The 57,671-nt window shown below is 70.6% G+C and carries 47 protein-coding genes, 1 tRNA gene and 1 pseudogene (2 of these 49 running past the window's edge); 14 read left to right on the top strand and 35 right to left on the bottom strand.

The window, feature by feature from the left end; genetic code table 11:
* The 5 genes from KOI35_RS19860 to rpsA all read right to left on the bottom strand — a co-directional run.
* Positions 1-881: the 5' portion of a TerC family protein gene (locus tag KOI35_RS19860; RefSeq protein WP_215789000.1), read on the bottom strand. 121 nt of this gene lie to the left of the window's left edge; 881 of the gene's 1,002 nt are visible here — the first part of the coding sequence; it begins with the start codon at positions 879-881; its stop codon lies off the left edge, out of view.
* Positions 882-1,314: 433 nt separating this feature from the next.
* Positions 1,315-2,187, bottom strand: coding sequence for a GNAT family N-acetyltransferase (locus tag KOI35_RS19855; protein WP_215788999.1), 873 nt, complete (start codon positions 2,185-2,187; stop codon positions 1,315-1,317).
* Between the two features lie 36 nt (positions 2,188-2,223).
* Positions 2,224-4,341, bottom strand: coding sequence for an excinuclease ABC subunit UvrB (gene uvrB / locus KOI35_RS19850; RefSeq protein WP_215788998.1), 2,118 nt, complete (start codon positions 4,339-4,341; stop codon positions 2,224-2,226).
* Positions 4,342-4,636: 295 nt separating this feature from the next.
* Positions 4,637-5,818 (bottom strand): dephospho-CoA kinase, encoded by a 1,182-nt coding sequence (gene coaE / locus KOI35_RS19845; RefSeq protein ID WP_215788997.1) that lies wholly within the window; start codon positions 5,816-5,818, stop codon positions 4,637-4,639.
* A 130-nt stretch (positions 5,819-5,948) separates the two neighbouring features.
* Positions 5,949-7,457, bottom strand: a complete 1,509-nt coding sequence (gene rpsA, locus KOI35_RS19840) for a 30S ribosomal protein S1 (RefSeq protein WP_215788996.1) — start codon at positions 7,455-7,457, stop codon at positions 5,949-5,951.
* 320 nt (positions 7,458-7,777) lie between these two features.
* Between rpsA and KOI35_RS19835 the strand changes: the two genes are divergently transcribed.
* On the top strand, positions 7,778-8,572 hold the full coding sequence (locus KOI35_RS19835; RefSeq protein WP_215789496.1) for a class I SAM-dependent methyltransferase: 795 nt from the start codon (positions 7,778-7,780) through the stop codon (positions 8,570-8,572).
* A gap of 59 nt (positions 8,573-8,631) precedes the next feature.
* Here KOI35_RS19835 and KOI35_RS19830 read toward each other — a convergent pair whose 3' ends face one another.
* From KOI35_RS19830 to KOI35_RS19780, 11 genes are all read right to left on the bottom strand, one after another.
* Positions 8,632-8,982 (bottom strand): ArsR/SmtB family transcription factor, encoded by a 351-nt coding sequence (locus tag KOI35_RS19830; protein ID WP_438870613.1) that lies wholly within the window; start codon positions 8,980-8,982, stop codon positions 8,632-8,634.
* A 243-nt stretch (positions 8,983-9,225) separates the two neighbouring features.
* Positions 9,226-11,931: a DNA polymerase I gene (gene polA / locus KOI35_RS19825; RefSeq protein ID WP_215788995.1), complete on the bottom strand. Its 2,706-nt coding sequence runs from the start codon at positions 11,929-11,931 to the stop codon at positions 9,226-9,228.
* A 54-nt stretch (positions 11,932-11,985) separates the two neighbouring features.
* The gene (locus KOI35_RS19820; RefSeq protein WP_281420154.1) at positions 11,986-12,756 is read right to left on the bottom strand and encodes an amino acid ABC transporter ATP-binding protein; all 771 of its coding nucleotides are present in this window, start codon (positions 12,754-12,756) and stop codon (positions 11,986-11,988) included.
* Positions 12,753-13,757, bottom strand: coding sequence for an amino acid ABC transporter permease (locus KOI35_RS19815; RefSeq protein ID WP_215788994.1), 1,005 nt, complete (start codon positions 13,755-13,757; stop codon positions 12,753-12,755). Before KOI35_RS19815 ends, KOI35_RS19820 begins: the two co-directional genes overlap by 4 nt.
* A gap of 7 nt (positions 13,758-13,764) precedes the next feature.
* Positions 13,765-14,670 (bottom strand): ABC transporter substrate-binding protein, encoded by a 906-nt coding sequence (locus tag KOI35_RS19810; RefSeq protein WP_215788993.1) that lies wholly within the window; start codon positions 14,668-14,670, stop codon positions 13,765-13,767.
* A 30-nt stretch (positions 14,671-14,700) separates the two neighbouring features.
* A complete protein-coding gene (locus tag KOI35_RS19805) occupies positions 14,701-15,411 on the bottom strand; it encodes an ABC transporter ATP-binding protein (protein ID WP_215788992.1) in 711 nt (236 codons plus the stop codon).
* Positions 15,401-16,297: an ABC transporter ATP-binding protein gene (locus tag KOI35_RS19800; protein ID WP_246613431.1), complete on the bottom strand. Its 897-nt coding sequence runs from the start codon at positions 16,295-16,297 to the stop codon at positions 15,401-15,403. The genes KOI35_RS19805 and KOI35_RS19800 overlap by 11 nt, the downstream gene beginning before the upstream one ends.
* Positions 16,294-17,409 carry a branched-chain amino acid ABC transporter permease gene (locus KOI35_RS19795; RefSeq protein ID WP_215788991.1) on the bottom strand — a complete coding sequence of 372 codons (1,116 nt, stop codon included), beginning with the start codon at positions 17,407-17,409 and terminating at the stop codon, positions 16,294-16,296. Before KOI35_RS19795 ends, KOI35_RS19800 begins: the two co-directional genes overlap by 4 nt.
* Positions 17,406-18,356: a branched-chain amino acid ABC transporter permease gene (locus KOI35_RS19790; RefSeq protein WP_215788990.1), complete on the bottom strand. Its 951-nt coding sequence runs from the start codon at positions 18,354-18,356 to the stop codon at positions 17,406-17,408. The genes KOI35_RS19795 and KOI35_RS19790 overlap by 4 nt, the downstream gene beginning before the upstream one ends.
* Before the next feature lie 82 nt (positions 18,357-18,438).
* A complete protein-coding gene (locus KOI35_RS19785; protein ID WP_215788989.1) occupies positions 18,439-19,605 on the bottom strand; it encodes a branched-chain amino acid ABC transporter substrate-binding protein in 1,167 nt (388 codons plus the stop codon).
* Between the two features lie 208 nt (positions 19,606-19,813).
* Positions 19,814-20,437, bottom strand: coding sequence for an ANTAR domain-containing response regulator (locus KOI35_RS19780; protein ID WP_215788988.1), 624 nt, complete (start codon positions 20,435-20,437; stop codon positions 19,814-19,816).
* A 126-nt stretch (positions 20,438-20,563) separates the two neighbouring features.
* On the opposite strand from KOI35_RS19780, the gene KOI35_RS19775 reads away from it, so the two are divergent.
* Positions 20,564-20,646, top strand: a tRNA-Leu gene (locus tag KOI35_RS19775).
* 39 nt (positions 20,647-20,685) lie between these two features.
* Entirely contained in the window at positions 20,686-21,432 is a 747-nt protein-coding gene (locus tag KOI35_RS19770) for a helix-turn-helix domain-containing protein (RefSeq protein ID WP_215788987.1), read from the top strand.
* Between the two features lie 110 nt (positions 21,433-21,542).
* Here KOI35_RS19770 and KOI35_RS19765 read toward each other — a convergent pair whose 3' ends face one another.
* The gene (locus tag KOI35_RS19765; RefSeq protein ID WP_215788986.1) at positions 21,543-22,325 is read right to left on the bottom strand and encodes a hypothetical protein; all 783 of its coding nucleotides are present in this window, start codon (positions 22,323-22,325) and stop codon (positions 21,543-21,545) included.
* A gap of 4 nt (positions 22,326-22,329) precedes the next feature.
* Positions 22,330-22,872 (bottom strand): RNA polymerase sigma factor, encoded by a 543-nt coding sequence (locus KOI35_RS19760; RefSeq protein WP_215788985.1) that lies wholly within the window; start codon positions 22,870-22,872, stop codon positions 22,330-22,332.
* A gap of 115 nt (positions 22,873-22,987) precedes the next feature.
* Between KOI35_RS19760 and KOI35_RS19755 the strand changes: the two genes are divergently transcribed.
* Positions 22,988-23,668: a hypothetical protein gene (locus KOI35_RS19755; protein ID WP_215788984.1), complete on the top strand. Its 681-nt coding sequence runs from the start codon at positions 22,988-22,990 to the stop codon at positions 23,666-23,668.
* 75 nt (positions 23,669-23,743) lie between these two features.
* Here KOI35_RS19755 and KOI35_RS19750 read toward each other — a convergent pair whose 3' ends face one another.
* The 4 genes from KOI35_RS19750 to gltB all read right to left on the bottom strand — a co-directional run bounded on the left by KOI35_RS19750 (position 23,744) and on the right by gltB (position 32,308).
* Positions 23,744-24,628: an acyl-CoA thioesterase gene (locus KOI35_RS19750; RefSeq protein ID WP_215788983.1), complete on the bottom strand. Its 885-nt coding sequence runs from the start codon at positions 24,626-24,628 to the stop codon at positions 23,744-23,746.
* Positions 24,625-26,064, bottom strand: coding sequence for a pyruvate kinase (pyk, locus tag KOI35_RS19745; RefSeq protein WP_215788982.1), 1,440 nt, complete (start codon positions 26,062-26,064; stop codon positions 24,625-24,627). Before pyk ends, KOI35_RS19750 begins: the two co-directional genes overlap by 4 nt.
* A gap of 228 nt (positions 26,065-26,292) precedes the next feature.
* Positions 26,293-27,765 (bottom strand): glutamate synthase subunit beta, encoded by a 1,473-nt coding sequence (locus KOI35_RS19740; protein WP_215788981.1) that lies wholly within the window; start codon positions 27,763-27,765, stop codon positions 26,293-26,295.
* Complete coding sequence (gene gltB, locus KOI35_RS19735; protein WP_308121074.1) at positions 27,758-32,308, bottom strand: glutamate synthase large subunit; 4,551 nt, start codon at positions 32,306-32,308, stop codon at positions 27,758-27,760. Before gltB ends, KOI35_RS19740 begins: the two co-directional genes overlap by 8 nt.
* A gap of 193 nt (positions 32,309-32,501) precedes the next feature.
* On the opposite strand from gltB, the gene KOI35_RS19730 reads away from it, so the two are divergent.
* Positions 32,502-33,368: a GNAT family N-acetyltransferase gene (locus tag KOI35_RS19730; RefSeq protein WP_215788979.1), complete on the top strand. Its 867-nt coding sequence runs from the start codon at positions 32,502-32,504 to the stop codon at positions 33,366-33,368.
* Positions 33,369-33,517: 149 nt separating this feature from the next.
* Here the strand turns inward: KOI35_RS19730 and KOI35_RS19725 are convergent, their stop codons facing one another.
* The 6 genes and pseudogenes from KOI35_RS19725 to trpC all read right to left on the bottom strand — a co-directional run bounded on the left by KOI35_RS19725 (position 33,518) and on the right by trpC (position 40,003).
* Complete coding sequence (locus tag KOI35_RS19725) at positions 33,518-34,663, bottom strand: hypothetical protein (RefSeq protein ID WP_215788978.1); 1,146 nt, start codon at positions 34,661-34,663, stop codon at positions 33,518-33,520.
* 115 nt (positions 34,664-34,778) lie between these two features.
* A pseudogene (locus KOI35_RS19720) lies at positions 34,779-35,942 on the bottom strand (FAD-dependent oxidoreductase); the annotation flags it as partial.
* 6 nt (positions 35,943-35,948) lie between these two features.
* Positions 35,949-37,118: a prolipoprotein diacylglyceryl transferase gene (gene lgt, locus KOI35_RS19715; protein ID WP_215788976.1), complete on the bottom strand. Its 1,170-nt coding sequence runs from the start codon at positions 37,116-37,118 to the stop codon at positions 35,949-35,951.
* A gap of 46 nt (positions 37,119-37,164) precedes the next feature.
* Positions 37,165-37,965, bottom strand: a complete 801-nt coding sequence (trpA, locus tag KOI35_RS19710; protein ID WP_215788975.1) for a tryptophan synthase subunit alpha — start codon at positions 37,963-37,965, stop codon at positions 37,165-37,167.
* Entirely contained in the window at positions 37,962-39,203 is a 1,242-nt protein-coding gene (gene trpB, locus KOI35_RS19705; protein ID WP_215788974.1) for a tryptophan synthase subunit beta, read from the bottom strand. The genes trpA and trpB overlap by 4 nt, the downstream gene beginning before the upstream one ends.
* Entirely contained in the window at positions 39,200-40,003 is an 804-nt protein-coding gene (trpC, locus tag KOI35_RS19700; RefSeq protein WP_215789487.1) for an indole-3-glycerol phosphate synthase TrpC, read from the bottom strand. The genes trpB and trpC overlap by 4 nt, the downstream gene beginning before the upstream one ends.
* Before the next feature lie 380 nt (positions 40,004-40,383).
* Here trpC and KOI35_RS19695 point away from each other — a divergent pair, with 380 nt between their 5' ends.
* The gene (locus KOI35_RS19695) at positions 40,384-40,671 is read left to right on the top strand and encodes a hypothetical protein (protein WP_246613430.1); all 288 of its coding nucleotides are present in this window, start codon (positions 40,384-40,386) and stop codon (positions 40,669-40,671) included.
* A 3-nt stretch (positions 40,672-40,674) separates the two neighbouring features.
* Here the strand turns inward: KOI35_RS19695 and KOI35_RS19690 are convergent, their stop codons facing one another.
* The 3 genes from KOI35_RS19690 to hisI are packed head-to-tail and all read right to left on the bottom strand — an operon-like array spanning position 40,675 to position 43,129.
* Positions 40,675-41,199 carry a Trp biosynthesis-associated membrane protein gene (locus KOI35_RS19690; protein WP_246613429.1) on the bottom strand — a complete coding sequence of 175 codons (525 nt, stop codon included), beginning with the start codon at positions 41,197-41,199 and terminating at the stop codon, positions 40,675-40,677.
* Between the two features lie 20 nt (positions 41,200-41,219).
* Positions 41,220-42,752 carry an anthranilate synthase component I gene (locus tag KOI35_RS19685; RefSeq protein ID WP_215788972.1) on the bottom strand — a complete coding sequence of 511 codons (1,533 nt, stop codon included), beginning with the start codon at positions 42,750-42,752 and terminating at the stop codon, positions 41,220-41,222.
* Positions 42,749-43,129, bottom strand: a complete 381-nt coding sequence (hisI, locus tag KOI35_RS19680; protein WP_308121119.1) for a phosphoribosyl-AMP cyclohydrolase — start codon at positions 43,127-43,129, stop codon at positions 42,749-42,751. Before hisI ends, KOI35_RS19685 begins: the two co-directional genes overlap by 4 nt.
* Positions 43,130-43,391: 262 nt before the next feature.
* On the opposite strand from hisI, the gene KOI35_RS19675 reads away from it, so the two are divergent.
* From KOI35_RS19675 to KOI35_RS19660, 4 genes are all read left to right on the top strand, one after another.
* Positions 43,392-45,608, top strand: coding sequence for a hypothetical protein (locus KOI35_RS19675; RefSeq protein WP_215788971.1), 2,217 nt, complete (start codon positions 43,392-43,394; stop codon positions 45,606-45,608).
* A gap of 109 nt (positions 45,609-45,717) precedes the next feature.
* On the top strand, positions 45,718-46,443 hold the full coding sequence (locus KOI35_RS19670; protein ID WP_215788970.1) for an ABC transporter ATP-binding protein: 726 nt from the start codon (positions 45,718-45,720) through the stop codon (positions 46,441-46,443).
* Positions 46,440-47,177 carry an ABC transporter permease gene (locus KOI35_RS19665; RefSeq protein WP_215788969.1) on the top strand — a complete coding sequence of 246 codons (738 nt, stop codon included), beginning with the start codon at positions 46,440-46,442 and terminating at the stop codon, positions 47,175-47,177. Before KOI35_RS19670 ends, KOI35_RS19665 begins: the two co-directional genes overlap by 4 nt.
* A gap of 12 nt (positions 47,178-47,189) precedes the next feature.
* Positions 47,190-47,801 carry a TetR/AcrR family transcriptional regulator gene (locus KOI35_RS19660; RefSeq protein WP_215788968.1) on the top strand — a complete coding sequence of 204 codons (612 nt, stop codon included), beginning with the start codon at positions 47,190-47,192 and terminating at the stop codon, positions 47,799-47,801.
* Between the two features lie 114 nt (positions 47,802-47,915).
* On the opposite strand, the gene KOI35_RS19655 is transcribed toward KOI35_RS19660, so the two are convergent.
* Positions 47,916-48,641 carry a DUF2470 domain-containing protein gene (locus KOI35_RS19655; protein WP_215788967.1) on the bottom strand — a complete coding sequence of 242 codons (726 nt, stop codon included), beginning with the start codon at positions 48,639-48,641 and terminating at the stop codon, positions 47,916-47,918.
* Between the two features lie 92 nt (positions 48,642-48,733).
* Here KOI35_RS19655 and rpsD point away from each other — a divergent pair, with 92 nt between their 5' ends.
* Entirely contained in the window at positions 48,734-49,342 is a 609-nt protein-coding gene (rpsD, locus tag KOI35_RS19650) for a 30S ribosomal protein S4 (protein WP_215788966.1), read from the top strand.
* Positions 49,343-49,575: 233 nt separating this feature from the next.
* Here the strand turns inward: rpsD and KOI35_RS19645 are convergent, their stop codons facing one another.
* Together KOI35_RS19645 and KOI35_RS19640 are read right to left on the bottom strand one after the other, a co-directional pair.
* A complete protein-coding gene (locus KOI35_RS19645; protein WP_215788965.1) occupies positions 49,576-51,333 on the bottom strand; it encodes an ABC transporter ATP-binding protein in 1,758 nt (585 codons plus the stop codon).
* A complete protein-coding gene (locus KOI35_RS19640) occupies positions 51,330-53,114 on the bottom strand; it encodes an ABC transporter ATP-binding protein (RefSeq protein ID WP_215788964.1) in 1,785 nt (594 codons plus the stop codon). Before KOI35_RS19640 ends, KOI35_RS19645 begins: the two co-directional genes overlap by 4 nt.
* A gap of 110 nt (positions 53,115-53,224) precedes the next feature.
* On the opposite strand from KOI35_RS19640, the gene KOI35_RS19635 reads away from it, so the two are divergent.
* Both KOI35_RS19635 and KOI35_RS19630 read left to right on the top strand, forming a co-directional pair.
* Entirely contained in the window at positions 53,225-53,836 is a 612-nt protein-coding gene (locus KOI35_RS19635) for a TIGR03085 family metal-binding protein (RefSeq protein WP_215788963.1), read from the top strand.
* A 66-nt stretch (positions 53,837-53,902) separates the two neighbouring features.
* Positions 53,903-55,207 carry an APC family permease gene (locus tag KOI35_RS19630; protein ID WP_215788962.1) on the top strand — a complete coding sequence of 435 codons (1,305 nt, stop codon included), beginning with the start codon at positions 53,903-53,905 and terminating at the stop codon, positions 55,205-55,207.
* Here KOI35_RS19630 and pdxR read toward each other — a convergent pair.
* A complete protein-coding gene (gene pdxR, locus KOI35_RS19625) occupies positions 55,090-56,499 on the bottom strand; it encodes a MocR-like pyridoxine biosynthesis transcription factor PdxR (protein WP_215788961.1) in 1,410 nt (469 codons plus the stop codon). The two genes, KOI35_RS19630 and pdxR, sit on opposite strands and share 118 nt — an antisense overlap.
* A gap of 124 nt (positions 56,500-56,623) precedes the next feature.
* Between pdxR and KOI35_RS19620 the strand changes: the two genes are divergently transcribed.
* Positions 56,624-57,671, top strand: the 5' portion of a protein-coding gene (locus KOI35_RS19620; RefSeq protein WP_215788960.1) for a S8 family peptidase. It continues 113 nt past the right edge of the window; only the first 1,048 of its 1,161 coding nucleotides appear in the window; the start codon lies at positions 56,624-56,626; its stop codon lies off the right edge, out of view.

The raw sequence follows: 57,671 nt of genomic DNA, 5'->3' as shown, positions 1-57,671 counted from the left end.
GGCGCCCAGTGCACGCCGTCGCCGCCGTTGACGAACGGGATCGTGTTTGTGTGCAGCGCCTCGAGGAACAGCTTCACGCCGATGAAGGCGAGCACCGCGGCGAGGCCGTAGTTGAGGAACACGAGCCGCTCGAGCAGGCCGCCCAGCAGGAAGAACAGCTGCCGCAGGCCCATCAGCGCGAAGACGTTGGCGGTGAAGACCAGGTACGGCTCCTTGGTGATCCCGAAGATCGCCGGGATCGAGTCGAGCGCGAACAGCAGGTCGGTCGTGCCGATCGCGATCATCACGATGAGCATGGGCGTGAACAGGCGTTTGCCGGTCTCGGTGACCACCGTCATGCGGCCGCTGTCGAACGACGACGACACCGGCAGGGCGCGCTTGGCCCAGCGGATCAGCACGTTCTCCTTGAAGTCGTCCTCGTCGTTCTCACCCTCTTTGAGCAGGGTGATCGCGGTGTAGACGAGGAACGCGCCGAAGATGTAGAACACCCACGAGAACTGCGCGATCAGCGCGGCGCCGGCGGCGATGAACAGGCCGCGCATGACCAGGGCCAGCACGATGCCGATGAGCAGCACCTTCTGCTGGAACTGCCGCGGCACGGCGAACCGGGCCATGATGATCATGAAGATGAAGAGGTTGTCGACGCTCAGCGAGTATTCGGTGAGCCAGCCGGTGTAGAACTCCACGGCCGGCTGCGGCCCCGCGAGGAACCAGAGCCCGAGGCCGAAGGCCAGCGCGAGAGCGATATAGAACGCGACCCAGCCGCCCGACTCTTTCATCGAGGGCTCGTGCGGTCGTCGACCGATGATCAGCAGATCAACGGTGAGCACAATGACGACGGCGACCAGGGTGACGATCCACACCCAGGCGGACACGGTCAAAATAGGACCTCCGGCAGACACGGTTCGGCGCTGTGCCCGCACCGGGGGTTTTCGGCGGGAACAGCGTCGTGCGACTGTCGGAGGTCTCTTCCGCCGCCACAATGTCGGGCGACCGCCGGCCCCGGGTACGCCCTCAGGGGTGGGCGCTCCGTGTTGACGAGACCGGCACGAGGGAATACTCCCCTCCTACGGCAGCCATTGTGTCGCATCGAACGGCACAGCGGCAGAGCACCCCGGGAAAGCGTGTCGAGACTCTCGGCCCTGTCATGCCCGGGTGGCCCCGTTCCACGTTACTCCCCGCGCCCGTAGAGGAGGCACTTCACGATGCTCACTCCTCTTCTCTCGCGGCTGGAGCTGGCATTCACGTCGACCACGATCGGTGGACTCCACTTGTGGCCCATCGCTAGACACGTAGGCGTCCTAGGAGACTAGTTCAATTGGTGGCGGCCTGATAGCGGGCCCGCCGCCCCTGATGGGTGAAGCCGAGACGACGGTAGAGGGCCGCCGCTCCCGGATTGTTGACGTTGACCGTCAGCCAGGCGTGATCGGCGTCGTCGGCGGCCATGCGGGTCAGCGACTCGGTGATCAGGGCGCCGGCCAGCCCCCGGCGGCGGGCGAAGGGCACCACGCCGACCTGGACGATCCAGCCCCGGGCCGCGGTCACGAAGCCGGCGTCGCCCAGATCGGGCAGCGTGACGAGCAGCGACTGCTCCGGGACGAAGTCGTCGTCCTCCTCGTTCTCGGCGATCCACTCGTCGGCCGGGTCGGCCGGGAAGCCGGGCCGGTCCCGGAACGACGCGTGATACGTGGTGTGGAATCGCTGCGCGGTCAGTTCGTCCCACGTCGAGACCGTCGCGCCCTGAGGCCAGTCCACCGGCGGCAGGGCGACCCGCTCGAGGTCGACGTGCATGACGTCTTCGGCGAACGACTGCACCAGCCCCCGCGACGTGAAGAGCGCCTCGGCGTCCCCGGTCAGCGACTCGGTCTCCACGGTCGTCCCGGCCAGTGCCAGGCCGCGGTCGAGCACCTCCGCGCCGAGACCCTGCCCGCGGGCCTCCGGGTCGATCAGCCCGGTGAAGGCCGGCCCGCCCCGCGCGGCGCCGGCCGCGACCAGCCGCCCGTCACCGGCCCTCAGCCCGAACGCCGTGACGCCCTCGCCCGACCACCGCCGCGCCAGGAACGCCCGGTCGGTGGCGAGCGGCATCCCGCCGTCGGCCGCGAAGCAGCGCTCCGCGAGCGCGAGGAGTTCGGACGGTAGGCCGGTCAGGTCGATCCAGGAGAAACCGGTCGGGAGGGTCGACGTCATCCGGCCACCCTAGCCAGGCACCGTGGACTGATCGAACTATTTCACCCCTGCCGCATCCATCCCCCGCAGTTCCTTCTTCAGCTCGGACATCTCGTCGCGGATGCGGGCCGCCAACTCGAACTGCAACTCGCGGGCCGCCCCGAGCATCTGCTCGTTGAGGTCTTGGATGAGCTGGGCCAGCTCGGCCCGGGCCATGCCCTCGCGGGCCGGTGTCGCCGGCGCGCCGCGCCCCTTCGACCGGGTCTCGGGCACCGGGCCCTTGCCGCGCGACATCTGCCGGCCACCGCCGCCGACCATCGGGTTGACCGTGGCGTCGGTGTCCTCGGCCTCGCGATAGATGTCGTCGAGGATGTCGTGGATCCGCTTGCGCAGGGCCTGCGGCGTGATGCCGTTGGCCTCGTTGTGGGCGATCTGCTTGGCCCGGCGCCGGTCGGTCTCCTCGATGGCGTCACGCATCGACGGGGTCATCTTGTCGGCGTACATGTGGACCTCACCCGACACGTTGCGGGCCGCGCGGCCGATCGTCTGGATCAGCGAGCGCCCGCTGCGCAGGAAGCCCTCCTTGTCGGCGTCGAGGATCGCCACCAGCGACACCTCGGGCAGGTCGAGGCCCTCGCGCAGCAGGTTGATGCCGACCAGCACGTCGTAGTCGCCCTTACGCAGCTCTTTGAGCAACTCGACGCGGCGCAGCGTGTCCACCTCGGAGTGCAGGTAGCGCACCCGGATGCCGTTCTCCAGCAGATAGTCGGTGAGGTCTTCGGCCATCTTCTTGGTCAGCGTGGTGACCAGCACCCGCTCGTCGCGCTCGGTGCGCAGCTTGATCTCGTGCATGAGGTCGTCGATCTGGCCCTTGGTCGGCTTGACCACGACCTCGGGGTCGACCAGGCCGGTCGGGCGGATCACCTGCTCGACGAACTCGCCCTGGGCCTGCTGCATCTCCCACGGCCCCGGGGTCGCCGACAGGAACACCATCTGGCCGACCCGCTCGAGGAACTCGTCGAACCGCAGCGGACGGTTGTCGGCCGCGCTGGGCAGCCGGAAACCGTGCTCGATGAGGATGCGCTTGCGGGAGGCGTCGCCCTCGTACATGCCGCCGATCTGCGGAATCGTCACGTGCGACTCGTCGATGACCGTGATGTAGTCGTCGGGGAAGTAGTCGAGCAGGGTGAACGACGGTTCCCCGGGGGAGCGGCCGTCCATGTGCATCGAGTAGTTCTCGATGCCGTTGCAGAAGCCGACCTGCCGCATCATCTCGACGTCGTACTGCGTGCGCATGCGCAGCCGCTGCGCCTCGAGCAGCTTGCCCTGCCGCTCGAACTCGGCCAGCCGCTCCTCGAGCTCGGCCTCGATCTGGCGGATCGCCCGTTCCATCCGCTCGGGGCCGGCCACGTAGTGCGACGCCGGGAAGATGACCAGCTGGTCGACCTCACGGACGATCTCGCCGGTGAGCGGGTGCAGGTAGTAGAGCTTCTCGACCTCGTCACCGAACAGCTCGATGCGGACCGCGAGTTCCTCGTAGGCCGGGATGATCTCGAGCGTGTCGCCCCGGACCCGGAACGTGCCGCGCTGGAAGGCCATGTCGTTGCGCGAGTACTGGATGTCGACCAACCGGCGCAGCACCTGGTCGCGGTCGACCGTGTCGCCCACCTTGACCTTGACCGAGCGGTCGAGATATTCCTGCGGGGTGCCGAGGCCGTAGATCGCGCTCACCGTGGCCACCACGATCGTGTCGCGCCGGGTGAGCAGCGACATCGTGGCCGAGTGCCGCAGCCGCTCGACCTCCTCGTTGACCGACGAGTCCTTCTCGATGTAGGTGTCGGTCTGCGCGATGTAGGCCTCGGGCTGGTAGTAGTCGTAGTAGCTGACGAAGTATTCGACCGCGTTGTTGGGCAGCAGCTCGCGGAACTCCTTGGCCAGCTGGGCGCACAACGTCTTGTTGGGCGCGAGCACGAGCGCGGGCCGCTGCAGCTTCTCGATCAGCCACGCGGTCGTCGCGCTCTTGCCCGTGCCGGTCGCGCCGAGCAGCACCGAGTGACGTTCGCCGGCCCGGACCCGCCGGTCGAGCTCGGCGATGGCCGTCGGCTGGTCACCGGCCGGCTGGAATTCGCTGATGACCTCGAAGTTGCCGTCGAGTCGTGGGATGTCGAGCGCCATGGAAACCACCGTACGTCGAGGGTCTGACAAGTTCGGTCCGGCCGCGTGCGCAGGGTGCACATTCGGCGCATTGTCCGGCGTTGCGCGCCGCGCCTAACCTGTTCGGGTAGGCCGCTCGCGGCGGCCGCCCGGCATCGAGCGGGATCATCAAACGGTCCCCTCGGCCGGCCCGTGGTTGTTGCGCCCCGGTCTCCGGCGAGCGCACCCGCAGGTGGTTCGCGCTGAGCGCAGACCGGCCGCCGCGAGCGCCCTTCCTTCAACCCCGCCGATCAAACCCTTCTTCCCGTACGCCTCGTCAGGGCTGCGGCTGCCAGCCGGTCGCCTCGGCCCACTCGTCGGCGTCGCGGGCCTCCTCGTCGAACCAGGGTTCCTTGGCGTCGGCGTACGTGTAGCGCGTCTCGTGCTCGGTCGCCCATCGCGCCTTGGCCGCCGCGTAGCCGTCGCGCGCCTCGTCCACGGCCCTCAGGTGGTCACGCATGAGCAGCGCGAACCGCCACCCCGGCGAGCCGGTCACCCGGACGTGCAGGTTGAGCGGGCGGCCCGGGTCGGTGCCGGCGTGCAGGCGCTTGGGCCACGTCCGGCCGGGGATGCCGCGCGCGTTGTCGACCCACTCCCCCGAGCGTCGCGGGAACCCGGCCGCGGCGAGCCGCCCGGCCAGCGCGTCGGCCTCGGCGAGGGTGCGGACGGCCAGCATCAGGTCGATGATGTCTTTGGCCGGCAGCCCGGGGACCGCGGTCGAGCCGATGTGCGACACCTTGTGGCCGGGCACCGCGTGCTCGATCCGGGCGATCAGCCGGGCCGCCTGGTCGGGCCAGGCGGGGTCGGGATCGGCGATGTGCAGGGCCGGGTCGGGCCGGGCGCGTCGCTGCAGGCGCAGATTCTCCTCGTACGGCCGCAGCCGCCCCCGCACCACCTGGTCGATCTGGGAGTGCAGGTCGCCGAGCGTGCCGTCGTTGATCAGCAGCACGTCGGCCGCCCGGCGGCGGTCGGCGTCGGTGGCCTGGGCGGCGATGCGGGCCTCGGCCTGTTCGGTGCTCATCCCGCGGGTCTCGGCCAGCCGCTTGATCCGCTGGGCCCGGTCGGTCTCGACGACGAGCACGAGATCGTACGAGGGGGCCAGCCGGCTCTCCACGAGCAGCGGTACGTCGTTGACCACGATCGCGTCCAGGGGCGCGCGGCGGGTCAGTTCGGCCGTGCGGGCCCGGATGCGCGGGTGGGTGATCTTCTCCAGGGTGCGGCGGGCCTCGTCGTCACCGAAGACCTTGGCGCCGAGCGCCGGGCGGTCGAGTTCGCCGCCGGCCGTCAGCACGCCGGACCCGAAGGCCGCCACCACCTCGGCCAGCCCGTCGGTGCCGGGGGCGACCACCTCGCGGGCCAGCACGTCGGCGTCGATGATCACCGCGCCGTGATGGGCGAGGCGACGCGCCACCGCGCTCTTGCCCGCCCCGATCCCACCGGTCAACCCCACCTTGAGCACCCGCCAAGTATCCCGGGTCGACCCGGGCGGCGCTCCCCCGCGATCCGTCGAACTTGCTGTGAACAAGCCCGGAAACGGCGAGAGCCGCCCCGACCGAAGTCGGAGCGGCTCCCGGAGTGATCTGGCTGGATCAGTTCTTGCCGCCGGCGAGCTTCTCGCGCAGGGCGGCGAGAGCCTCGTCGGTGGCCAGGGTGCCGGACGGCTCCTCCGACGCGCGCGCCGGGGCCGGCGAGCTCGACGTGGTGGAGGACGACGTCGAGGTGGTCGCGCCCACGGCCGGAGCCGGGTTGAGCGCAGCCTCGGCGTCGGCGTCGCGGGACGCCTGCACCTGCTTGGTGTGGGCCTCCCAGCGCTCGCGGGCGTCGGCGTACTGCTTCTCCCACGTCTCGCGCTGCTTGTCGAAGCCGTCGAGCCACTCGCCCGTCTCGGGGTCGAAGCCCTCCGGGTAGATGTAGTTGCCCTCGGCGTCGTACGTCGCGGCCATGCCGTAGAGGGTCGGGTCGAAGTGCTCCTCGCCCTCGACGAAGCCCTCGTTGGCCTGCTTGAGCGACAGCGAGATCCGGCGACGCTCGAGGTCGATGTCGATGACCTTGACCAGGACGTCGGAGCCCACCTGGACGACCTGCTCGGGCAGCTCGACGTGCCGCTCGGCCAGCTCGGAGATGTGCACCAGGCCCTCAATGCCGTCGTCCACGCGGACGAAGGCGCCGAACGGAACCAGCTTGGTGACCTTGCCCGGCACGATCTGGTTGATCGCGTGGGTGCGGGCGAACTGGCGCCACGGGTCTTCCTGGGTCGCCTTCAGCGACAGCGAGACGCGCTCGCGGTCCAGGTCGACGTCGAGCACCTCGACCTCGACCTCCTGGCCGACCTCGACAACCTCGGACGGGTGGTCGATGTGCTTCCAGGAGAGCTCGGAGACGTGCACCAGACCGTCGACACCGCCGAGGTCGACGAACGCCCCGAAGTTGACGATCGAGGACACGACGCCCTTGCGGACCTGGCCCTTCTGCAGCTTGTTGAGGAACTCGGTGCGAACCTCGGACTGCGTCTGCTCGAGCCAGGCGCGGCGGGACAGGACCACGTTGTTGCGGTTCTTGTCCAGCTCGATGATCTTGGCTTCGAGCTCACGGCCCACGTACGGCTGCAGGTCGCGCACGCGGCGCATCTCGACCAGCGAGGCCGGGAGGAAGCCACGGAGGCCGATGTCGAGGATGAGGCCACCCTTGACGACCTCGATGACGGAGCCGCGAACGACGCCGTCGTCCTCCTTGATCTTCTCGATGGTGCCCCACGCGCGCTCGTACTGCGCACGCTTCTTCGAGAGGATCAGACGACCTTCCTTGTCCTCCTTGGTGAGGACGAGGGCTTCGATGTGGTCACCGACCGACACCACTTCCGCGGGGTCCACGTCATGCTTGATCGACAACTCGCGCGAGGGGATGACACCCTCGGTCTTGTAGCCGATGTCGAGCAGGACCTCGTCCCGATCGACCTTGACGACGGTGCCTTCGACAATGTCGCCGTCGTTGAAGTACTTGATGGTCTCGTCGATGGCGGCGAGGAATGCTTCCTCAGAACCGATATCGTCGACGGTGACCTTGTTGGCGCTCGAGGTGGCCTCGATGCTGCTCGTCATGTGGACTGTTGCTCCGAACGGATGGATTCGTGGTGTCTCTCGCGCGCCGCGGAACTGCCGGCGGGCACGGCACGAACGAGGAGTTAAGGACCGAGCTGGATCCTTAGTCGATCATGTCGAGACCGACGACCACGGAACCTGCTCCCTGCCGAGGCACACGATCCGCGAGCGCATCGACTAGCTTACCGTGCGCATTACCACAGGTTGCAAGCCCTCCTGACGAGCCAGGCACAATGTTCGGCGGAAACCCCGCAGCATGCCCGTAATGTGCCGAATCGGGACGCTGCTCTGCCCTCCCGTACCCTCGCCGGGTGACCGAGATCAACCACCCGCCCCTCCGTCGGGGGATCACCGACGACGAGAGCCGGGTCGCCAGCCGCGGCTGGTGGGACTCCGACGCCGACGACTATCAGGCCGAACACGGCGCCTTCCTGGGCGATCTCGACTTCGTGTGGTGTCCCGAGGGGCTGCGCGAGGCCGACGCGGGGCTGCTCGGCGACGTCCGCGGCAAGCGGGTGCTCGAGCTCGGGGCGGGCGCGGCGGCGGGGGCCCGGTGGCTCGACGGGCAGGGCGCCGAGGTGACCGCTCTCGATCTGTCGGCCGGCATGCTGCGGCACGCACGGGAGGCCGAGGTCCGTACGGGCGTCCGGGTGCCGCTCGTGCAAGCCGACGCTCTGGCCCTGCCGTTCGCGGACAGCGTATTCGACATCGTCTGCACAGCGTTCGGGGCGATCCCGTTCGTGGCCGACTCGGGCGCCGCCATGCGGGAGGTCGCCCGTGTCCTGCGTACGGGAGGGACCTGGGTCTTCTCCATCACCCATCCGATGCGCTGGATCTTCTGGGACGAGCCGGACGAGAGCGGCCTGGTCGCGCGCAACTCGTACTTCGATCGCACGCCCTACATCGAGAGAGACGAGAAAGGCGTTCCCTCGTACGTGGAACAGCACCGCACCCTGGGCGACCGGGTGCGCGAACTCGTGGCCGCCGGATTCGTGCTCCGCGACCTGGTCGAGCCGGAGTGGCCGGCGGGGCACGAGCAGGTCTGGGGCCAGTGGAGCCCGCTGCGGGGGCGGCTGTTCCCGGGCACCGCGATCTTCGTCTCCGACCTGAACTGACTCCGTTTCCGACGGTCCGGCCCAGGTATCCGGACCTCATCGGAAGCGCTGGGGAAGGCCTAGAGCGGGATGCCGGTCTCGAGCAGCGTGCCCATCACGGCCAGGGCGGCCGGGATCATCCGGTAGTAGACCCAGGTGCCGCGGCGGTCGCTGTCGACCAGGCCGGCCTCGCGCAGCACCTTGAGGTGGTGCGAGATGGTCGGGCCGGTGAGGTGGAACTCGCCGGTCAGGTCGCAGACGCACACCTCGCCGCCGCGGGCCGAGGCGATCATCGACAGCAGCCGCAGGCGCACCGGGTCGCCCAGGGCCTTGAACATCGGCGCGAACACGTCGGCCTGAGCGGGGTCCATCGGCTCACGGTTGAGCGGACCACCCTCGGCGGCGGAAATCCCCATCGTCTGGCTCCCCATGGCCCATACCTTTGCAAAGCCCCGCAACCACGACCCGGTCGTCAGGTCGATCACCGTACGCATCGTCGCGCAGGACCATTCTCCGGCGCCCTGACGGGAGAGTAGCTCTCCGCGGCTGTGACTTGCACAACCGCGCAGAGCGTACGCCAGAAGGTCAGCCCACGACGACGCGGAACGACGCCGTGTCGCCGTGCCGCTCGAAGCCGGCGGGAGATCGGTCCCGGCCGTCGCCTCGTGCGCCCGTCAGTGGTCGGCGCCGTTCCAGTCCTGGCCGGAGCCGACCGACACCTCGAGCGGGACCGACAGCGGGTAGGCCTCGCCCATCTCGCGGCGCACGAGCGTCTCGAGGGCCTCGCGTTCACCCGGGGCCACGTCGAAGACCAGCTCGTCGTGCACCTGCAGCAGCATGCGGGAGGCGAGCCCGGCCTCCTTGAGCGCCCGGTCGACCCGCAGCATCGCGACCTTGATGATGTCGGCCGCGGAGCCCTGGATCGGGGCGTTGAGCGCCATCCGCTCGGCCATCTCGCGGCGCTGGCGGTTGTCGCTGGACAGGTCGGGCAGGTAGCGCCGGCGGCCCAGAATGGTCGCGGTGTAGCCGTCCTGCACCGCGCGCCGCACGACCGCCTGCAGGTAGTCGCGGACGCCGCCGAAGCGCTCGAAGTATTCGTCCATGAGGCCGCGGGCCTCGTCGGTCGGGATGTTGAGCTGGTTGGACAGGCCGAACGCGCTCAGCCCGTAGGCCAGGCCGTAGTTCATCGCCTTGATCTTGCGGCGCTGGTCGGGCACGACCTCTTCGACCGGCACGTGGAACACCGACGAGGCGGTGGCCGCGTGGAAGTCGAACGCCGAGTTGAACGCCGCGATCAGCGCCTCGTCGCCGGACAGGTGCGCCATGATGCGCATCTCGATCTGGCTGTAGTCGGCGGTCATCAGCTGCTCGTAGCCCGGCCCGACGATGAACGCGCGGCGGATGCGCCGGCCCTCCTCGGTGCGGATCGGGATGTTCTGCAGGTTGGGGTCGGTCGACGAGAGCCGGCCGGTGGCGGCCACGGTCTGGTTGAACGTGGTGTGGATGCGCCCGTCGTCGGAGACCGACTTGAGCAGGCCGTCGACCGTGGACTTGAGCTTGGCCACGTCGCGGTGGCGCAGCAGGTGCTCGAGCAGCGGGTCGCCGGTCTGGGCGAACAGGCTCTGCAGGGCGTCGGCGTCGGTCGTGTACCCCGACTTGATCTTCTTGGTCTTGGGCAGGCCGCGCTCGTCGAACAGGATCTGCTGGAGCTGCTTGGGCGAGCCCAGGTTGAACTCCCGGCCGACCACCTCGTGCGCGGCCTGCTGGGCCGACTTCACCTCGGCGGCGAAGTGGGCCTCGAGCTCGGACAGGTAGTCGGTGTCGGCCGCGATGCCCAGGTGTTCCATCTCGCCGAGTACCTCGGACAGCGGCTGCTCGACCTCCATGAGCAGCTTCTGCGACTCGCCACCGTCGCGGGACAGTTCCTCGGTCAGCACGTCGGCCAGGTCGAGCGTGGCCCGGGCGCGCAGCATGACGCCCTGTTCGGCGACGCCCTCGGTGCCGGTGTCGCCGCCCAGGCCGGACAGCAGGTCGAGCTGGCCGGTCTCGGGCTCCTCGACCCGCAGCTCGCGCTTGAGATAGCGCAGGGCCAGGTCGGTCAGGTCGTAGGCCCGCTGGTCGGGCTTGGCCAGGTAGGCGGCCAGGGCGGTGTCGACGCGGACGCCGGTCAGTTCCCAGCCGTGGTCGCGGACGGCCAGCGAGACGGGCTTGGCGTCGTGCAGCACCTTGGGCCGGTCGGGGTCGGCCAGCCAGCCGGCCACCGCCCGCTCGTCGGCCTCGTCGAGGGCGGCCGGGTCGAACCAGGCGGCCGGCCCGTCGCCGGTCGCGACCGCGACGCCGCTGAGGGTGCCCGTGCCGCGGCCGAACGTGCCGGTGACGGCCACCCCGACCGGGGCCGCGGCGGCGTGCGTGCCGAGCCAGGCCGCGACCTGGCCGGCCTGCAGGACCTGACCCTCGAGGTCGAAGCCGGACTCGGCCTCGGGCTCGACGGCCTCGAGGTAGGAGTAGAGACGCTCGCGCAGCACCCGGAACTCGAGGGCGTCGAACACCTGGTGGACGGCTTCGCGGTCCCAGCCGTGCCAGCGCACGTCGTCGGGGCCGATCGGCAGTTCCAGGTCTTTGCGCAGCTCGTTGAGCCGGTAGTTCTGCATCACCCCGGCCAGGTGGGCGCGCAGGTTGTCGCCGGCCTTGCCCTTGACCTTGTCGGCGTTGGCCACGACGCCCTCGATGCCACCGAACTCGGTGATCCACTTCGCTGCCGTCTTGGGCCCGACGCCGGGCACGCCGATCAGGTTGTCGCTGGTCTCGCCGACCAGGGCGGCCTTGTCGCGGTAGAGGTGCGGCGGGACGAGCTGCTTCTCCTCGACCAGGGCCGGGGTCATCCGCCAGACCTCGGAGACGCCGCGGCTCGGGTAGAGGACCGTGGTGTGCTCGTCGACCAGCTGCAGGGCGTCACGGTCGCCGGAGGAGATGAGCACCTCCATGCCGGCCGCGCGGGCCTGCGTGGCGAGAGTGGCGATGACGTCGTCGGCCTCGAAGCCGGCCTGCTCGACGTACTGGATGCGGAGCGCGTCGAGGATCTCCTTGACCAGGCTGACCTGGCCCTGGAACTCGGGCGGCGTCGCCTTGCGGCCGGCCTTGTACTCCGGGTAGATCTCGGTGCGGAAGGAGACGCGGGACACGTCGAACGCGACCGCGATGTGCGTGGGCTTCTCGTCGCGCAGCATGTTGATCAGCATCGAGGTGAAGCCGAACACGGCATTCGTGTGCTGACCGGTCACCGTGCTGAAGTTCTCCTTGGGCAGCGCGTGGAACGCGCGGTAGGCCAGGGAGTGGCCGTCGAGCAGCAGCAAACGGGGGGTCTGGGCGTCGTCGCTCACGTGGAGGGACTCTAGTCGGGGGGTCCGACACAAAGCCGGACCGCCCCGCCAGATTTAGAGCACCTTGCTGAGGAATGCCTTGGTTCGCTCATGTTGCGGGTTGCCGATGACCTCGCGCGGCGGCCCCTGCTCGACCACCACACCGCCGTCCATGAAGATCAGGTTGTCGCCGACCTCGCGGGCGAATCCGATCTCGTGGGTGACCACGACCATGGTCATGCCGTCGCGGGCCAGGTCCTTCATCGTGTCGAGGACCTCGCCGACCAGTTCGGGGTCGAGCGCGCTGGTCGGCTCGTCGAACAGCATCAGCTTGGGCCGCATGGCCAGGGCCCGGGCGATGGCGACCCGCTGCTGCTGGCCGCCGGAGAGCTGACCGGGGTAGTTGCCGACCTTGGCGCCCAGCCCGACCTTCTCGAGCAGTGCGGTCGCGCGGTCACGCACCTCCGACTTGGACTCCCGCTTGACCCGGCAGGGCGCCTCCATGACGTTGTCGAGCACCGTCATGTGCGGGAACAGGTTGAAGCGCTGGAACACCATGCCGATCGACTGGCGCTGCCGGGCGACGTCCTTCTCGCCCATCTCGTGCAGCTTGCCACCACGCTCGCGGTAGCCGACCAGTTCGCCGTCCACGAAGATCCGCCCGGCGTTGATCTTTTCGAGGTGGTTGATGCAGCGCAGGAACGTCGACTTGCCCGAGCCCGAGGGGCCCAGCACGCAGCACACCTCGCCCGGCTTGACGACCAGGTCGATGCCCTTGAGCACCTCGAGCGACCCGAACGACTTGTGCACGTTGTCGGCGCGCACCATCTCGGTGGTCTCGGTCATGTGCCCTCCCCGGTCGGGGTGATGCGGCCGCCCTGCTCGACCTGGATGTCACGCAGCCGCTGCTTCGCCTTGCCGGTGGCGCCGTAGCCCCGGCCGAAGTGCCGCTCCACGAAGTACTGGCCGATCATCAGGATGGTGCACAGGATCAGGTACCAGATCAGCGCGGCCACGAAGACCGGCAGGACCACGAAGGTGCGGGCCTGGATCTGCTGGAGCTGGAAGAACAATTCGAAGGTCACCGGCACGTACGCCACCAGCGACGTGTCCTTGACCATCGCGATGACCTCGTTGCCGGTCGGCGGCACGATCACGCGCATGGCCTGCGGCAGCACGACGCGCCGCAGCACCTGACCGCGGGACATGCCGAGCGCGACCGCGGCCTCGCTCTGCCCCTGGTCGATCGACTGGATGCCGGCCCGCACGATCTCGGCCATGTACGCGGCCTCGGACAGCGCCAGCGCCAGCATGCCGGCCACGAAACCGGCCAGCAGGTCACTGGCCTTGATGCTGTAGAACTGCCCGTCGAAGTTGTCCAGGCCGAACAGCTTGCCGATCTGGGTGCCGAACGGCAGGCCGAAGCCGATCCGCTCCCACAGGATGTTCAGGTTGCCGAACAGCAGCGCCAGCACGAGGCGGGGTGCGGCCCGGAAGAACCAGGTGTAGATGAAGGCGACTGTCGACAGGATCTTGTTCGGCGAGAGTCGCATGATGGCGATGACGACGCCGAGCAGGATGCCGATCGCCATCGACGAGATGGTGAGCAGGATGGTGCCGCGCAGGCCCTCGAGGACCGGCTCGGTGAACATCACCCCGCGCTTGCCGTCCTGATACTCCAGGAAGATGAACGACCACCGGATCCGGTCGTTCGTGAGCAGCATGTGCAGGAACATCGCGGCCAGGATCGCGATGATGCCCAGGCCCACCCAGCGCCCGGGGTGCCGCACGGGCACGGCCTTGATCGCTTCCGGCCGTGCCCGCTCGGTTGTCGTGTCGTCGCTCATGCGAGGGTCAGACCGACGGGTTCACTTCGGGCGTGGTGATCGCACCGGCGGCGACGCCCCACTTGTCGAGGATCTGCTTGTACGTGCCGTCGGCGATCAGCGCCTGCACGGCCTCGCCGAGGACGTTCGCGAACTCGGTCTGGTCCTTGGCCACGGCGTAGCCGTAGGGGGCCGAGTCGTAGATGTCGCCGACCAGGGCGAGCTGCCCGTTGGTCTGCTTCACCGCGTACGCCACCACGGGCGAGTCGGCCAGCATGGCCTCGTCCTTGCCGGTCACCACGGCGTTCGTGGCGTCCGACTGCTTCTGGTACTGGTCGATCGTGATCGCGCCCTTGCCGGCGTCGGTGCACTTCTTCGACCGCGCCTTCAGGTCGTCCACCTGCACCGTCGCCGTCTGCACGGCGATCTTCTTGCCGCAGGCGTCGTCGGCGTTGACCGTGGCCCCGGTCTTGGCGGCCCACTGGGTGCCCGCCGAGAAGTAGGAGACCATGTTGACCTCCTTCAGCCGGTCCGAGTTGATCGTGAAGGAGGACACCCCGACCGAGTACTTCTTGCTGGTCACGCCCGGGATGATGCTGTCGAACGTGGCCGACGTCCACTCGGTGGTCAGGTTGAGCTTCTGCGCCACCGCGTTGAACAGGTCGACGTCGAACCCGACCACGGTCTTGCCGTCGGCGTCGAGGAACTCGCTCGGCGCGTACGACGAGTCGGTGCCGATCGTCAGCTTGCCCGTGGCCTTGATGTCGGCCGGGACCTTGTCGGCGAGGGCGGTGTCGGCGGACGCGCTGGGCGCCGGGGCGCCGCCCGAACTCGAGTCGGACGACTCCGAGCCACAGGCGGCCATCGACAGCGTCATCGCCGCCGCGGCGGCCAGGCCGAGGATCGCCCGGCGGCCGGGGGTGGTGCGAAACATGATGACTCCCTATTCGAAGAGAAACCGCGGTTAAGCGACGCCCAGGTAGGCGTCCTTGACCGCCGGGTCGTGCAGGAGCTCGGCGCCGGTGCCTTCCTTGACGATCCGGCCGGTCTCCAGAACGTACGCGCGGTGCGCCCGGGACAGAGCCTGCTGGGCGTTCTGCTCCACCAGTAGCACGGTCGTCCCCTGCTGGTTGATCTCGACGATGATGTCGAAGATCTGCTGGATCAGCATCGGCGCCAGACCCATCGACGGCTCGTCGAGCAGCAGCAGCTTGGGCCGGCTCATCAGCGCCCGGCCCACCGCCAGCATCTGCTGCTCACCGCCGGACAGCGTGCCGCCGGGCTGCTTCTCGCGCTCCTTGAGCCGCGGGAACAGCGTGAACGCGCGGTCCAGATCCTCGTCGATCTCGGACCGGTTGCGCCGGGTGTAGGCACCCATCTCGAGGTTGTCGCGCACCGTCATGCCCGGGAAGATGCCCCGGCCCTCGGGCGACTGCGAGACACCCCGGATCACGCGCAGGTCGGCGCGCAGCTTCGTGATGTCCTGGCCGTCGAACCTGATCGTGCCCTGGGACACCGGGCGCAGCCCCGAGATGGCCCGCATCGTGGTCGACTTGCCGGCCCCGTTGGCGCCGATCAGCGCGACGACCTCGCCCTGGCCGACGGTGAGGCTGATGCCGTGCAGGGCCTGGATCCGCCCGTAGGCCAGCGTCACGTTGTCGATCTCAAGCAGCATCGGTGGGCACCCCCAGATAGGCGGCGATGACCGCCGGGTTGTCCCGCACCTCGGCGGGCGTCCCCTCGGCGATCTTCTTGCCGAACTCCAGCACGACGATCCGGTCGGTGACGCCCATGACCAGGCGCATGTCGTGCTCGATCAGCAGCACCGTGACCCCGGTGTCGCGGATCTTGCGGATGAGCTGGAGCAGCTCCTCCTTCTCGGCCGGGTTGAAGCCGGCGGCCGGCTCGTCCAGGCAGAGCAGGGTCGGGTTGGTGGCCAGCGCGCGGGCGATCTCCAGGCGGCGCTGCTCACCGTACGAGAGGTTCCGGCTCACATCGCCGGCCCGGTGCACGATGCCGACGAACTTGAGCAGCTCGATCGACCGGGCCCGGCCCGACTTCTCCTCCGACCAGAACCGCGGCAGCCGGAACAACGCGCTGATCACGCTCGTCTTGTGGTGCGCGTCCGCGCCCACCATGACGTTCTCCAGCGCGGTCATCTCGGGGAACAGCCGCACGTTCTGGAAGGTACGGGCGATGCCGCCCCGGGTGATCTCGTGCTTCTTCTTGCCGACCACCGACTCGCCCTGGAACCGGATGGCACCGCTGGTCGGCCGGTACACGCCGGTCATCGCGTTGAAGCACGTGGTCTTGCCCGCGCCGTTCGGGCCGATCAGCCCGAAGATCTCACCCTTGCGCAGCGAGAAGCTGACGTCGTTGAGCGCCACGACACCGCCGAAGCGCAGCGTGACATGGTCGACCTCGAGGAGAACTTCCTCCCCCCGTACGGGCGAAGGGTTGGGCTCGTCGAGTTTGGCCCCACCGGTCGGGGCGGCCTCGTCCACCGGCCGCTCGTTGGCACGGTCGAGCTCCTCAGGAGTCTCCTTGTGCGGCTCACTCATTGCGGAGCCACCTCCTTCTCCCGGTCCTTGAGCTCCATGGCACGCCGGCGGCTCGGGATCAGACCCTGCGGCCGCAGCACCATGATGATGATGATCACGAGGCCGAACAGGGCGAACCGGTACTCGTAGAGGTCCGTGTCGCCCAGCGAGATGCCCCGCAGACGGTCCGGGATGTACGAGATCAGCGCACCACCCAGGATCGCACCGGCCATGTTGCCGGAGCCACCCATGACCACGCCCGCCAGCACCAGGATCGAGAACTGCAGCACGAACGTCTGCGAGTTGATGAAGCCCTGCTCGCCGGCGAACAGCACACCACCGAGACCGCCGATGAACGCGCCGATCGCGAACGCCCACAGCTTGTACTTGATCGTGCGCACGCCCATGATCTCGGCGGCTTCCTCGTCCTCACGGATCGCCAGCCACGACCGGCCGACCCGGCTCCGGTCCAGGTTCCGCACACCCAGGATGACCAGGATGATGACGACCAGACCGAGCCAGAAGTACGGCACCGCGTCGGTCACCCCGAAGATCGGCTTGCCGTTCCACATGCCCGGCGGGTGCGGGATGCTCGCGAAACCACGGTCACCGCGCAGCGTCGTCGTACTGGTCGCGAAGATCCGGATGATCTCGGCGAAGCCCAGCGTCACGATGGCCAGGTAGTCACCGCGCAGACGCAGCGTCGGCCAGCCCAGGATCAGGCCCGCCACCATGGTCAGGGCCAGCGCCACCGGCACCGCCATCAGCCACTTCCAGCCCGTGTCGGCGTAGAGCACCGAGTCGGGCGAGGTCAGCAGGGCCGTGCCGTACGCGCCGACCGCGAAGAAGCCGACATACCCCAGGTCGAGCAGACCCGCGTAGCCGACCACCACGTTCAGGCCCAGGGCCAGCAGCACGTAGTACGACATGTTGAACAGGGCGCTCGGCCAGTCGATGCCCTCGGTGACGATCTGCGGGCCGATCAGCGGCACCTCGGCCGCGTAGGGCAGCAGGAACGCCAGGATCGCGGAGACCAGCACGATGATGCCGCGCACCCAGCCCGGCTGCCGGCCGAACCAGCCACGCACACCGCCGCTGCTGCGCCAGGTTGCCTTCTCGGTCGTCGTCGTCATGCTCGAGCCCTTCCCAGCGACTCACCCAACAGACCCGTCGGGCGGAACAGCAGGATGACCACGAGCAGCACGAACGACGCCGCGTGCAGCCACTGCGACCCGAACAGGCCCGCCGCGTAGTTCTGCAGCACACCCAGCAGCAGGCCGCCCAGCAGGGCACCCCGCAGGTTGCCGATACCACCCAGCACGGCCGCCGCGAACGCGTCGATGCCGAGCAGGAAGCCGGCGTCGTAGCGCGTCACGCCGATCTTGAGGTCGTACATCACCGCCGCGATACCGGCCATCAGACCGCCCAGCAGGAAGACCAGCGCGATCACCCGCGACTTGTTGACACCCATCAGCGCGGCGCTGTCCGGGTTCTGCGAGACCGCCCGGATACCGCGGCCCAGACGCGAGCCGTTGATGAAACGATCCAGCGCGAACATCATCACCAGCGCCAGCAGGATGATGAGGAGCTGCAGGTTCGTCACCGTGGTGTCGCCGATCGTGAAGAGCGGCTTGGCCTGGATGATCGGCGGAACACCGCGCTGGTTGCGGTGCGTCAGCACACCGGTCAGCTCGGAGATGAACAGCGACGCACCGATCGCGGTGATCAGGAAGGCCAGCGGCGGCGCGTTACGCCGGCGCAGCGGGCGGTAGGCCACCAGCTCGACGGCCAGCGCCGTCACACCCGAGGCGATGATCGCCACGACCAGGCCGATCACCAGATAGAGCAGCATGCCACCGACGCCGGGGGCGGCCGAGTTCTGGTCGAGACCGAAGAAACCCCAGACGATCAGGCACGCGTACGTGCCCATCAGGAAGACCTCGGAGTGGGCGAAGTTGATGAGCCGCAGCACACCGTAGACCAGCGTGTAACCCAGGGCGAACAACGCGATGATCGCGCCCTGAGCCAGACCCGTCACGGTGAGCGGCCCGAAATTATCAATCAGACCGGAAAAATCCACAGAGGGGCTCCAAAACGACGAGGTCGGTGCGGCCGGAGATCATCCGGCCGCACCGGCCCTACAGAGAGTTAGCGCAAACCGATCAGGAGGTCTTGATCTCCACGTCGGACTTGGCGTCGCCAGAGCTGTCGAACTTGAACGCCCACACCTTGATCAGCGTGGGGTCCAGCTCACCGGTGGCGGTGAACTTGTACGTGTTCGCGATGCCCTTGTAGTTCACCGTGGACAGGTAGGTGTTGAGCTTCTCCGGGGTCGTGTTGCCCGCGTCGATGCCCTGCAGGAACACGTTCGCGGCGTCGAAGGCGACGTCCGAGTACGTACCCGCGTCCTGGTTCCACTTCGCCTTGTAGTCGTTGACGAACGTGCCGCCCGCGGCCTCCGGAGGCGAACACGGGCAGGTCACGACGGTGCCGACCGCAGCCGCGACACCCGACGCCTTGGACAGGCCCGGGTCCTTCATGCCGTCGCCGCCGACCAGCGTGCCCTTCCAGCCCGCAGCGGTGAGCTGCTTGCGGATGATGCCCGCGTTCGTGTAGTAGCCGCCGTAGAACAGCGCGGTCGCGCCGCTCGACTGGACCTTCTGGACCAGCGCCGAGAAGTCGGCCTGCTTGCCGTCACCCTCGGTCTTGTCCGTGTTGACGACCAGCGCACCGAGCGTCGACTTCACGACGTCGGCCAGACCGGCACCGTACGCCGACTGGTCGTCCGCGACGAAGACCTTCTGCGCCTTCAGGTTGTCCTTGATGTACGCGGCGGCCGCGGGGCCCTGCGCGTCATCGTTGGCCACCGCGCGGTGGAACGTCTTCCAGCCCTTCGACGCCAGCGACACACGGGTCGCCGACGGCGTGATCGTCGGGATGCCGGCCGACTCGAAGATCGGGTCAGCGGCCTCGGACTCGCCGGAGAACGGCGGGCCCACGATGCCGAGGATCTTCTTGTCCGCGACCAGGGAGCGCGCGACACCAGGGGCGACCGAAGCCTCACCCTGGGAGTCGAACTTCGCCACCTCGATACACGTCGAACCCTTGGCCTTGTTGTACTGCTCGATAGCCAGCTCGAAGCCCTGCTCGATGTTCACACCGAGGTTGGCGGCCGAGCCGGTCAGAGCGCCGAAGAATGCGAGCTTGTAGCCGCAGTTTCCACTGCTCGCGGTGTCATCGCTGCTGGAACTGCTGTTGCAAGCAGCGGCACCGGCGATGAGCCCGATAATGGCCACCCCGCCGATGGCTCGTGCGAGAACCTGCCTCAAGGTTGGAACCCTCCTCCATACCGAACCCACCGAGCCACTGCTGGCCGATTGGCACTTGCGCACCCCAGCGGCCACCGTGCCCCGTTATGGGGCGGGACGTTATCCCAGTCTCTGGGCCTGCTGAAAGAGTTCACTCGGGCTTTCACCGAACCGTTACGTCCGAGGAGCCGCAGGCCGGAGGAGGTGTTACAACCGGACTAATTCAAGATCAACTGTTTGCGGGTTGCGCGCCGTCCGCATCCTGACCCTCGGCCAGGATCCGATCCGCGACCTCACGCATAGTCATCCGATGATCCATCGCCGTGCGCTGAATCCACTTGAACGCCTGCGGCTCGGTCATCTGATACTTCGTCATCAGCTCGCCCTTGGCCCGCTCGACCGACTTCCGCGTCTCCAGACGATCGGTCAGCCCCGCCACCTCGGACTCCAGCGCGGCGATCTCCGAGTACCTCGAAAGAGCGATCTCCACCGCCGGCACCAGATCCGACTTCTGGAACGGCTTCACCAGATAGGCCATCGCGCCGGCTGCCCGGGCCCGCTCGACCAGATCACGCTGACTGAAAGCCGTCAGAATCACGACCGGGGCGATCCGGCCGCCCGCGATCCGCTCCGCGGCCGCCAGCCCATCCATGATCGGCATCTTGATGTCGAGAATGACGAGGTCGGGGCGCAACTCCTCGGCCAGACGGACGGCGGTCTCACCGTCACCCGCCTCACCGACGACGTCGTAGCCCTCCTCGACGAGCATCTCGGCCAGGTCCAGACGGATGAGCGCCTCGTCCTCGGCGATCAACACCCGCTTGCGCTCGGCACCAGCCTGCGAGTCGGCCACGGAACCCCTACCCCCAACGTTCCCGATGTCGCGACACCCCCGTATCCGGGTGTCGCCGCCCTAAGCCTAGTGGGTACGCTGTCCCCTGCCTGGGTCAGCGTGACCTTCCTGCGGTGGACCGGGCATGCCGGGGTGGTGGAATGGCATACACGGATCTCTCAAAAGGATTTGTCCGAGAGGGCATGCGGGTTCGACTCCCGTCCCCGGCACCGCACAGAAATGTCGTACCCGCCTGCCACGATCAGGCCGTGCATCCGCCCGCCATCCGCAAGGAAGCCCTCCGATTGCACGCCGCCGGCGTGCCATTCAGCGAGATATACCGGCGGCTCGGCATCTCGCGCAATACCGTCGCGTGCTGGCTCTACAACCGCCGGCAAAGGGCGACCGAGATCGACAACCGGTGCCCGCGATGCGACAGTCCGGCGCGCGCGATCGACGATCCAGCGTCGTATGCCTACCTGCTGGGGCAGTATCTCGGTGACGGACACCTGCTGATGACCCAACGCGTCCCCCTTCTGACGGTCTCCTCCGATCAGAGCTACCCCGGGCTCATCCACGAGGTGTCCTACGCCATGGAGGCCTGCGGGGCTCGGACGGTCGGGTTCCAGGAGCGGCCCGGCTGCATCAGCATCCGGTCGCATTGGACCCATTGGCCCTGCCTGATCCCGCAGCACGGGCGCGGCGCCAAGCATCGGCGCGTGATCGAATTGTCGAATTGGCAGCAGGAAGTGATCTCGGCTCGGCCCGGAAGATTCCTCCGCGGTCTCTTTCATTCCGACGGCAGTCGATCCATGAATCGTGTCGTCCGGAATGGTCGCGCCTACAGCTATCCGCGTTACAACTTCGTAAACGAGTCGACCGACATCATGGGGTTATGTGCGCAAACCCTCGATCTCGTGCATATAGCGTGGCGAATGGCCCGGCCCAACCTGCTCTCGGTGGCGCGGCGGGAGGCGGTGGCGCGGCTGGACGAGTTCGTCGGGCCGAAGTGGTGACCGGCCGCGCACGCGCCAAGGCGACATTCGGGCAGGCGGCTGACCACCTTGGGTGAGGTGGCCGGCCGCTCCCCGGGTCACTCTGTGCACTCGAGGCGATGGCACCATAACTACGGGTAACTTCCCTGGGTGGCTGTCGGTGTCGGTGTGGCCGGTGCGGCGCCGGTCGGTGGGGCGCTGGGCGATCCGGAGCTGGGGCGCGGGCTGACCGTCGGAGATGTCGACGGTGCGACAGGGGTCGTCGACGGCTCCTGGGTGGCGGTGGGCGAGGGCGCCGCCGAGGCCGAGCGGTGCAGGTCGCGGCAGTATTTCTCGATGTCTTCCTCGCCTCCGGCGGCGTCGCTGAGTTTGCGGCGGTCGCCGGCGCTGAGGGTGCGGCCGGGGGTGGCGTTCCAGGCGTCGCACCAGCCCAGCACGGTCACGTCGAGGGTGGGTGAGGTGGACGGCCGGGGTCCGGGGCGGCTGGGGCCGGGTGGTGCCGGGGTGCCTGTTCTCGGCGCCGGTACGCCCAGCGCCGAGAACAGGCGGTGTGCGTGCTGCTGGGCTTCCTGGGGGAGGTTGCCGGTGCGGGCGGCGGCGGCCGTGCCGGCGAGGATGAGGAGAGCCAGACCGGCCGTGGCGGGCACGAGCGCGGCCCGGATCCTCGCCGTTCGGTGGCGCCGGGCGCTGCGAGCAGCGTTTTTGCGATGAGCGACGAAAGCGGCGACCATTTCCTGTTCGCCGGCGAGTTCCTCGCGGGTGGCGGGGGCTCGGGCGGCTTCGAGGAGGGCGGCCAGTCCGGGGTGATCGGTGCCGGGCGGGTGGGTGGCGGCGATGCGGTCGGCCTGGTCGCGGTTGATGCGCCGGTGGCGTCGCGTGCGCAGTGCACGTTGGAGAGCGTGGAAGGCCCGCATTTTGTTACACCCCCTGCCGGGTGCGGATCTGGGGGTGGGTGGCGAGGCGGCGGAGTCCGCGCATGGTGGCGATGCGGACGGCGCCGGGTTTCTTGCCGAGGATGTCGGCTGTGGTGGCGACGTCGAGGCCGGCGACGACGCGGAGCATGACGGCTTCGGCCTGGTCGACGGGCAGGGCGGCGATCATGCTGAGGGCCCAGGCGGTGGAGGCGTCCTCGGCCGCCTGGACGGCGGCGTCGGGGGCGGCGCCGGTGGGTGGTGCGGCGGCTTCCCGCGTACGGGAAACGCGTCTTTTCTCGTCGATGCCGCGGTGGCGGGCGATGCGGAAGAGCCAGCCCCGGAATTCGCCGGCCGTGCCCTCGAAGCGGTGGAGGTCGCGGATGACGTGCAGCCATGTCTCGCTGGCGGCGTCCTCGGCGTGGTCGCCGGCCAGGACGCGCAGGTAGCGCAGGACGTTGGGGTGCAAGCTGCGCCAGAGGGTGGCGAATCCCGCCGCGTCGCCTTGCTGGGCGGCGCGGAGGGCGGTGGTGAGCTCTTCGTCGGGCACGGCCTCTCCGGGGGTGGGGGCGGCCGTCTTGTACCCCGCTGTGAATCTGCGTGAACCTCCGATTCGCCGGTCGGCCGGATGTTGTCATGGCAGGGACAACTTGGCGGGAGGCCTCATGTTGTGGTCGGGTTCTTCGCCGCTGTCCGTGATGCGGGCCGGCATGTGGGGGTTTCTGCTGTTCGCGGGCGTGGCGTGGCTGGCGATCGGCTGGAGTGTGCTGCGGCTGGAGCCGGCCGACGTCGCGGGGGTGGCGGGTCCGGTGATTTTCTTCGGGGCGCTCTGTGAGGTGGTGCGGGCGCTGGCCGGGACGCGGATGTGGTGGGTGAACGCGTCGATGGCCGCGTTGTTCACCGCGACCGGGGTGGTCGTGCTGCTGGACCGGGATTCGACCTATACGACGCCGGCTTCGCTGGTGGCGTGGTTTCTGCTGGTACGGGGTGCGGTGGACATCGCCGTGGCGACGATGAACCGGGGCACGGACCGGACGTGGGGTCTGGTGGTGTGCCTGGGTGTGCTGCAGACGGGGCTGGGGTTCTACGCGGCGGGTCCGTTGGCGCGGACGGCCGATCCGGTCATCGTCACGCTGGGTGCGCTCGCGGTGTTGCGGGCGGTGGCCGATCTGGTGACGGCGTTGCGGTTGCGGGAGGTCGCCGGGGCGCGGGCGGACGTGCTGCGGTTGTCACCCGAACGTGCGGACGGCGTGACCGGTTATGCGGCCGGGCTGGCCGATTTTGAGGAACAGCCGAAGTCGGCGCGGCATCGGGCGGACGATCTGGAGTTGGAGAAGCAAGGCTGAGTCTCCCCTGCCCCCGCCGGGCGGGATCCGTTCGTCGGCCAGTCGCCGGGCCGGGGTCCCGGCCCGGCGGGGCGCTCAGCGGCGGGCGCCGACCCGCCGGAGCAGGCCTTCCTGGACGGCGCTGGCGATGTGCCGGCCGTCTTCGGTGTACATGCGCCCACTGGCCAGGCCGCGGCTGCCGCTGGCCGAGGGGCTGGTGCAGTCGTAGAGGAACCATTCGTCGGCGCGGAACGGCCGGTGGAACCAGAGGGCGTGGTCGAGGCTGGCGCCGATGACGCCGCCGGGGCCCCACACCTCGCCGTGCACGGAGAGCACCGAGTCGAGCAGGGACAGGTCGGAGGCGTAGGTCAGCGCGCAGGCGTGGATCAGCGGGTCGTCGGGCAGGGTGCCGTCGATGCGCATCCAGACGCGCTGCTGGTCGCTGGCGTTGCGGTCGCCGGGCGGCACCCAGCCGGGGTCGTTGACGTAGCGGACGTCGATGGCGCGGGGTGCGGCGTTGAACGCGGCCCGGCGGCTGGGGTATCTGGTCACCCAGTCGGCCATGGTCGGCACGTCGGCCGGGGCGGGCACGTCGTCGGGGGCCGGGGTGTGGTGGTCGAGGCCTTCCTCGGTCACCTGGAACGACGCCGACATGAAGAAGATCGTCTTGCCGTGTTGCTGGGCGGTGGAGCGCCGGACCGAGAAGGAGCGGCCGTCGCGGATGGTCTCGACGGTGAACTGGATCGGTTCGGTGGGGTCGCCGGGGCGGACGAAATAGCCGTGCAGGGAGTGCACGAACCGTTCCGGGTCGACCGTGCGCCCGGCGGCGACCAGGGCCTGACCGGCGACCTGGCCGCCGAAGACGCGCTGGGCGCCGGTCTGCGGGCTTTCCCCGCGGAAGGTCGCCGCGTCCAGCTGCTTGAGGTCGAGGACCTCGAGCAGCTGGTCGACGGCGGCCTGTCCGCTGAGCGGTTCGGTCACAGCGTGGCCGGGTCGACGAGGTCGCCGAGCCGGTGGACGCGCAGGGTGTTGGTGGAGCCGGGCGCGTTGACCGGGGAGCCGGCCACGACGACCACGTAGTCGCCCGGCTTGGCCAGTCCGAGTCCGAGCATCTTGGCGTCGACCTGCCGGAACATGTCGTCGGTGTGCTGCACGAAGTCGGTCAGGAAGGTCTCGACGCCCCAGCTGAGGGCGAGCTGGTCGCGTACCTCGGGGACCGGGGTGAAGGCGAACAGCGGGAGTTCGCAGTGCAGCCGGGCGAGGCGGCGGACGGTGTCGCCGGTCTGGGAGAACGCGACGAGCGCCTTGGCCCCGATGTTGCGGGCGATCTGCGACGCGGCGACGGTGAGCGCGCCACCGTGGGTGCGGGGGTCGTGCTGCAGGCGCGGCACCGGGATCGAGCCGGCCTCGGTGGTGGTGACGATCTTGGCCATGGTGCTGACCGTGAGCACCGGGTACTTACCGACCGAGGTCTCGCCCGAGAGCATCACGGCGTCGGTGCCGTCGAGCACGGCGTTGGCGACGTCGGACGCCTCGGCGCGGGTCGGGCGCGAGTTCTCGATCATCGAGTCGAGCATCTGGGTGGCGACGATGACCGGCTTGGCGTTCTCGCGGCAGAGCTGGACGGCCCGCTTCTGCACCAGGGGGACCTGGTCGAGGGGCAGTTCGACGCCGAGGTCACCGCGGGCGACCATGACGCCGTCGAAGGCGAGCACGATGGCCTCGAGGTGTTCGACCGCCTCGGGCTTCTCGACCTTGGCGATGACCGGGACGGTGCGTCCCTCTTCGGCCATGATCTCGTGGACGAGCTTGATGTCGTCGGGCGAGCGCACGAACGACAGCGCGACCAGGTCGACGCCGAGGCCCAGGGCGAAGCGGAGGTCTTCGGCGTCCTTGTCGCTCAGGGCGGGGACGCTGACCGCGACGTTGGGCAGGCTGACGCCCTTGTTGTTGCTGACCGGGCCGCCCTCGACGACCAGGCAGCGGATGTCGGTGTGGTGCTCGACCGCGGTGACCTCGACGGCGACCTTGCCGTCGTCGATCAGGAGGCGGTCGCCGGGCTTCACCTCCTGCGGCAGCTTGGTGTAGGTGCAGGAGACGCGGTCCTTGGTGCCGAGGATGTCCTCGCTGGTGATGGTGACCAGGTCACCCGTGTTCCACACGTGGGGGCCGTCGGCGAACTTGCCGAGTCGGATCTTGGGCCCCTGCAGGTCGGCGAGGACCGCGACGGCGCGGTCGGCCTGCTCGCTGGAGCTGCGCACGAGGTCGTACACCTTCTGGTGGTCCTCGTGGCTTCCGTGGCTGAAGTTCATCCGGGCCACGTCCATGCCGGCCTCGACAAGACCGAGCATGCGCTCGGGCGAGGCGGTCGCGGGCCCCATGGTGCAGACGATTTTTACGCGGCGTGTCACGGCCATCAGGCTAGTCTCTCTTTCTCATCGGCCTGGCGGCCGACCCCCGTCATCGGGGTGAACTGCGTCTGTCGGGCGACGGCGGGCTGCCTGGGTCTCTCCTCGTTGACCCGGCGCGCTGCACCGTGCAAATCTGGCGGGCTTCGGCGACCGCGGCTTCAGCTTATCGGCACACCCTGTGCGCAACGACGAACGGGCTCGCCCAGAAGGGCGAGCCCGTTCGCACACGTTCGCTCAGACGCCGATGGGCTGGGCGCTGGACCGCACCGGGGCAGGCAGTTCGCCGGCCGCGCCCAGGTATTCGTGGATCGCGGCGGCGGCCGAGCGGCCCTCGGCGATCGCCCAGACGATCAGCGAGGCGCCGCGGTGCATGTCGCCGGCCACGAACACGCCGGGGGCGGAGGTCTGCCAGGTGTGGTCGGCGTCGAGGACGCCGCGGCGGTTGCGGTCGATGCCGAACTGGTCGAGCAGCGGCTGCTTCTCGGTGCCGTCGAAGCCGATGGCCAGCAGCACCAGGTCGGCCGGCAGGTCGCGTTCCGACCCTTCGGCCACGGTGACCGTACGGACACCGTCGACGCGCTCCACCGTCACGTCGGCCACCCGCACCGCCTTGACGTTGCCGGAGCCGTCGTCGACGAACTCCTGCACGGCCACGCCGAAGACGCGCTCGCCGCCCTCTTCGTGGGCCGGGTAGTTGCGCAGGATGACCGGCCAGGTCGGCCACGGGTGCTGCTCGGCGGCCCGGATCGACGGGGGCAGCGGGTACTGGTCGAGCTGGATCACGCCGGCCGCGCCCTGCCGGTGGGCCACGCCGAGGCTGTCGGCGCCGGTGTCGCCGCCGCCGATGATCACCACGTGCTTGCCGGCCGCGTCGACCGGGGTGGTCTCCTGCAGGCCGGCCACGACCCGGTTGGCGGGCACGAGGTGCTCCATCGCGAGGTGTACGCCGTTCAGACCGCGCCCCGGAGTTTCGGGGGTGTCGCGGCCCGCGAGCGCCCCGGCCGCCAGCAGCACCGCGTCGAACCGCTCGCGCAGGTCGTCGGCGGTCACGTCGACGCCCACCTCGACACCGGTCTCGAAGACGACGCCCTCGGCCGCCATCTGGGCCAGCCGGGCGTCCACCACGTCCTTCTCGATCTTGAAATCGGGGATGCCGTAGCGCAGCAGGCCACCGATGCGGTCGTCCCGCTCGTAGACGGTCACGGCGTGCCCGGCCCGGGCCAGCTGCTGGGCCGCGGCCAGGCCGGCCGGGCCGGAGCCGACCACGGCGACCTTCTTGCCGGTGGCCGCGGGGGCCGGCTGCGGGCGGACGTAGCCGAGGTCGAACGCGTGGTTGGCGATCTCGACCTCGACCTGCTTGATGGTGACCGGGTCGTCGGCGATGCCGAGCACGCAGGCCGCCTCGCAGGGCGCCGGGCACAGCCGGCCGGTGAACTCGGGGAAGTTGTTGGTGGCGTGCAGCGACTCGGCCGCCGCCTCCCACGCCCCGGTCCGCACCAGGTCGTTCCAGTCCGGGATCCGGTTGCCCAGCGGGCAGCCCTCGTGGCAGAACGGGATGCCGCAGTCCATGCAGCGGGTGGCCTGGTCGCGGATCAGCTCCTCACCCGCGGGCGGGTAGACCTCGCGGAAGTCGCGGATGCGGACCGGCACCGGGCGGCGCTTGGGCAGCTGCCGCTCGTAGCGAAGGAATCCGTTCGGATCAGGCACCCTTGACCCCCATGACCGCCTCGGCGACGTTGCGACCGGCGGCTTCGGCGGTCCTGATCAGTTCCATCACGCGCTTGTAGTCACGCGGCACCACGGCGGTGAACCGCTCGACGGCCGCGGGCCAGTCCTTGAGCAGCCGCTCGGCGACGGCCGAGCCGGTCTCGGCCGCGTGCTTCTCGACGAGGGTGCGCAGGGTGTCCTGCTCCTCGCCGGTGAGCGGGGCCAGGTCGACCAGTTCCGGGTTGACCCGCGACGACTCCAGGTCGAGCACGAACGCCTGGCCGCCGCTCATGCCCGCGGCGAAGTTGCGCCCGGTCGGGCCGAGCACCACCACGGTGCCGCCGGTCATGTACTCGCAGCCGTGGTCGCCCACGCCCTCGACGACCGCCTGGCCGCCCGAGTTGCGTACGGCGAAACGCTCCCCCGCGCGGCCGCGCAGGAACACTTCACCCGCGGTGGCCCCGTAGAGGATGGTGTTGCCCGCGATGATGTTGCTCTCGGCGATGAAGGGCGCGCCCTCGTCCGGCCGCACGATCACCCGGCCGCCGGACAGGCCCTTGGCCACGTAGTCGTTGGTGTCGCCGATCAGCCGCAGCGTGACGCCGGTCGGCAGGAACGCGCCGAACGACTGACCGCCGGTGCCGCGCAGGGTGAACGCGATGGTGTCGTCGGGCAGGCCGGTGCCGCCGTAGCGGCGGGTCACCTCGCCGCCCAGCATCGCGCCGACGCTGCGGTTGTCGTTGCGGATGGCGACCTCGGCGTGCACCGGGGTGCCGTCGTTCAGGGCCGGCCCGGCCAGCTCGATCAGCTTGTTGTCCAGCGCCTTGTAGAGCTCGTGGTCCTGCGGGACGATGCCGCGGCGGGCCGCCCCCTCGGGGAGCTCGGGCACGAACAGGATCGGCGACAGGTCGAGACCCTTGGCCTTCCAGTGGTCGACCGCCGGGCGGACGTCGAGGACCTCGGCGTGCCCGATCGCCTCGTCGATGCTGCGGAAGCCCAGCTCGGCCAGGTATTCGCGGACCTCTTCGGCCAGGAACAGGAAGAAGTTCTCGACGAACTCGGGCTTGCCGGTGAAGCGCTCGCGCAGCACCGGGTTCTGCGTGGCGATGCCGACCGGGCAGGTGTCGAGGTGGCAGACCCGCATCATGATGCAGCCGCTGACGATCAGCGGGGCGGTGGCGAAGCCGAACTCCTCGGCACCCAGCAGGGCCGCCACGACCACGTCGCGGCCGGTCTTGAGCTGACCGTCGACCTGCACGGTGACCCGGTCGCGGAGCTTGTTGAGCAGCAGCGTCTGCTGCGCCTCGGCCAGGCCCAGCTCCCACGGGGAGCCGGCGTGCTTGAGCGAGTTGAGCGGCGACGCGCCGGTGCCGCCGTCGTGGCCGGAGATCAGGATGACGTCGGCCTTGAGCTTGGCGACACCCGCCGCGACCGTGCCGACGCCGATCTCGCTGACCAGCTTGACGTGCACCCGCGACATCGGGTTCACGTTCTTGAGGTCGTGGACCAGCTGCGCGAGGTCTTCGATCGAGTAGATGTCGTGGTGCGGCGGCGGCGAGATCAGGCCGACACCCGGCGTGGCGTGCCGGGTCTTGGCGATCCACGGCCACACCTTGTTGCCGGGTAGCTGGCCACCCTCGCCCGGCTTGGCGCCCTGGGCCATCTTGATCTGCAGGTCGTCCGCGTTGACCAGGTATTCGCTGGTCACGCCGAACCGGCCGGACGCGATCTGCTTGACCGACGAGCGGCGCTCCGGGTCATAAAGCCGCTCGACGTCCTCGCCGCCCTCGCCGGTGTTCGACTTGCCGCCGAGCCGGTTCATGGCGATGGCCAGGGTCTCGTGCGACTCGGCGGAGATCGACCCGTACGACATGGCACCGGTGGCGAAGCGCTTCACAATCTCCGACGCCGGTTCGACCTCGTCGATCGACACGGGCTCCCGCGTCTTGAACTCGAACAGGCCCCGCAGCGATCCGGCCTCGGCGGCCAGACCGTCGACCTTGGATGTGTACTTGCGGAAGACGTCGTACTGCTTGGAGCGGGTCGCGTGCTGCAGCAGGAACACCGTCTCCGGGTTGAAGAGGTGCACCTCGCCCTCGCGGCGCCACTGGTACTCGCCGCCGACCTCGAGCCGCCGGTGGCTGCGCTCGGCCGGGTTCGCCGGGTACGCCTTCTCGTGCCGCGCCTTCACCTCGGCGTGGATGTCGGCCAGGCCGGAGCCGCCGATCCGCCCGTTGGTGCCCGCGAAGTAGCGCTGCAGCAGCCGGTTGTCGAGACCGACGGCCTCGAACACCTGGGCGCCGCAGTAGGAGGACACCGTCGAGATGCCCATCTTCGACATGATCTTCAGGACGCCCTTGCCGAGCGCCTTGACGTAGTTGCGGACCGCCTTCTTGGGGTCGAGCCCGGCCAGGGTGCCGTTGAGGATCAGGTCGTCGACCGACTCGAAGGCCAGGTACGGGTTGACCGCCGCCGCGCCGTAGCCGATCAGCACGGCCGCGTGGTGCACCTCGCGGCAGTCGCCCGACTCGACGACCAGGGCGACCTGGGTGCGGGTCTGCTCCCGTACGAGGTGCTGGTGCACAGCCGCAGTGAGCAGCAGCGACGGGATCGGCGCCAGGTCGGCGTTCGAGTCCCGGTCGCTCAGCACCAGGATGCGGACGCCGTCCTCGATCGCCTCGGACACATGCCGGCAGATCTGGGTCAGCCGGGCCTTGATGCCGGCCGCGCCGTCACGCAGCGGGTAGAGACCCGAGACCCGGACCGCCTTGAAGCCGGGCAGGTCGCCGTCCTCGTCGATGCTGAGCAGCTTGGCCAGCTCGTCGTTGTCGATCACCGGGTAGGGCAGCACGATCTGGCGGCAGGACGCCGGCCCCGGGTCGAGCAGGTTGCCCTCGGGCCCGATGGTGGCCGACAGGCTGGTCACCAGTTCCTCGCGGATGGCGTCCAGCGGCGGGTTGGTGACCTGGGCGAACAGCTGGTGGAAGTAGTCGAAGAGCAGCCGCGGCCGCTGCGACAACGGCGAGATCGGGGTGTCCGTGCCCATCGATCCGAGCGGTTCCGCGCCCGTACGGGCCATCGGCCCCACGAGGATCTTGAGCTCTTCCTCGGTGTAGCCGAACACCTGCTGGCGCCGGGTGACCGAGTCGTGCGTGTAGATGACGTGCTCGCGCGGTGGCAGGTCGTCGAGGTGGATCAGGCCCGCGTGCAGCCACTCGTCGTAGGGCTGGGCGGCGGCCAGCTCGGCCTTGATCTCGTCGTCGTGCACGATCCGCCCGGCCACGGTGTCGACCAGGAACATCTTGCCCGGCTGGAGGCGGCCCTTGGCCACCACCGAGGACGGCTCGAGGTCGAGCACGCCCGCCTCGGAGCCGAGCACGACCAGGCCGTCGGAGGTGTGCCACCAGCGGCCGGGACGCAGGCCGTTGCGGTCGAGGACGGCACCGATGATCTCGCCGTCGGTGAACGCCACGCTGGCCGGGCCGTCCCACGGCTCCATCAGGCTGGCGTGGAAGCGGTAGAAGGCCCGCCGCTTCGGTTCCATGCCGGGGTCGTTCTCCCACGCCTCGGGAATCATCATCAGCATGGCGTGCGGCAGGCTGCGCCCGGACAGGTGCAGCAGCTCGAGCACCTCGTCGAAGCTGGCCGAGTCGGACGCGGCCGGCGAGTTGATCGGGAACAGCCGCTTGATGCTGCCCGGCAGCACCTTCGACTGCAGCAGCGCCTCGCGGGCGGCCATCCAGTTCTTGTTGCCGCGGATCGTGTTGATCTCGCCGTTGTGCGCGATGAACCGGTACGGGTGGGCCAGCTCCCAGGCCGGGAACGTGTTGGTGGCGAAGCGCGAGTGCACGAGCGCGATCGCGCTGGACACCCGCTCGTCGACCAGGTCGGGGAAGAACGCCGGCAGCTGGTCGGGGGTGAGCATGCCCTTGTAGGTGATCGTGCGCGAGGACAGCGACGGGAAGTACATGCCGACGCCGCGCTGCGACGACTCGCGCTCGGCCTGCTTGCGGATGGTGAACGCCACCCGGTCCAGCTCGATGCCGCTGAGCTGCGCACCGGCCGGACCGGCGGCGGAGTCGCTGAGCCGGTGCGCGGCCAGGAACACCTGGATGATCGCGGGGCGGGCGTCCTCGGCGGTCTGGCCCAGGCCGTCCGGCTGCACCGGCACGTCGCGCCAGCCGAGAATGTCGCCGCCCTCGACCAGGGCGTACTTCTCGAAGACCTTGATCGCCCGGGCCCGCTCGGCGGCATCCTCCGGCACGAAGGCCAGGCCGGTCGCGTAGTGGCCGGGGGCGGGCAGCTCGAAGCCGGCGGCCGCGCGGTAGAACTCGTCCGGGACCTGGATCATGATGCCGGCGCCGTCGCCGGTGTTGTACTCGGCGCCGCGCGCGCCCCGGTGATCGAGGCGGATGAGGGCCGACAGACCCTTGGCGACCACATCGTGGGAACGGCGTCCGTGGAGGTCGGCTACGAAAGCCACACCGCAGGCGTCGCGCTCCTGAGTGGGGTCGTAAAGCCCCTGGGGGTGCGGAAAAGCCACCGGGCCTCCTGTCGTCACTGGTGTTACGTATCAAGGTCGGGACGACGTCGGCCCTGCAAAGTCTCTAGAGTCTACGTTAAGGGGTGCCGATCTCCGCCAGTTCGGATGGATCACACTTCCCGCGGGGCCAAAACCCCTATCGCGCCCGAAATGGGGTAGCCGGACGACCACTCGAGTTGGATAGTCTCGCGCGGTGGCGCAACAGGATACCGACGTCTTCGTCAGGCTCGAGCGTTTTTACGACGCGCTCCCCCGGCCCTATGCACGAGCCGAGGAACTCGGCGGACTCGTGCTCTTCGTCCGCGAGGGCGAGGGCTGGCCCTACTATGCCCGCCCCCGCATCGGTGCGGGCACACCCTCTGCGGCTGATATTACTGCCGTCCGCTCCCGGCAACGAGAGCTGGGCCTGCCCGAGGCCTTCGAATGGGTGCACGAGACCACCCCCGACCTGCTCGCCGTCGCCCGCTCGGCCGGGCTCGACGTGCTGCTGGCCCCGCTGCTCGTGCTCGACCCGGCCGCGCTGGTGCCCGACCTGCCGGTGGCCGGCGGCACGATCCGGTTCGTCGACCCGACGGCCGACCGGTTCGCGGCTGACCTGGCCGCCTCCCGCGCGGTCGCCCAGCTCGGCTTCGGCGCCCCGGCGAGCCCGGCCTCGCCGCTCGGGGGCGCGCTGCGCACCGTGCCCGCCGGCCCGGCCGAACGCGACGCGGCCACCCCGCGCCTCAGCGACGCCCTGGTCGCCAGCCAGCAGGAACGCAGCTCGTCGGGCGACTACCACACCGCCGTGGTCGACTCGGCCGACGGCATCCTGGCCACCGGCGCGGTGATGCGCTCGGGCGACGTGGCCGAGGTGGCCGGAGTGGCCACCCTGCCCTCGGCCCGCCGCCGCGGCTACGCCTCGCAGCTCACCGCGGCGCTGGCCCGGCGCTCGCTGGCCGACGGGGTCGGCCTGGTGTTCCTGTCGGCCGGCGACGACGACGTCGCCCGCCTCTACACCAAGGTCGGATTCCGGCGGGTCGGCACGGCCTGCGTCGCCGAGCCGGCCGCCGCGCCGCTCTGACCCCCGGCAGGGACGGCCCGCGTCGCCGAGCCTGCTGCCGCGCCGCTCTGACCCCCGGCAGGGACGGCCCGCGTCGCCGAGCCGGCCGCCGCGCCGCTCTGACCCCCGGCAGGGACGGCCTGCGCCGCCGAGCCGGCCGCCGCGGCCTGTTACTTCTGGCGGGTGCGCCGGCCGAGGACGGCGAACAGGACGCCCAGCAGGACGAGCAGGCCGCCGCCGATCGCGATCCACATGACCGGCGTACCGGTGATGGGAAGCCCGCCACCGCCGCTCCCGCCACCGCCGCCGCCGGCCGGACCGTCGCCACCGGCCACCGCGACGACCGGGGTGGCCGCGAAGGTGCGGGCGGTCCCCTCGCCGGTGGCACTGACGGCCGGGGCGACGACGCGGTAACCGGCGGCCCCGGCGAAGTCCCCCGCCAGCGAGTAGGAACCGTCGGCGCGGGTCCGGCCCGTGGCGACGGTCTGCCACGGCGAACCGGCGCCGGCCCGTGACTGCAGGGTGAGCGCCCGGCCGTTGTCGGCGTTGTCCTCGGTCCAGCACGGCCCCGGGTCACAGGCCCGAACCGTCCGTACGGCCTTGCCGGTGGCCCGCACCGTGCCTCCCGTGGCCGTGACCACTCCGGTCAGCTTCGTGCCCTCGACAGCGGCCGAGATGCCGTTGTAGCCGTACCACTCGTTGGGAACGTTGCGCAGACCGACCCGCATCGGGGCCTCGCGGGCGGGCACCACGAACGACGTCTCGGTGGTCGGCTCGGCCAGCTGGTCGTACTCGTTGAACGACGGCTGCGAGGCGACCGGACGGTAGCGGTAAGGCAGGTCGGCGGGCACGTCGAGCGGGTCGCCCGGGTTGGGGTCGGTGTAGGCGCCCGGCTTCCACCTCATCAGGATCGAGCCGTCCTCGCGCGGCTGCACCAGCGTGATGGTGGCGGCGGGCTCCCGGTCGGTGTCGAACTCGGGCGACGAGGCCGGCTCGCTCAGCTCGGCACCGTCGGCGTCCACGACGCGGACGAGGATGCGGTAGTCCTGGTCGAACAGCCCGGCGAACAGAGGGACCCGGTTGGGCTGCCCGGCCTCGGCGAACTTGCTCGCGATGTGGGTGGTCCGGCCGTCGGCGAACACGATGTCGATCTGATTGCGCACGTCGCCGGTCTCGTCCCACGTGATCACGGCTTCGGTGTGCGCCGCCGACGTCCAGGCGAGCGTGACATTCGTCGGCGCGGGCTCGGTCGGCGCGAGCAGAGCCACGGGCGAGCCCGCGGTGAGGGCCAGCACGGCCGCGATGTTCCCGATCATAAAAATCTTTCCCCCGTACGCCTGAGCACCGCGCCGGATCGTAACGACGTCACGGCTCCGTCGCGACCCCGTCCGGCGATCCGGTCAGGTCCGGCGATCCGGTCAGGTCGGCTGCTTCCGGCGGTGACCAGTCGGGGAGCATGCGGGGACGCATGTGGCTGAGCGCGGCGTCGCGGGCGCGCAGGGCCAGCCGGCCGCGGGCCTGCACCACGGCCGACATGCGCCGGGTCTGCCGCACGACCGTGGTGGTGCGCGGATGACGCAGCCGGCCGTACTGCTCGACGGCGGCGGTCAGGGCCGGGCCCGGCGCCGCCTCGGCGACCAGGGAACGCAGGGTCGCCGCGTCTTCGAAGGCGAGGCACGCGCCCTGCCCGAGGTGGTGCGGCATGGCGTGCGCGGCGTCGCCCAGCAGCACCACGCCACCCGGGCCGGACGGGAACCCGTACGCCCGGGGAAGGGGTCTCAGTTCGCGGACCTCCTGCGGCACCAGGTCGTCGGCGTGGGTCGCGGCCAGCAGCTCCCCGACCGGCGGGTGCCAGTCGGCGAACCAGCGCCGCAGCAGGGCCAGCTGGGTGGCCGGCGGTTCCGGGCGCGGCGCACCGGCGGCGGTGGCGACCCAGTAGACGCCGCCCCGGCCCGCGGCTCGCTCGCCCAGCGGGATCGAGACGAAGCGGTAACCGGCGCCCAGCGTCTCGCCGCCCGCGGCCTGCTCGGCCGGGAGCCGGGGCAGCCGGTAGGCGGGGATCACGGCCTGCCAGGCGGCGAAACCCGACCCGACCGCGGCCGACTCGGGCGCCAACGTACGCCGGATCGTGCTGTCGATGCCGTCGGCCGCGACGACCAGGTCGGCCTCGATCTCGGTGCGGCCGTCGCTCACGGCGGGGCGCACGCGTGGACCCGTACGGAGGGAAAGGACTTTGAAACCCGTGCGGAGCTGGACCAGATCGCCCAGGCCGGCCACCAGGGCGTCGTAGAGGTCCTCGAGGTGCACGGCGGCCGGGGCTGGACCGGTGCCGGTGCCGCGCGGAGCGACCAGCCACTGACCGTCCGGGCGGCGCACCCCGCCGTCGGGCAGCGGCGACGCGATCGCCGACCAGCCGCCGCCGGGGTCGATCGCCTCGAGCGCGCGGCGGCCGTTGGGCCAGAGCACCAGGGCCGTGGGCGGGGCCGCGACCCGTTCGGCACCCTCGAGCAGGATCACCTGCCAGCCGCAGCGCGCGAGGGCGCCGGCCGCGGCCAGCCCGGCCATGCCCGCGCCCACCACCACGGCCGTCGGCACGTCAGGTCAGCGTTCGTCGTCGGGGCCGCGCGACTCCGGCTCGGCGTCCTTGGCCGGTTCCGATCCGGCGGCGGCCCCGGTGGCCAGCACCGCCGCGCCCAGCCCGGCCGGACCGGCCGGATCACGCTCGACCGGGTGCCCGCCGGCGGCGATCTCCTCGGCCATGTCGGCCGGCGTGTCGGGCGGCAGGATCCCGGTGCGGCGGTAGGCCTGGAACCGGGCCTCGCTGACCACCTGATAGCCCTTGGGAGTGGCCGGACCGGCCTCGGCGGCGGTGACGTCGACCTGCGAGACGTCGCTCGCGGCGGGCGCCTCGGGAGCCGTCTCGGGCGCGTCGTCGGGCACCACATAGGCCCGCGGCCCGCGCATGACCAGGAAGTAGATCAGCGCGCCGAGGAACACGATGATCGACGTGAACACGTTGAGCCGGATGCCGAACAGGTGGTTGGCCTCGTCGACCCGCAGCATCTCGATCCAGAACCGGCCCACCGTGTACGCCATCACGTACAGCGCGAACGCCCGCCCACGACCGAACTTGAACTTGCGGTCGAGCAGGTAGACCAGCCCGGCCACGCCCAGGTTCCAGATGAACTCGTACAGGAAAGTGGGGTGATAGAGGTCGGGCAGGGTGACCGGTTGACCGTCGATGACCGTGGCGTGCCCGGGGTTCGAGCGGTCCATGTCGTGGACCTCGAGACCCCACGGCAGCGTGGTCTCCTTGCCGTAGAGCTCGTTGTTGAACCAGTTGCCGAGCCGGCCGACCGCCTGACCGACCGGGAGCCCGACCGCCAGCGAATCGGCCACCAGGCCCAGCGGCAGGCCGAGCTGGCGGCAGCCGAGATAGGCACCGAGCGCACCGCCGAGCACCGCGCCCCAGATGCCGAGGCCGCCCTCCCAGATGTAGAAGGCGCGGATCGGGTCACCCCCGGCGCCGAAGTAGTCCTGCGGCGAGGTGGCCAGGTGATAGAGACGCGCGCCGACGATGCCGAACGGCACCGCCCACACCGCGATGTCGAGCGAGGCCCAGCGGGCCACCCCCCGGCTGCGCATGCGATATTCCATGATCAGGCAGGACGCGACGATGCCCAGGACGATGCAGATCGCATACGCCCGGACGGGCAGGCCGAGCACGTGCCAGACCGACGTTGTCGGACTCGGGATCGCGGCGAGGTTCACGGGTGCACACGCTACCGGGTGAGTGAGGCCAGTTATGAAACAGGCCTCAGGCTGGGTTTCGCACGCCCTCGGCCAGTTCGGCGCTCAGGGCACGCAGCCGGTTCAGGCCGTTCGCGCGGTCGGGGGCCTCGAGCACGCAGCGGATCAGCGCGCTCCCGACGATCACCCCGTCGGCGAACCCGGCCACCTGGGCCGCCTGGGCCCCGGTGCCGACGCCCAGGCCGACACCGACCGGCATGTCCGGGTTGGCGTGGCGCACCCGGTCGACCAGTTCGGGGGCCTGCGACGACACCGACGTCCGGGCGCCGGTGACGCCCATCAGCGCGGTGGCGTAGACGAAGCCGCGGCAGTGCGCGACGGTCATCGCGATCCGCTCGTCCGTCGAGGACGGCGAGACCAGGAACGTCCGGTCGATCCGGTGCTCGTCGGAGGCGGCGATCCACTCGGCCGCCTCGTCCGGGATCAGGTCGGGCGTGATCATGCCGGTGGCGCCGGCCGCGGCCAGGTCGCGGGCGAACGCGTTGACCCCGTACTTCTCGATCGGGTTCCAGTAGGTCATCAGCACGACCGTGGCCCCGGCGCTCGCCACGGCCTCGATGATCCGCAGCGTGTCGCGGGTGCGGACGCCGTTGGCGAGCGCGATGTCGCTGGCCTTCTGGATCACCGGGCCGTCCATGACCGGGTCCGAGTACGGCATCTCGACCTCGATGACGTCGCAACCGGACTCGTGCATCGCGATCATCGACGCGATGCTGTCGTCGACCGTCGGGAACCCGGCCGGCATGCAGCCGATCAGCAGCGCCCGGTTCTCGGTGCGGGCCTTGCCGAAGACTTCCGCGATGCTCACTCTTGCTCTCCCGGTACGAGGGTCTCGACCGGGTCGAGGATGCCGAAGTAGGCGCCCGCGGTGTGCACGTCCTTGTCACCGCGGCCGGACAGGTTGACCAGGATCGTCGGGGTGCGGCCGAGCTCGTCTCGTAGCAGTGGCGCGATCTTGGCGGCGCCGGCCAGCGCGTGGGCGCTCTCGATGGCCGGGATGATGCCCTCGGTGCGGCACAGCAGCTGGAACGCGGCCATCGCCTCGGCGTCGGTCACCGGCTCGTACTCGGCCCGGCCGGTGTCGTGCAGCCAGGCGTGCTCGGGCCCGACGCCCGGGTAGTCCAGGCCGGCCGAGATCGAGTGCGACTCGACCGTCTGACCGTCCTCGTCCTGCAGCACGTACGTGCGGGCACCGTGCAGCACCCCCGACGAGCCGCCGGTGATCGACGCCGCGTGCCGGCCGGTCGCCACCCCGTCGCCGCCCGCCTCGAACCCGTAGAGCTGGACGCCCTCGTCCGGGACGAACGCGTGGAAGATGCCGATCGCGTTGGAACCGCCGCCGACACAGGCCGCCACCGCGTCGGGCAGCCGGCCGATCTGGTCGAGGCACTGCTGACGCGCCTCGATACCGATCCCGCCGACGAAATCGCGGACGATCTCGGGGAACGGGTGCGGTCCGGCCGCCGTGCCGAGCAGGTAGTGCGTGGTGTCGACGCTGGCCACCCAGTCGCGCAGCGCCTCGTTGAGCGCGTCCTTGAGCGTGCGCGAGCCGTTGGTGACCGGCACGACCGTGGCGCCGAGCATGCGCATGCGGGCCACGTTCAGCGCCTGCCGCTCGGTGTCGGTCTCGCCCATGTAGACGACGCACTCGAGGTCGAGCAGGGCGGCGGCGGTCGCGCTGGCCACGCCGTGCTGGCCGGCGCCGGTCTCGGCGATCACCCGGGGCTTGCCCATCCGCTTGGCGAGGAGGGCCTGACCGAGCACGTTGCGCACCTTGTGGGCGCCCGTGTGGTTCAGGTCCTCCCGCTTGAGCAGGATTTCCGCTCCGAGCTTTTCGCTGAGCCGTTCGGCCCGATAGAGCAGGGACGGCGTACCGGCGTAGTTCAGGAGCAGATCCGTGAACTGCGCCTGAAATTCCGGATCTGTCTTGGCCGTCCGATATGCGGCGTCCAGCTCGTCGAGGGCGCGGACGAGCGCCTCCGGCACGAACCGGCCACCGTATCTGCCGAAATGCCCCGACAAGTCGGGCAGAGTCGGGGCGCTCACCGCACCGGCCGCGGAGTTGCGGGGTGGTTGCCGGCGTTGACCAGCTCGGCCACGGCGTCACGCGGCGACTTCTGCGTCACCAGACCCTCGCCGACCAGCACGGCGTCGGCGCCCGCCGACGCGTACCGGATCAGATCGTGCGGACCCCGCACCCCCGACTCGGCGATCTTGACGACGTTGCCGGGCAGGCCGGGCGCGATCCGCTCGAAGACCGACCGGTCGACCTCGAGCGTACGAAGGTCGCGGGCATTGACCCCGATGACCTTGGCGTTAGCCTCGAGCGCGCGGTCCGCCTCCTCCTCGTTGTGCACCTCGACCAGGGCCGTCATGCCGAGCGACTCGATCCGCTCGAGCAGGCCGACCAGCACGTTCTGTTCGAGGGCGGCCACGATGAGCAGCACCAGGTCGGCGCCGTGGGCCCGGGCCTCGTGCACCTGATAGCTCGAGACCACGAAATCCTTGCGGAGCACGGGAATCTGCACCGACGCCCGCACCGCCTTCAGGTCGTCGAGCGACCCGCCGAACCACCGGCCCTCGGTGAGCACGCTGATGCAGCGGGCGCCACCCGCCGCGTACTCCCCCGCGAGCTCGGCCGGGTCGGGGATGTCAGCCAGCGCACCCTTCGACGGCGACGATCGCTTCACCTCAGCGATCACCGCCACGCCGGGCTTGCGTAACGCCGCATAGGCGTCAATGGCCGGCGGCGCCGCCGCGGCCGCCTCCCGAACCTGCTCCAGCGGCACCTGCTCCTGCCGGGCCGCCACGTCCTCGCGCACTCCGGCGAGGATCTCCTCCAGCACGTTCTGCGGTCCGCCAGAACCCGCTTCCGCCTGCTGATCGGATGTCACGAAACGACTCCCCTCTCCGGGTGTCCCTTCGCCCGATGCTAGGAGGTCGCGGTCGCGCAAGAGCCCCCGGGGTATGGCGCGCCTCACGGAATGGGCTGCGGCATAATGCGCCCTGCTCCGCGGTGACCTGTCACTTCGGTCACACGCGCACCACGATCATCAGCCCGCTGGGCTGCGGCACCTCATCTGATCGGTGGATACCACGGCGCGTTGACGTGACCGTCACGCACCGGAAATGGGGCCCGGTCATGATGGGTCCGAGGCAAACTGGTTCCCGGTGCCGCTTCGGGCGTCGCCTTCGACCAGACCGTGCGATCGATGTGGAGTTTCCCGTGGCCGCCATCCGGACCGCTCCGATCGAGCCGGCCCTTCCCGCCGGCTTCGTCAACGCTTCCCGCGCCGTCGTGTCGGCCGCGGCCGACCTAGTGGCCGGCGTCCAGCGCCGTCTCGTCGGTGACGCGGGCATGCGCACCGCGCGCGACAACGCGTGGGCCGCGACCCTGGAAGACCGCGCCCGTCACGAGGCCCGAGCCGAACTGACCCGCGAGGTGGCCGCCCTGGTCGCCGCCCGCCCAGCAACCCGCCGCCGCCTGGCCAAGACCGCCTCCCGTACGCGGTAGCGCTCAGACGGTCGGGTCGTCGCCCCGGTCGAGCGAGTCCCAGGCCGTGCGGCTCTCCACCGGCTTGTTGGTGTCAATCGGAGCCGCCGGAGCTACGGCGGCGGGCTTGCGCTCGTAACGGGCGGACATCGCCGGCCACAGATGACCCAGGCGGGCCGCGGTCAGGCCGCCCCAGGCAACCGCCACCCCGCCGGCCGCGCAGACGATCGGCCACAGGGTGCCCCCGGCACCCGCGTCGCCCGTCTCCAGGCCGGCGCGGCCGATGATCGCGCTCACCGCGATACCGGCTCCGGCCAGCGCGAGGAGAACCCCCAGCCCACGCCGCAGACGCCCGCTGGTGGCCAGCAGCGCGCCGGCGCCGGCCAGACCGACCAGGGCCAGCCCGATCGCCCACGGGGCGACCTCGGCGCCGGTCCGGGCCGTGCGCAGGTCGGATAGTCCGGGGCGCTCGACGACCAGCACCGACCACGTGCGGGTCGCGCCGTAGATCGCCAGTCCGGCCCCGGCCAGGCAGGCCAGCAGAGACATCAGATAAGGCCGGCGGCTTGTCATCGGGCGGCGCGCAGGGTTTCCGCCGAAGCGATCGCGGCCAGGACCGCGGCCGCCTTGTTGCGGGTCTCCTGCTCCTCGGCGGCCGGGTCGGAGTCGGCCACGATGCCGGCGCCGGCGCCCACGTAGGCCACACCGTCCTTGAGGAGTGCGGTGCGGATGGCGATCGCCATGTCCATGTCGCCGGCGAAGCCGAAGTAGCCGACGGTGCCGCCGTACAGGCCGCGGCGGGTCGGCTCCAGCGACTCGATGATCTCCATCGCGCGGACCTTGGGCGCACCCGACAGCGTGCCCGCCGGGAACGTCGCGGCCAGCGCGTCGAACGCCGTCTGCTCGTCGCGCAGCTCGCCGGTCACCGTCGACACGATGTGCATGACGTGGCTGTAACGCTCGATGCGCGCGAACTCCGGCACCTCGACCGAACCGGCCCGGCACACCCGGCCCAGGTCGTTGCGGCCCAGGTCGACCAGCATGACGTGCTCGGAACGTTCCTTGGGGTCGGCCAGCAGTTCGGCCGCGAGCGCGTTGTCCTGCTCGGGCGTCGCGCCCCGCCACCGCGTACCGGCGATGGGGTGCAGCAGAGCACGGCGGGTGCCCTGGTCGTCGGCGCTGACCTTCAGATGCGCCTCGGGCGACGAGCCGACGATGTCGAAGTCGTCGAAACGCAGCAGATACATGTACGGGCTGGGGTTGGTCGCCCGCAGCACGCGGTAGACGTCGAGCGGGTCGGCGTCGGTCGGCCGCTCGAAACGCTGGGCCACCACGATCTGGAAGCACTCGCCGGCCCGGATCGCCTCCTTGGCCTCCTCGACCGCCTTCTGATATTCGCCCGGGGCGGTTCGGCTCACCGGCTCACCGGCCGGCCGGCGCTCCACGGTGGAGATCATCGGCGGGGTGGGCCGGGACAGCGCGGTGGTCATCGCGTCGAGCCGGCCGACCGCGTTGTGATAGGCCGCGAGCTTGGCCCGGTCGTCGGCGTCGTCGGCCAGCACGGCGTTGGCGACCAGGATGGCCGAGCCGTCGTAGTGGTCCAGCACCACCAGGTCGGTGGCGAGCATCATGCCGAGCTCGGGGAGGGTCAGGTCGTCGTTCGCGGACGAGGGGAGGCGTTCGAAACGGCGTACGAGGTCATAGCTGAGATAGCCGACCATGCCGCCGGTCAGCGGCGGCAGGTCGCCCGCGGCCGGACCGTCGGCCAGCGCGGCCACCGTCTCGCGCAGCGCCACCACCGGGTCGCCGTCGAGCGGTACACCCGCGGGCGGGGTGCCCAGCCAGGAGGCCTGGCCGTCCCGCTCGACCAGGGTCGCCGCGCTGCGCACACCGACGAACGAGTAACGCGACCAGGCCGCGCCCGACGGCCCGGCGCCCTGCTCGGCCGACTCGAGCAGGAAGGTGCCCGGCCCGCCGGCCAGTTTGGTGTAGACACCCACCGGTGTCTCGCCGTCGGCCAGCAGCTTGCGGGTGACCGGCACCACCCGGCGCCGCTGCCGCAGGAAGTCGGCCTCGCTGGGGAACACGGCTCCGCTGGTCACGGGGTGACCCCTTCCGGCCTCGTCACGGGCAGCTCGTTGTGGAAGCAGGTGTGCTCGCCGGTGTGGCAGGCCGCGCCGACCTGCTCGACGGTCACGAGCAGCGCGTCACCGTCACAGTCGAGCGCGACGTCGTGCACGTATTGGAAGTGGCCGGAGGTGGCGCCCTTCACCCAGTACTCCCCGCGGCTGCGGGACCAGTACGTCGCCCGGCCGGTGGTCAGCGTGCGATGCAGCGCCTCGTCGTCCATCCAGGCGAGCATCAGCACGTCGCCGGAACCGTGCTCACGCACGATCGCCGCCACGAGCCCGTCCGAGTTCCGCTTGAGCCGCCCGGCGATAGCCGGGTCCAGGTCGGTCTTGACTGCCACGCGACTGATTATCCACAGCGGGCTTGTCGGGTCACCGACGCGCGGCTCACGATCCGGGCCCAGACGGACGAGCCCAGTTCCGAACGCGGCCTCTGTCGGGGTGCCGACGCGCGGCTCACGATCCGGGCACGGGGGATGCCAGTTGAAGGCGGGGCGGGTACCGTCGTCCTGCGCTGCACCCAGCCAGGGGTGTTCACAGCCGCCTCCCGAGAGGGTTACCGCAGCTCGAGTCCGCGGGTGGCGGAGCCGGAGCGACGGGAGTCTCAAACCGATGGAGCCGACGTCCAACCCCGACAATGCTCGGTCGACGCGTGGGCTGGCCCGATTCTGGCCGGTGCACCGCGACGGTGAGGACGAGGTCGCTACGCCCGATTCGTCCGCCATGTCCGGCACCCTTTCGGGTGAAACCGAGATGGTGGCGCTCGGTTCGCGTCGGGTCCCGGAGGGTGCGGCGGTCGACGGCTCGGTCAGCGCACCTCCGGACAACGGTCAGCCCTATCCGGGTCAGGCGAGCAGCCCCCCGTTCACCGGACGGGCCGGCGGCTCGGCACCCTTCGCCCAGCCCGGCGGCCCGGCCCCGCTCAGCCGGCCCGGCGTAGCGCCCGTCGGCCGGCCCGGCAGCCCGGCTCCCTTCGGACAGCCCGGCATCGCAACGCCGCTCGGCCGATCGACCGTGCCCGGGCCGGGCACGAACACGGGAACAGGCACGGGAACGGGCGCCGGCACGCCCGGGCTGATGACCCCCTTCGCCTCGGCCGCGCACGGCACCGGCGAGCCGGGCGGACACTCCTTCGACGGCCCCAAGCCGACCGGCACTCCGGGCCCTGGCACTCCCGGCCCCGGCAACTCCGGCGGCCTTCCGGGACCGGGCGCCCAGCCCAGCACCGGCGGAGGACGACAGGCCGACGGCCCAGCCTCCCGCGGCGGCGACGCACCGTTCGGCGGCAACACACCCCTGGGCGGCAACTCGCCCCTCGGCGGCAACGACCCGACGGCCGACGCCGCCCGCACCACCGGCCCGCGCCACACCTCGGCCGACCCCGCGAGCAGCCCGCCCACCCCGGTCAGCGGCCCCCCGCAGCCGATCAGCGGCCCACCCGGTTCGATCCACGACCCGCTCAACGGCCCGATCAGCGGACCGCCCGCGACCGGCCCCCGCGCCGACGACCGGGATCGCGATTCTGATCACTCACGGGCCGCGGCCGGCGAGCGCGAGGAGTCGTCGCCCGTAGAGTCCGGGCGGGGCAATCCCTGGGACCGCGACTTCGGAGGATTCGGCTTGGGCGGGCGCAACAACCGGTTCTTGTTCGGCGGGCGCAACACACCCGAGCCCCGGCCGGGCCTCAACGGGCACGGGCACGGCGAGACCAACGGGCGGGCGCTGCCGGACGACGCGGCGGCGCGAGACGAGAACGGGCGTGATGACATGAACGGACGGGCCGGCCTTCCCGGTATCCCGACCTCCGACGCCGGACCGGTGACGCCGATCTCGGGGGCCGAGACCGCCGAGTCCACCGGGCGCCGCGCCGCCCCGGACGACCTCGATGCCCGTCGCGCCGCCGCCGGCTGGGCCTCGGTGCCGACCTCGACCCACCCGGTCGTCGGCCCGACGTCGGCTCCCCCGACCTCAGGCGCCCCCGTCTCGTCGTCTCCGGTCTCCTCGAGCCCGGTGTCCCCGAGCCCGGCCTTCGGCGCGGCCTCGCCGGTGTCGCCGGGTCCGGTCTTCGGCTCGTCCTACGGGCAGCCGCCGTCCTACACGCCGGCCCTGCCCGACCCGTCGTCCGGACCGGTCTCCGGGGTTCCGGCCCCACGCGGCGCGGCCAGCATCCCGATGCCGGTGGCCAAGCCGCAGCCATCCGACGAAAAGGCCGAGCAGAAGGCCGAGCAGAAGGCCGAGACGCCGGCGGGCCGGGTCAACATCACGTTCGGCGGCGAGCCGGACGACGAACCGGCCGACCTCACCCCGGCCCCGCGCCGCTCAGCCAGCCTCGAGGACGCCGCGCCCGTCCGCCGCACGGCCGAAGAGGACACCGTCGGCCGCCAGGAGGACACCGTCGGCCGCCGGGCCGCCGCCGATGAGGACGAGGGACTCGTCCGGCGTGCCGTCCTCGGCGACGCGACGGCCGACGAGTCCGAGCCGGCCCGCCGCGGCCGCCGGGCCGCCCCCGAGGACGAGGTACCCGAGGATCAGCCGCTGCGCCCGGGTGATGTCGCCGCGGGCAGCATCGCGTTCTGGGACGACGACGCGGTCCGCCACTTCCGGGCCGCCTGGCACGAGGTGAAGGCCGAGTTCGTCGACGACCCCGAGACCGCCCTGACCCGGGCCCACGACCTGCTCACCGATGCCGTCAACGAGCTCACCGAGGCCCTGCTGGCCGAGCGCGACGAGCTCGACCCGCTGCGCGGCAACGGCAAGCCGGACACCGAGAGCATGCGGATGGCGATGCGTGGTTACCGCGAGTTCCTGGACCGCATCCTCGCCCTTTAGAGATCAACACCGAAGACCCCTGTTTCCGTACGGGAACAGGGGTCTTCTTTTCTCCGCGGAATTCATCTAGCGTTGAACTCATCAGGCAATGAATTCTTGGGAGGGCGTCATGGACGACGCGATCGAGGTACGTGACCTCGTCGTGGAGCGCGGCAGGCGAACCGTGCTGCACGGCATCTCCTGCGACATCCCGGCCGGCCGCGTGACCGGCCTGCTCGGGCCCAGCGGCAGCGGCAAGACCACGCTGATCCGGGCCATCGTCGGCGTGCAGATCGTCAGGTCGGGCACCGTGACCGTGCTCGGGCATCCCGCGGGCAGTGCCCCGCTGCGACGTGAGCTCGGCTACGTCACGCAGGCGCCGAGCGTCTACGCCGACCTTTCCGTACGCGAGAACGCCCGCTACTTCGCCGCCCTGCGCGGCCTGGGTGCGGCCGAGGCCGACCGCGCGATCGCCGACGTCGGGCTCGCCGCCGCGAAGTCCCAGCTGGTCGGCAACCTGTCCGGCGGCCAGCGCAGCCGGGCGTCGCTGGCCTGCGCGCTGATCGGCGAGCCGCGCCTGCTGGTGCTGGACGAGCCGACCGTCGGGCAGGACCCGGTGCTGCGGGCCGAGTTGTGGGCCCGGTTCCACGAACTGGCCGCGGGCGGCACCGCGCTGCTGGTCTCGAGCCACGTGATGGACGAGGCGGGGCGCTGCGACCGGCTGCTGCTGATCCGCGAGGGCCGGCTGATCGGCGACGACACCCCGGCCGCGATCCGGGCCTCGGCGGGCACCGACGACCTCGAAGAGGCCTTCCTGCGACTGATCCGCGACAACGAGCAGGCGGTGGCGGCATGAGTCTCCGGATCACTTTCGCCACGGCGGGCCGGGTGCTGCGGCAACTGCGGCACGATCGGCGGACCGTCGCGCTGCTGGTCGTCGTACCGGCGCTGCTCCTGGCTCTGCTCTATTTCATGTACGACGGCGCGGGCGGCACGTTCGACCGGATCGCGCTGATCATGCTCGGCGTCTTCCCGTTCGTGATCATGTTTCTGGTGACCAGCATCGCCATGCTCCGGGAGCGCACCACCGGCACCCTGGAGCGCCTGCTCACCACCCCACTGGGCAAGATCGACCTGCTTTTCGGGTATGGGATCGCGTTCGGTCTCGCCGCCGCGGTGCAGGGTGCGGTGGCCACGGGTGCGGCGTACTGGCTGCTCGGCCTGGACACCCGCGGCAGCGCCGGACTGGTCGTGCTCATCGCGGTCGTCAACGCCGTGCTCGGGGTGGCGCTCGGCCTGTTCTGCAGCGCCTTCGCCCGCACCGAGTTCCAGGCCGTACAGTTCCTCCCGGTGGTGGTCGTGCCGCAACTGTTGCTGTGCGGGCTGTTCGTGCCGCGCGCGCAGATGGTGGGCTGGCTCGAGGGGATCAGCAACGCGCTGCCGCTGACCTACGCGGTCGAGGCGCTCGCCCAGGTGGGCGGCTCGGCCGACGCGACCACGACGATGTGGCGCGACCTGGTGATCGTCGCGGGGGCGGCGGTGGTGGCGCTGGTGCTGGCCGCGGCGACCCTGCGACGCCGTACGCCGTAAAGGGGAACCGGTTTGGCAAGGCGCAGCGGGCGGCGTCCCGGCAACCAGGACACGCGCGAGTCCATCCTGGACGCGGCCCGGCTCGCCTTCGCCGAAAAGGGCTACGACAACGCGTCCATCCGGTCCATCGCCGGCGCCGCCCAGGTCGACCCGGCCCTGGTGCACCACTATTTCGGCACCAAGGAAAAGCTGTTCCTGGCGGTGATGAACGCACCCATCAACCCGGCCGAACTGGTGCCCCAGGCCCTCGCCGGCCCTCGCGAGCAGGCCGGTGAGCGGCTGGTACGGATGGCGATCGGCGTGTGGGACTCACCCGCCGGCACGGCCGCACTGGCCGTCTTCCGCTCGGCGCTGAGCAATGAATGGACGGCGCGGCTGCTGCGCGAGTTCGTGGTCACCCAGGTCCTGCGCCGGGCCGTGAGCGAGCTCGTGCTCGACCCGGACGAGGCGGCGATGCGGTCGTCACTGGTGGCCACGCAGATCGCGGGCATCATGGTGGCCCGCTACGTGCTGAAGCTCGAGCCGCTGGCCAGCGCCGACGCCGACGTCATCGCGGCGGCGATCGGCCCCAACGTGCAGCGCTTCCTGACCGAGCCGATGCCCGAGGTGTTCAAAGCGGACTGAACTGTCTCGCACGTCACTTGTGGATAAGTCAGTTCGCCCGTTTTGGCCGGCGTATTTTTGGCCAGCCCCCTGGGTGGGCGGGGTAGGGCTGGTGACTCGAGATCAGGCTCGGGCTCAGTCGGTGCAGCGGTGGCAGAGCACCGGGTGCAGCAGGTGGGCCAGGTCGTGGCGGTCGGTGACCGGGCGGGGGAAGGCGAGCCGGGCCAGCTTGTCGTCGAGGCGGACCATGAAGCCGTAGCGGTCCATCCGGACGACCCGCGGCTCGGCCACCGGCTGGAACTTCTTGCCCAGCTGCCGGCGTACGTAGGCGCTCATCTCGGCCTCGTGGTGGTCCAGCAGGTCGGCGATCAGGTCGAACTCGATGCGGCAGAGCGGGTCGGGCGTGGCCTCGGCGAACTCGTCCACGTCGACGTCGCTCAGCTTCTCGTTGCGCTCGTAGCGCACCTCGGCGACGTACATCGAGTGCAGCACCTGGCCGTCGCCGACGTCGAGCAGGTCGCCCGAGGCGTCGACCTCGGCGTAATCGAGCGCGGCCGATCGAGCCTCGTCACCTTCGAGTAGGGTGGCCCATCCGGAGATCCACACCCGGCCCAGGGCGGGCGAGCCGGCCATCGGCGGCACGTCCGAGATGTCGAGCACCATCGCGGTGTCGTCGTTCCCCTCCTGCGGGCGCAGCGCGGCCGCGAACGCGCCGTCGCGCGGCGAGAGCAGGAGCACGCGGCCGTTGGCGTCAGTCACATGCCGTACGGGGAGCGGGCCCGGGCGGCACGCGATGTGCGCGACGCCGGGCAGGTGGCCGGCGGCGAGCGTACGCGCGACCTCGGCATGGGTGGGCTGCATGGTGACGACCTCCGGGCCTACGTTAGGCTTGCCTTAGTAAGGTGAGGCTAACCGTAACACCGGCCTCAAGCGCAAGTTGACTCGGAGACTTCATGAACAACTCCCGACCCAAGGCCAAGCTCTCGCGGGCGCTCGGCATCCCCCTGACGCCGAAGTGCGTGAAGTACTTCGAGAAGCGGCCGTTCCCGCCGGGTGTGCACGGCCGGTCGCGCCGCAAGGCCTCGGACTACCAGGTCCGGCTGCTCGAGAAGCAGCGCCTGCGTCACCAGTACAACATCAGCGAGTCCCAGATGCGGAAGGCGTACGACGACGCCCACCGCGCCGAGGGCAAGACCGGCGAGATGATGGTGAGCCTGCTCGAGCGCCGTCTCGACGCCACCGTGATGCGCGCGGGTCTGGCCCGCACCATCTACCAGGCCCGCCAGCTCGTCGTGCACGGCCACTTCACGGTCGACGGCAAGAAGGTGGACCGTCCGGGCTACCGGCTCAAGCCGGGCCAGATCGTCGAGGTCCGCGAGTCGAGCCGGGCCAAGCCCCCGTTCGAGATCGCCAAGGCCGGCGCCCACCTGGACGGCCCGACCGCGCCCTACCTCTCCACCGTGATCGAGGACCTGCGCATCACCGTGCTGCGGGTTCCCGAGCGCTCGGAGATCCGCGTGCAGTGCGACGAGCAGCTCGTGGTGGAGTTCTACGCCCGGTAGGGCTGTTTTGTAGTTTGAGCCTGTTAGGGCTGTTTTGGTGGTTTTGAGTAGGCAGTTGACAAGCGCAACTGTCTCTCTGGGCTTCGCTCCGCGAAGCCGGGCGATCGCCTCTTTGAGGCAAAGGAGGAGGCACCCGATTTCCCGCCGCCGCAAACCCCGCGGCGTCGGCAAATCGGGTGCCTCCTCCTTTGCGAGGCGATCGCGTGGCTGGACTATCCACGGGGATCCCAAGACTAGCGAGTTTGTTCGAGCCAGCTCGCGTAAAGCTTTGCGTAGATCGAGCCCTGCTCGGCGACAAGAGATGCGTGGGGGCCGCGTTGGACGACGCGGCCCGCGTCCACGACTATGACCTCGTCGGCCGACTGAGCGGTGGACAACCGGTGCGCGATGGCCACCGTCGTCCGGCCTCGGGTCACTGTGTCGAGAGCTCGCTGCAACCGCACCTCGGTGGCCGGGTCGACGGCTGAGGTCGCCTCGTCGAGGACCAGCAGGTCCGGGTCGGCGACATATGCCCGTACGAGGGCAACCAGCTGACGCTCCCCCACGCTGAGCGCCTCCCCGCGCTCGCCCACCGAGGTCTCGAGCCCGGCAGGCAGCCCGGCCAGCCAATCCGCGAGCCCGAGTTCGGCGACGGCGGAAACCAGCTGCGCGTCGGTCAGAGAAGGCGCGGCGAAGCGAATGTTCTCGGCGATCGTGGCGTCGAACAGGAAGCCGTCCTGCGGAACCATCACCACCCGTGAACGCAGAGCGGCGAACTTCACCGTCCGCAACGGCGTGCCGGAGAGCAGAACCTCACCCTCCACGGGGTCCATCAGACGGGTGAGAAGTTTCGCGAACGTGGTCTTGCCCGAGCCGGTCTCCCCGACCACGGCCACCTTGGTTCGTTCCCGCAGCGAAAGGTCGACGTCGGCGAGCACGATCGGGCCGCCCGGATAGCGGAACGAGACGTCCTGGAAGCGTACGGAAAGAGGCCCGGAGGGCAGGTCGACGCCCACCTCGTCGGGGTCCTTCACGTCGGGTTCGAGGTCGAGCACGTCGAGCACCCGCCGCCAGCCGGCCACCGCGTTCTGGGCCTCGTTGAGCATGTCGGTGGCGATCTGCACGGGCTGGATGAACAGCGTCACCAGGAACAGGAACGCGGTCAGGGCACCCACGCTCAGGCCACCGTCGGCCCCCATCAGCACCCCGACCACGACCACCGCGGCCAGGGCCAGGCCGGCGCCCAGCTCGCCGCTGGAGAAGCTGGTCACACTGGTGCGCAGAGCCTTCTGCTGAGCCACCCGCAGGTTGTCGATCGAGGTGTCGAGGCGCTTCTCGGTGCGGCCGGCCACCCCGTACGCGCGAATGACCATGGCCCCGACCACGCTCTCGGCGATCGCGCCGAGCATCACGCCGGTGCGCTCGCGGACCGCGCCGTAGACCTCGGCCAGCCGCCGCTGGAACAGCCGGATCACCGCCACGGCCGGGCCGAAGGCCAGCAGCACGACGATGGTGAGCTGCCACGAGTAGACGAACATCACGATCGTCGAGACCAGCAGCTGACCGCTGGCCAGCAGCAGCTGCACGCCACCGGTCTGCAGGAAGATCGAGATCTGGTCGACGTCGCTGGTCACCCGGGACACCATCGTGCCGCGCCGTTCGGACTGCTGGTGCAGCATCGACAGGTCGTGGATGTGCCGGAACGTCCGCGAACGCAGCGCACCCAGCGCCGTCTCGCTGACCGTGAACAGGCGCCGCGTCATCAGATAGCCGGCCAGCGTCGAGATCATCAGCGCCAGGAACGTGACGGCCACGGTCACCGTCACGAACTGCAGGTCGGGGCCGCCCTCGGCGCGGATGCCGTGGTCGATGCCCTGCTGCACGGCGATCGGCACCGCGACCCGGCCGGACATCTGCACCAGGGCGAGCCCGATCGTGCCGGCCAGGCCGGGCCGCAGCTCGGGCGAGAGCGCGAGGCCACGCTTGATGGTGGCGAAAGTACCGTCGCTCATGCCTCGACCCGTTCCGCTTCGGCCTTCTCGTACGCCGTGACCAGGTCGGCGTATCCGGCGTGAGCCCCCAGCAGCTCGGTGTGGGTGCCGGTCGCGACCACCTTGCCCTGCTCGAGATAGACGACCTCGTCGGCCAGCGCGATGGTGGCCCGCCGGTAGGCCACGATCAGGATGGACGCCCCGGTGTCGCGGCCGCGCAGCCCGGCCAGCACGGCCGCCTCCACGCGGGGGTCGACCGCGCTGGTGGCGTCGTCGAGCACCAGCAGCCGGGGGTGGCCGGCCAGCGCGCGGGCCAGGGTGAGCCGCTGCCGCTGGCCACCGGAGAGCGAGGTGCCGCGTTCGCCGACGGCCGTGTCGAGGCCGTCGGGCAGCTTCTCGACGAACCCGTCGGCCTGGGCCAGCCGCAGCGCCGCCCAGGTGGCGTCGTCGTCCAGCCCGTCGCGTTCCAGGGTGATGTTGCCGCGGACGGTGTCGTCGAACACGAACGGCAGCTGCGGCACGAGGGCGGAAGCGCTGGTCAGGGCGGCCTCGCTGAGCGTCGGCAGCGGTGTGTCGTCGAGCGTCACACGGCCGGCGTCCGGGTCGACCAGCCGCGCGGCGAGCGACGCGATCGTCGATTTGCCCGACCCGGTGGCGCCGACCAGGGCGACCGTCTTGCCCGGGGGCACGGTGAACGACACATCGTGCAGGACCAACGGGCCTTCCCCGTACGCGAAATCGACCGAATCGAAACGCAGCGTGGCCGGACCCGACGGCCGGGTGGTGGCCGAACCGTAGGTGAGGTCGCCCTCGGCCCCCAGCACCGCCTGCACCCTGTCCCAGCCCGCCACGCTGCGCGGCAGCTCACCCAGCACCCAGCCGATCGCCCGGACCGGGAAGGCCAGCACGGTGAACAGGAACGCGACGGTCACCACCTCGGCCACGGTCACCGCCCCGCTCTGCAGGCGCCACGCCCCGAGCAGCAGCACAGCCAGGGTGCCGACGCTGGGCAGCGAGTCCATCACCGGGTCGAACAGCCCACGGAGCCGGCCGACCGCGATCAGCGAGTCGCGCAGCTCGTCGACGTAGACCTTGAACCGGCGGGACTCGTCCTCCTCGCGGCCCATGGTCTTGACCACCAGCGCGCCGTCGAAGCTCTCGTGGGCGACCGCGCTGACCTTGGCCCGCATCTGCTGGGCCCGGATCTGCCGGGGCGACATGCGGCGGGCGTAGAACGTGTTGAGCGCGAACAGCATCGGGAACAGCACGACGCCGACCATGGCCAGCACCCAGTCGGTGACGAAGAGCGCGGCCACCGCGGCGAAGATCATCACGATCGTGCCGACCGCGAACGGCAGCGGCGCGATCGGGACCCAGGCCGCCTCGACGTCGGAGTTCGCGTTGGAGAGCAGCGTGCCGGTGGCGTGCTTCTGGTGCCACGACGGCGGCAGCGACAGGTAGCGCCGGGTCACCGCGCGGCGGTAGCGGGCCTGCAGGCGGAACTGCATGTAACCCGCGCCCAGCCGGCGGCCGAAGATGCTGGCCACCCGGAGCAGGCTGAGGCCGAGGAAGACGGCGGCGATCAGGGCGAGCGTGCCGGTGCCGGCCGACCCGCTGGAGAACGCGGGCACGACGACATGACCGATCACGGCGCCGACGACGTACGAGTTGGCGATGACCAGAAGGCCGAACAGGCTGCTGCCGACCGTCCCGATCGTGAACAGGCGCGGCTCGGCCTTGATCGCCTGACCCAGCACGAACAGCCCCCGCACCAGCACATCGCGGCTGGACCTGGTGCTCAAAATTCCTACCTGACTGGTAAGTGTTCGCCGACGGTTCCGGCCTTACCGATCCATCCTGCCGAACGGGACGCTCACCGTTCACCTTCGTAACATGTGTCTACGATCACGTTGTGACCGCCTATGCCCAGCGCGAACGACGTCTACTCGCCGACCTGCTCCTTCGTCTCGGTCCCGACCAGCCGACGCTGTGCGAGGGATGGACGACCCGCGATCTCGCCGCGCACCTGGTGGTGCGGGACCGCCGGCCCGACGCGTCGGCCGGGATGCTGATTCCGCCGCTGCGCGAGCACGGCGAACGGGTCCGCCGGCAGACCGCGGCCCGCCCGTACGAGCAGGTCGTGCACGAGGTGCGGACGCCGCCGTGGTGGAGCCCGGTGAGCAACCCTCTCACCGACGAGCTGGCCAACACCATCGAGTTCTTCGTGCACCACGAGGACGCGCGCCGCGGGCAGCCGGACTGGCAGCCCCGCGACCTCGACCCGGGGCTGTCGGCCGCGCTCTGGCGCAACGTGCGGCTCACCGGCAAGCTCGTGCTGCGCCGGGCCGGGGTCAAGGTCAAGGTCGTTTCCGAGGGGTACGGGTCGTTCTCCGTCGGCGACTCCCCGGCCACGACCCTGTCCGGCCCGCCCGGCGAGCTGGCCGTCTACCTGACCGGACGCACCTCGGCGGCGCGGGTCGTGATCGACGGGGACGCTCTGGAAGGCGTCCGGCTGGGCATGTGATTGGCCCATTTGATCCGCGTCGGATTGGTCTGCTCGGCGAGCCAATCGAGGCCTAGCGTGAAGGCCATGCAGGAGAACTCCGGACTTTCCCTGGCCCAGGGCACCGCCCTCTGCGTGGGGGCCGTGCTCGGCACCGGCGTGATCTCGATGCCGGCCCTGGCCGCCGAGGTCGCCGGGCCCGCGTCGCTCGTCGCCTGGCTCGCGCTGATCGTGCTGTCCGCCCCGCTCGCCCTCACCTTCGCCGCGCTCGGCGCCCGGCACCCGGACGGCGGCGGCGTCTCGACCTACGTCCGGCTCGCCTTCGGCCCGCGGGTGGGCGCCGCGATCGGCTGGACGTTCTTCTTCGCCGTGCCGCTGGGCGCACCCGCCGCGGCCGCGTTCGCCGGCGGCTACGTGGCCGACGTCCTGGGCGGCGGCCGCACCACCACGCTGGCCACGTTCCTGATCATCGTGTCGGCCGTCTTCGCCATGAACTGGTTCGGGCTGCGCGTCTCCGGCCGGGTGCAGCTCGTGCTGACGGCCACGCTGGCCGTCCTGCTGCTGATCACCGTGCTGACCGCGCTGCCCCACGCGAACTGGGACAACCTGACCCCGTTCGCGCCGCACGGCTGGTCCGGGGTCGGCTCGGCGGCGGCCGTGCTGGTCTGGGGCTTCGCCGGCTGGGAGGCGGTGTCGTCGCTGGCCGCGTCCTATCGCAACCCGCGCCGGGACGTGCCGCGGGCCACCGGGATCGCCGTCGTGCTGGTCGGCCTGCTCTACCTCGCGGTCGCCGCGACCAGCGTGCTGGTGCTCGGCCCGGCCCTCGGCGCCAGCGATGCCCCGCTGGCCGACCTGCTCGCGGCCGGGGTCGGCGGACCGGTCCGCATCCTCACCGCGATCGTCGCCGTGCTGCTCACCGTCGGCGCGGTCAACGCCTATCTGGCCGGGGCGTCGCAGCTCGGCGCGGCCCTGACCCGCGACGGCGCGCTGCCGGCCTGGATGGGCCGCACGCCCCGCCGGGCGCTGCTCACCGTCTTCGTGCTCAGCCTGGCCTCGGCGGTGCTGCCGTTCCGCCTGCACACCATGCTCTTGCTGGTCACCGGCTGCTTCACGCTCGTCTACGTGATCGCGACGGCGGCCGCGCTGCGCCTGCTGCCCGGGGGCCGGCCGCGGGTGGTGGCCGCGATCGCCTTCGTCGCGGTGGTCGCGCTGCTCTGGCTCAACGGCGCCCCGGCCCTGCTCAGCCTGGTGATCGTGGCGGCGTCGCTGGCCTATCAGACGTGGCGGGCCAGGACGTCGGCGAAGGTAGCCAGTCCGGCGTCGAGCGTGGACGGGTCGGTGGCGCCGAACCCGAACACGAACCCGCTCTGCACGGTGTCCGAGACCGAGTAGGCCCGCAGGTCGTCCACGGCCAGTCCGGAGCGGGCGGCCGCGGACACCACCGCGGTCGAGTCCACGCCGGTCCGCGCCGCGAGGTGCAGTCCGGCCGCGGCCGGGACGACGTCGAGTCCGGGCATCGCGGCCAGCGCCGCCGAGATCCGGGCATGCCTTTCCCCGTACGCCCGTCCGGCCCGGCGCACGTGCCGGGCGAGCAGTCCCTCGTCGAGGAAGCGGGCCAGCGCGGCCTGCACGGCGGGCTGCCCGTAGCCGTCGCCCAGCTGCCGGGCGGCGACCAGTGCATCGCGCAGCCCGGGTACGGCGAGCACGAAGCCGGTGCGTACGGCGGGAAGCATGCTCTTGGAGAAAGTGCCCACATAGAGCACCCGGCCCGCGGTGTCCAGGCTGTGCAGGGGTTCGAGGGGCCGGGCCGAGAAGCGGAACTCGCTGTCGTAGTCGTCCTCGACGATCGCGGCCGGCCGGCACCGGGCCCAGTCGAGCAGCTCACGGCGCCGTTCCAGGCTCATCGCCCGGCCCAGCGGGAACTGGTGCGACGGCGTCGTGTAGACCAGCCGGCAGTGCGCGGGCAGATCGGCGACGACCAGCCCCTGGTCGTCGACCGGCACCCCGGCCACCCGGGCGCCCAGCGCGGCCAGGATGCGGCGGGCCGGCGGATAGCCCGGCTCCTCGACCGCGACCACGTCGCCCGGCCGCACCAGCACCCGCGCGATCAGGTCGAACGCGTGCTGCGCGCCGTTGGTCACCACCACGTCGGCCGCGGTCGTTCGCACACCCCGGGAGACGCCGAGGTAACGCGCCACCGCCTCGCGCAACGCCGGATGCCCGGCCGGATCCCCGTACGTGCCGGGGTTGTTGGCCCGCAGCCGCAGTTCGGCGGTGACCAGGCGCCGCCAGGCGTCGAACGGGAACAGGCCGGCGTCCGGGATGCCGGTGCGGAAGTCGTAGCGCGGCCGTGGTTCGGCGCCGCTGGTGGCGAGCGGTTCGAGGGCCCAGTCGTCGCGCGGCCGCAGCGGGTCGGTCACACTCCGGCTTTTTGTCCGCTTCGTCGTTGTGGGCGCTACGAACGTGCCCGCACCGACCTTCGACCGCAGATAGCCCTCGGCCACCAACCGCTCGTACGCCCCCGCGACGCTGCCCCGGGCCACGCCCAGATCGGCCGCGAGCAGCCTGGTCGGCGGCAGTTTCTCGCCCGCCGGCAGCCGCCCGTCGACGACCGCCGCCCGCAGCGCGCGGTAGACGGCGGCGGTCTTCGTCCCGCCGCCGTCCAGCTCGATGATCAGGTCCACCTGCTCATTCTCCGCGCTATGGCCCAACCGGTATGGCAGCGATCGAGAGACATCACTTTTAAACTGCGCGTAGCTGAAGAGACAACCGTCTATTCACTTCCCGCTCGTTCGAGAGAGGAAGAGCATGGCGACTACTCCCCGCATCCTGGCCACCGGCCTGCTCGCCGCGGTCACCGCCGCGGTCGCGACCGGTTCCCCCGCCGCCGCCGCCCCCGCCACCGGAGAGGTCCGGATGGCCGGTTCCGCCACCGCGATCTCCGGCAGCTACATCGTCGTCCTGAAGGCCGGCGCCAAGTCGTCCGCGGCGCTCGCCAAGAGCTACGGCGGCGCCGTCCGCCAGAACCTCGCCGTGATCAACGGCTACGAGGCCGCCATGTCCGAGGCCCAGGCCAAGCGGCTCGCGGCCAGCCCCGACGTCGCGTACGTGGAGCAGAACCAGACCATCTCCCTCAGCGCCACCCAGAACAACGCCACCTGGGGCCTCGACCGCATCGACCAGCGGAACCGGCCGTTGAGCACGACCTACACCTATCCGGTGACCGCCTCCAACGTGACGGCGTACATCATCGACACCGGCATCCGCTACGCGCACAACGACTTCGGCGGGCGCGCCACCGCGGGCTACGACGCGGTCGGCTCGGGCGCGGTGGACTGCAACGGGCACGGCACCCACGTGGCCGGCACCGTCGGCGGCATCACCTACGGCGTCGCCAAGGGCGTCCGGCTGGTCGGCGTGCGCGTGCTCAACTGCTCGGGCAGCGGCACCACGGCGGGCGTCATCGCCGGCGTCAACTGGGTGACCAGCAACGCGGTCAAGCCGGCGGTGGCCAACATGAGCCTCGGCGGCGGGGTCAGCAGCACGCTCGACAGTGCGGTCGCGCGGTCCATCTCGAGCGGTGTCACGTACGCGCTGGCGGCCGGCAACTCGAGCGCCAACGCCTGCAACTCGTCGCCCGCCCGCGTCGCCGCGGCGATCACGGTCGGCGCGACCACCAGCACGGACGCCCGGGCCAGCTACTCGAACTACGGCACCTGCCTGGACATCTTCGCGCCGGGCTCGTCGATCACGTCGGACTGGTACACGTCGAACACCGCGACCAACACGATCAGCGGAACGTCGATGGCCAGCCCGCACGTGGCCGGGGCGGCGGCGCTGGCGCTCTCGCGGAACA

Origin of the sequence: Paractinoplanes bogorensis (assembly GCF_018829635.1) — a bacterium.
GTDB classification, from domain to species: Bacteria; Actinomycetota; Actinomycetes; order Mycobacteriales; family Micromonosporaceae; genus Actinoplanes; species Actinoplanes bogorensis.
This window is presented reverse-complemented; position numbering and strand designations above follow the sequence as displayed.

Coding starts and splice junctions, on each gene's coding strand:
- KOI35_RS19795 (WP_215788991.1), bottom strand. CDS start 17,409: ATGACGACGACGACCGAGAAGGCAACCTGGCGCAGCAGCGGCGGTGTG.
- uvrB (WP_215788998.1), bottom strand. CDS start 4,341: ATGGCGCTCGACATCCCACGACTCGACGGCAACTTCGAGGTCATCAGC.
- KOI35_RS19665 (WP_215788969.1), top strand. CDS start 46,440: ATGAGTCTCCGGATCACTTTCGCCACGGCGGGCCGGGTGCTGCGGCAA.
- KOI35_RS19670 (WP_215788970.1), top strand. CDS start 45,718: ATGGACGACGCGATCGAGGTACGTGACCTCGTCGTGGAGCGCGGCAGG.
- KOI35_RS19675 (WP_215788971.1), top strand. CDS start 43,392: ATGGAGCCGACGTCCAACCCCGACAATGCTCGGTCGACGCGTGGGCTG.
- KOI35_RS19765 (WP_215788986.1), bottom strand. CDS start 22,325: ATGCGGGCCTTCCACGCTCTCCAACGTGCACTGCGCACGCGACGCCAC.
- KOI35_RS19655 (WP_215788967.1), bottom strand. CDS start 48,641: ATGCAGCCCACCCATGCCGAGGTCGCGCGTACGCTCGCCGCCGGCCAC.
- KOI35_RS19755 (WP_215788984.1), top strand. CDS start 22,988: ATGTTGTGGTCGGGTTCTTCGCCGCTGTCCGTGATGCGGGCCGGCATG.
- rpsD (WP_215788966.1), top strand. CDS start 48,734: ATGAACAACTCCCGACCCAAGGCCAAGCTCTCGCGGGCGCTCGGCATC.
- KOI35_RS19810 (WP_215788993.1), bottom strand. CDS start 14,670: ATGTTTCGCACCACCCCCGGCCGCCGGGCGATCCTCGGCCTGGCCGCC.
- KOI35_RS19630 (WP_215788962.1), top strand. CDS start 53,903: ATGCAGGAGAACTCCGGACTTTCCCTGGCCCAGGGCACCGCCCTCTGC.
- rpsA (WP_215788996.1), bottom strand. CDS start 7,457: ATGACGAGCAGCATCGAGGCCACCTCGAGCGCCAACAAGGTCACCGTC.
- KOI35_RS19805 (WP_215788992.1), bottom strand. CDS start 15,411: ATGCTGCTTGAGATCGACAACGTGACGCTGGCCTACGGGCGGATCCAG.
- pyk (WP_215788982.1), bottom strand. CDS start 26,064: ATGGCCGTGACACGCCGCGTAAAAATCGTCTGCACCATGGGGCCCGCG.
- KOI35_RS19645 (WP_215788965.1), bottom strand. CDS start 51,333: ATGAGCGACGGTACTTTCGCCACCATCAAGCGTGGCCTCGCGCTCTCG.
- KOI35_RS19815 (WP_215788994.1), bottom strand. CDS start 13,757: ATGAGCGACGACACGACAACCGAGCGGGCACGGCCGGAAGCGATCAAG.
- KOI35_RS19855 (WP_215788999.1), bottom strand. CDS start 2,187: ATGACGTCGACCCTCCCGACCGGTTTCTCCTGGATCGACCTGACCGGC.
- KOI35_RS19800 (WP_246613431.1), bottom strand. CDS start 16,297: ATGAGTGAGCCGCACAAGGAGACTCCTGAGGAGCTCGACCGTGCCAAC.
- KOI35_RS19725 (WP_215788978.1), bottom strand. CDS start 34,663: ATGATCGGGAACATCGCGGCCGTGCTGGCCCTCACCGCGGGCTCGCCC.
- KOI35_RS19690 (WP_246613429.1), bottom strand. CDS start 41,199: ATGTCTCTGCTGGCCTGCCTGGCCGGGGCCGGACTGGCGATCTACGGC.
- KOI35_RS19830 (WP_438870613.1), bottom strand. CDS start 8,982: ATGGGGAGCCAGACGATGGGGATTTCCGCCGCCGAGGGTGGTCCGCTC.
- KOI35_RS19820 (WP_281420154.1), bottom strand. CDS start 12,756: ATGACCGAGACCACCGAGATGGTGCGCGCCGACAACGTGCACAAGTCG.